The sequence below is a fragment of the Pseudoalteromonas sp. TAE79 genome (genome assembly GCF_000498015.1).
In the GTDB taxonomy this organism is placed as follows: Bacteria; Pseudomonadota; Gammaproteobacteria; order Enterobacterales; family Alteromonadaceae; genus Pseudoalteromonas.
Map to the genome: position 1 here is coordinate 1 of NZ_AUTL01000288.1, position 57,671 is coordinate 57,671.

The 57,671-nt window shown below is 40.7% G+C and carries 47 protein-coding genes and 2 pseudogenes; 23 read left to right on the forward strand and 26 right to left on the reverse strand.

The features are described 5' to 3' along the window. Positions 1-48: 48 nt before the first annotated feature. The 5 genes from astD to L655_RS0123765 all read right to left on the reverse strand — a co-directional run bounded on the left by astD (position 49) and on the right by L655_RS0123765 (position 6,006). Entirely contained in the window at positions 49-1,518 is a 1,470-nt protein-coding gene (gene astD, locus L655_RS0123745; RefSeq protein WP_007580085.1) for a succinylglutamate-semialdehyde dehydrogenase, read from the reverse strand. Between the two features lie 15 nt (positions 1,519-1,533). Next, positions 1,534-2,550 carry an arginine N-succinyltransferase gene (gene astA, locus L655_RS0123750; RefSeq protein WP_002958860.1) on the reverse strand — a complete coding sequence of 339 codons (1,017 nt, stop codon included), beginning with the start codon at positions 2,548-2,550 and terminating at the stop codon, positions 1,534-1,536. Positions 2,551-2,635: 85 nt separating this feature from the next. Beyond that, positions 2,636-3,841, reverse strand: a complete 1,206-nt coding sequence (locus tag L655_RS0123755; protein WP_024606490.1) for an aspartate aminotransferase family protein — start codon at positions 3,839-3,841, stop codon at positions 2,636-2,638. A gap of 379 nt (positions 3,842-4,220) precedes the next feature. Next, positions 4,221-5,381 (reverse strand): HDOD domain-containing protein, encoded by a 1,161-nt coding sequence (locus L655_RS0123760; protein ID WP_024606491.1) that lies wholly within the window; start codon positions 5,379-5,381, stop codon positions 4,221-4,223. A gap of 43 nt (positions 5,382-5,424) precedes the next feature. Then, entirely contained in the window at positions 5,425-6,006 is a 582-nt protein-coding gene (locus L655_RS0123765) for an aminodeoxychorismate/anthranilate synthase component II (RefSeq protein ID WP_024606492.1), read from the reverse strand. Between the two features lie 552 nt (positions 6,007-6,558). Between L655_RS0123765 and L655_RS0123770 the strand changes: the two genes are divergently transcribed. Next, positions 6,559-6,801: a YdcH family protein gene (locus L655_RS0123770; protein WP_002958856.1), complete on the forward strand. Its 243-nt coding sequence runs from the start codon at positions 6,559-6,561 to the stop codon at positions 6,799-6,801. A 62-nt stretch (positions 6,802-6,863) separates the two neighbouring features. Here L655_RS0123770 and L655_RS0123775 read toward each other — a convergent pair whose 3' ends face one another. Both L655_RS0123775 and L655_RS0123780 read right to left on the reverse strand, forming a co-directional pair. After that, a complete protein-coding gene (locus L655_RS0123775) occupies positions 6,864-7,220 on the reverse strand; it encodes an antibiotic biosynthesis monooxygenase (RefSeq protein WP_002958855.1) in 357 nt (118 codons plus the stop codon). Then, entirely contained in the window at positions 7,220-8,050 is an 831-nt protein-coding gene (locus tag L655_RS0123780) for an SDR family NAD(P)-dependent oxidoreductase (protein ID WP_002958854.1), read from the reverse strand. The genes L655_RS0123775 and L655_RS0123780 overlap by 1 nt, the downstream gene beginning before the upstream one ends. 267 nt (positions 8,051-8,317) lie before the next feature. Here L655_RS0123780 and galE point away from each other — a divergent pair, with 267 nt between their 5' ends. From galE to glpD, 7 genes are all read left to right on the forward strand, one after another. Next, entirely contained in the window at positions 8,318-9,331 is a 1,014-nt protein-coding gene (gene galE / locus L655_RS0123785; protein ID WP_024606493.1) for a UDP-glucose 4-epimerase GalE, read from the forward strand. A 1-nt stretch (position 9,332) separates the two neighbouring features. Further along, complete coding sequence (locus L655_RS0123790) at positions 9,333-10,397, forward strand: UDP-glucose--hexose-1-phosphate uridylyltransferase (protein ID WP_024606494.1); 1,065 nt, start codon at positions 9,333-9,335, stop codon at positions 10,395-10,397. Further along, the gene (gene galK / locus L655_RS0123795) at positions 10,387-11,535 is read left to right on the forward strand and encodes a galactokinase (protein ID WP_024606495.1); all 1,149 of its coding nucleotides are present in this window, start codon (positions 10,387-10,389) and stop codon (positions 11,533-11,535) included. The genes L655_RS0123790 and galK overlap by 11 nt, the downstream gene beginning before the upstream one ends. Before the next feature lie 19 nt (positions 11,536-11,554). Then, complete coding sequence (locus tag L655_RS0123800) at positions 11,555-12,559, forward strand: Gfo/Idh/MocA family oxidoreductase (RefSeq protein ID WP_024606496.1); 1,005 nt, start codon at positions 11,555-11,557, stop codon at positions 12,557-12,559. Between the two features lie 19 nt (positions 12,560-12,578). Then, entirely contained in the window at positions 12,579-13,901 is a 1,323-nt protein-coding gene (locus L655_RS0123805) for a dienelactone hydrolase family protein (protein ID WP_024606497.1), read from the forward strand. Positions 13,902-14,107: 206 nt separating this feature from the next. Continuing rightward, entirely contained in the window at positions 14,108-15,607 is a 1,500-nt protein-coding gene (gene glpK, locus L655_RS0123810) for a glycerol kinase GlpK (protein ID WP_033012289.1), read from the forward strand. Positions 15,608-15,817: 210 nt separating this feature from the next. Continuing rightward, a complete protein-coding gene (glpD, locus tag L655_RS0123815) occupies positions 15,818-17,323 on the forward strand; it encodes a glycerol-3-phosphate dehydrogenase (RefSeq protein WP_024606499.1) in 1,506 nt (501 codons plus the stop codon). A 79-nt stretch (positions 17,324-17,402) separates the two neighbouring features. Here glpD and L655_RS0123820 read toward each other — a convergent pair whose 3' ends face one another. Both L655_RS0123820 and L655_RS0123825 read right to left on the reverse strand, forming a co-directional pair. Further along, positions 17,403-18,353 carry a 2-dehydro-3-deoxygalactonokinase gene (locus tag L655_RS0123820; protein WP_024606500.1) on the reverse strand — a complete coding sequence of 317 codons (951 nt, stop codon included), beginning with the start codon at positions 18,351-18,353 and terminating at the stop codon, positions 17,403-17,405. Between the two features lie 3 nt (positions 18,354-18,356). Continuing rightward, the gene (locus L655_RS0123825; RefSeq protein WP_024606501.1) at positions 18,357-19,046 is read right to left on the reverse strand and encodes an SDR family NAD(P)-dependent oxidoreductase; all 690 of its coding nucleotides are present in this window, start codon (positions 19,044-19,046) and stop codon (positions 18,357-18,359) included. Between the two features lie 193 nt (positions 19,047-19,239). On the opposite strand from L655_RS0123825, the gene L655_RS0123830 reads away from it, so the two are divergent. After that, entirely contained in the window at positions 19,240-19,941 is a 702-nt protein-coding gene (locus tag L655_RS0123830; RefSeq protein WP_007580047.1) for a FadR/GntR family transcriptional regulator, read from the forward strand. A gap of 418 nt (positions 19,942-20,359) precedes the next feature. On the opposite strand, the gene accC is transcribed toward L655_RS0123830, so the two are convergent. The 5 genes from accC to cutA all read right to left on the reverse strand — a co-directional run bounded on the left by accC (position 20,360) and on the right by cutA (position 25,060). After that, positions 20,360-21,700 carry an acetyl-CoA carboxylase biotin carboxylase subunit gene (accC, locus tag L655_RS0123835; RefSeq protein WP_007580045.1) on the reverse strand — a complete coding sequence of 447 codons (1,341 nt, stop codon included), beginning with the start codon at positions 21,698-21,700 and terminating at the stop codon, positions 20,360-20,362. A gap of 26 nt (positions 21,701-21,726) precedes the next feature. Next, complete coding sequence (accB, locus tag L655_RS0123840; protein ID WP_024606502.1) at positions 21,727-22,191, reverse strand: acetyl-CoA carboxylase biotin carboxyl carrier protein; 465 nt, start codon at positions 22,189-22,191, stop codon at positions 21,727-21,729. A gap of 38 nt (positions 22,192-22,229) precedes the next feature. Next, positions 22,230-22,682, reverse strand: a complete 453-nt coding sequence (gene aroQ, locus L655_RS0123845; RefSeq protein WP_024606503.1) for a type II 3-dehydroquinate dehydratase — start codon at positions 22,680-22,682, stop codon at positions 22,230-22,232. Between the two features lie 228 nt (positions 22,683-22,910). Then, positions 22,911-24,740 (reverse strand): protein-disulfide reductase DsbD, encoded by a 1,830-nt coding sequence (locus L655_RS0123850; protein WP_024606504.1) that lies wholly within the window; start codon positions 24,738-24,740, stop codon positions 22,911-22,913. Further along, the gene (gene cutA, locus L655_RS0123855) at positions 24,740-25,060 is read right to left on the reverse strand and encodes a divalent cation tolerance protein CutA (protein ID WP_002958839.1); all 321 of its coding nucleotides are present in this window, start codon (positions 25,058-25,060) and stop codon (positions 24,740-24,742) included. The genes L655_RS0123850 and cutA overlap by 1 nt, the downstream gene beginning before the upstream one ends. Positions 25,061-25,238: 178 nt before the next feature. On the opposite strand from cutA, the gene L655_RS0123860 reads away from it, so the two are divergent. The 5 genes from L655_RS0123860 to L655_RS0123880 all read left to right on the forward strand — a co-directional run bounded on the left by L655_RS0123860 (position 25,239) and on the right by L655_RS0123880 (position 29,050). Further along, positions 25,239-25,715, forward strand: coding sequence for an FxsA family protein (locus L655_RS0123860; protein ID WP_002958838.1), 477 nt, complete (start codon positions 25,239-25,241; stop codon positions 25,713-25,715). A gap of 110 nt (positions 25,716-25,825) precedes the next feature. Next, positions 25,826-26,113: a co-chaperone GroES gene (locus L655_RS0123865; protein WP_002958836.1), complete on the forward strand. Its 288-nt coding sequence runs from the start codon at positions 25,826-25,828 to the stop codon at positions 26,111-26,113. Positions 26,114-26,161: 48 nt separating this feature from the next. Further along, positions 26,162-27,811, forward strand: a complete 1,650-nt coding sequence (groL, locus tag L655_RS0123870) for a chaperonin GroEL (protein WP_024606505.1) — start codon at positions 26,162-26,164, stop codon at positions 27,809-27,811. 193 nt (positions 27,812-28,004) lie between these two features. After that, entirely contained in the window at positions 28,005-28,418 is a 414-nt protein-coding gene (gene rnk, locus L655_RS0123875) for a nucleoside diphosphate kinase regulator (RefSeq protein WP_024606506.1), read from the forward strand. Between the two features lie 200 nt (positions 28,419-28,618). Next, on the forward strand, positions 28,619-29,050 hold the full coding sequence (locus L655_RS0123880; RefSeq protein ID WP_024606507.1) for a VOC family protein: 432 nt from the start codon (positions 28,619-28,621) through the stop codon (positions 29,048-29,050). Between the two features lie 22 nt (positions 29,051-29,072). On the opposite strand, the gene L655_RS0123885 is transcribed toward L655_RS0123880, so the two are convergent. Then, positions 29,073-30,548 carry a bifunctional ADP-dependent NAD(P)H-hydrate dehydratase/NAD(P)H-hydrate epimerase gene (locus L655_RS0123885; protein ID WP_024606508.1) on the reverse strand — a complete coding sequence of 492 codons (1,476 nt, stop codon included), beginning with the start codon at positions 30,546-30,548 and terminating at the stop codon, positions 29,073-29,075. Positions 30,549-30,787: 239 nt separating this feature from the next. Here L655_RS0123885 and gmk point away from each other — a divergent pair, with 239 nt between their 5' ends. The 5 genes from gmk (at position 30,788) to L655_RS0123910 (ending at position 36,200) form a co-directional block, all read left to right on the forward strand. Next, complete coding sequence (gene gmk, locus L655_RS0123890; protein ID WP_024596677.1) at positions 30,788-31,408, forward strand: guanylate kinase; 621 nt, start codon at positions 30,788-30,790, stop codon at positions 31,406-31,408. Positions 31,409-31,532: 124 nt separating this feature from the next. Further along, entirely contained in the window at positions 31,533-31,808 is a 276-nt protein-coding gene (gene rpoZ / locus L655_RS0123895; protein WP_002958829.1) for a DNA-directed RNA polymerase subunit omega, read from the forward strand. A gap of 122 nt (positions 31,809-31,930) precedes the next feature. Continuing rightward, entirely contained in the window at positions 31,931-34,036 is a 2,106-nt protein-coding gene (gene spoT / locus L655_RS0123900; protein ID WP_002958827.1) for a bifunctional GTP diphosphokinase/guanosine-3',5'-bis pyrophosphate 3'-pyrophosphohydrolase, read from the forward strand. A gap of 12 nt (positions 34,037-34,048) precedes the next feature. Continuing rightward, positions 34,049-34,441, forward strand: coding sequence for a RidA family protein (locus tag L655_RS0123905; protein WP_002958826.1), 393 nt, complete (start codon positions 34,049-34,051; stop codon positions 34,439-34,441). Positions 34,442-34,592: 151 nt separating this feature from the next. Then, positions 34,593-36,200 (forward strand): FapA family protein, encoded by a 1,608-nt coding sequence (locus tag L655_RS0123910; protein WP_024606509.1) that lies wholly within the window; start codon positions 34,593-34,595, stop codon positions 36,198-36,200. 39 nt (positions 36,201-36,239) lie between these two features. On the opposite strand, the gene asnA is transcribed toward L655_RS0123910, so the two are convergent. Then, a complete protein-coding gene (gene asnA, locus L655_RS0123915) occupies positions 36,240-37,235 on the reverse strand; it encodes an aspartate--ammonia ligase (protein ID WP_024606510.1) in 996 nt (331 codons plus the stop codon). 197 nt (positions 37,236-37,432) lie between these two features. Between asnA and asnC the strand changes: the two genes are divergently transcribed. Genes asnC through recG form a run of 3 tightly spaced genes read left to right on the forward strand, consistent with a single transcriptional unit; the run spans position 37,433 to position 40,759 of the window. After that, on the forward strand, positions 37,433-37,891 hold the full coding sequence (gene asnC / locus L655_RS0123920; protein WP_002958822.1) for a transcriptional regulator AsnC: 459 nt from the start codon (positions 37,433-37,435) through the stop codon (positions 37,889-37,891). A gap of 41 nt (positions 37,892-37,932) precedes the next feature. Beyond that, positions 37,933-38,619 (forward strand): tRNA (guanosine(18)-2'-O)-methyltransferase TrmH, encoded by a 687-nt coding sequence (gene trmH, locus L655_RS0123925; RefSeq protein WP_007580009.1) that lies wholly within the window; start codon positions 37,933-37,935, stop codon positions 38,617-38,619. A gap of 58 nt (positions 38,620-38,677) precedes the next feature. Then, complete coding sequence (gene recG, locus L655_RS0123930) at positions 38,678-40,759, forward strand: ATP-dependent DNA helicase RecG (RefSeq protein ID WP_024606511.1); 2,082 nt, start codon at positions 38,678-38,680, stop codon at positions 40,757-40,759. A 160-nt stretch (positions 40,760-40,919) separates the two neighbouring features. Here recG and L655_RS0123935 read toward each other — a convergent pair whose 3' ends face one another. The 7 genes and pseudogenes from L655_RS0123935 to L655_RS0123965 form a co-directional block, all read right to left on the reverse strand. Further along, positions 40,920-43,052 carry an alpha-galactosidase gene (locus L655_RS0123935; RefSeq protein WP_024606512.1) on the reverse strand — a complete coding sequence of 711 codons (2,133 nt, stop codon included), beginning with the start codon at positions 43,050-43,052 and terminating at the stop codon, positions 40,920-40,922. A 324-nt stretch (positions 43,053-43,376) separates the two neighbouring features. Further along, positions 43,377-44,855, reverse strand: a pseudogene (locus L655_RS01000000126135) (SLC5 family protein). A 53-nt stretch (positions 44,856-44,908) separates the two neighbouring features. After that, positions 44,909-45,670, reverse strand: coding sequence for a SapC family protein (locus L655_RS0123945; RefSeq protein ID WP_024606513.1), 762 nt, complete (start codon positions 45,668-45,670; stop codon positions 44,909-44,911). 22 nt (positions 45,671-45,692) lie between these two features. Beyond that, the gene (locus L655_RS0123950) at positions 45,693-47,168 is read right to left on the reverse strand and encodes a tryptophan halogenase family protein (protein WP_029752391.1); all 1,476 of its coding nucleotides are present in this window, start codon (positions 47,166-47,168) and stop codon (positions 45,693-45,695) included. A 194-nt stretch (positions 47,169-47,362) separates the two neighbouring features. Continuing rightward, positions 47,363-50,108: pseudogene (locus L655_RS01000000126140) on the reverse strand (TonB-dependent receptor). A gap of 187 nt (positions 50,109-50,295) precedes the next feature. After that, on the reverse strand, positions 50,296-51,270 hold the full coding sequence (locus L655_RS0123960; protein WP_024606514.1) for an aldose epimerase family protein: 975 nt from the start codon (positions 51,268-51,270) through the stop codon (positions 50,296-50,298). 363 nt (positions 51,271-51,633) lie between these two features. Further along, complete coding sequence (locus L655_RS0123965; RefSeq protein WP_002958811.1) at positions 51,634-52,032, reverse strand: acyl-CoA thioesterase; 399 nt, start codon at positions 52,030-52,032, stop codon at positions 51,634-51,636. Between the two features lie 33 nt (positions 52,033-52,065). Between L655_RS0123965 and L655_RS0123970 the strand changes: the two genes are divergently transcribed. Next, positions 52,066-52,770 carry a 2OG-Fe(II) oxygenase gene (locus tag L655_RS0123970; RefSeq protein ID WP_024606515.1) on the forward strand — a complete coding sequence of 235 codons (705 nt, stop codon included), beginning with the start codon at positions 52,066-52,068 and terminating at the stop codon, positions 52,768-52,770. A 20-nt stretch (positions 52,771-52,790) separates the two neighbouring features. Here L655_RS0123970 and L655_RS0123975 read toward each other — a convergent pair whose 3' ends face one another. The 3 genes from L655_RS0123975 to acnB form a co-directional block, all read right to left on the reverse strand. After that, positions 52,791-54,026 (reverse strand): cysteine desulfurase-like protein, encoded by a 1,236-nt coding sequence (locus L655_RS0123975; RefSeq protein WP_024606516.1) that lies wholly within the window; start codon positions 54,024-54,026, stop codon positions 52,791-52,793. Between the two features lie 11 nt (positions 54,027-54,037). Beyond that, entirely contained in the window at positions 54,038-54,670 is a 633-nt protein-coding gene (locus L655_RS0123980) for a 2OG-Fe dioxygenase family protein (protein WP_002958808.1), read from the reverse strand. A gap of 200 nt (positions 54,671-54,870) precedes the next feature. Beyond that, entirely contained in the window at positions 54,871-57,468 is a 2,598-nt protein-coding gene (gene acnB / locus L655_RS0123985; protein ID WP_024606517.1) for a bifunctional aconitate hydratase 2/2-methylisocitrate dehydratase, read from the reverse strand. Positions 57,469-57,671: the final 203 nt, after the last annotated feature.

The following is a 57,671-nucleotide window of genomic DNA, read 5'->3' on the forward strand; positions in this document are numbered from 1 at the left end:
AAAAAAGCAGCCGAAGCTGCTTTTATAATAATTAAGTAGTATTACTACTTAATCTATTTTTAAGCCTGGGCTTAGTGTTGCTGGCATAGCTACTTTTTCAAGCTCTACCGAAGCAACTGGGTATGCACAGTAATCGGCTGCGTAATACGCACTTGCTCTGTGGTTGCCCGATGCGCCAATACCACCAAACGGTGCTGCGCTTGATGCGCCAGTAATTGGGCGATTCCAGTTAACAATACCTGCACGAATACGACGTAAGAAATGGTCGTAATCTGCTGCACTGTCACTTAATAAACCAGCCGATAAACCAAAGGTTGTATCGTTTGCTTTATCAATGGCTTGGTCAAAGTCGTCAAAGCGGAACACTTTTAAAAGTGGTCCAAAATGCTCTTCATCTGGGAAGTCACTAATATTTGTACACTCAATAATACCTGGTGTTACAAAGCCAGTATTAGCTGTGTGCTCAAGTTCTACTAATACTTCACCACCAAGCTCAACAAGCTCGTTTTGCGCTTTAACCATGCCTGCAGCTGCAGCTGATGAAATCATAGAGCCCATAAATGGCTGGTCTGCATCGTCATAATTACCTACTTTAATCGCTTTAGTTGCTGTGATTAAACGCTCCAGTATCACATCACCTTTGCTACCCGTTGGTAAAAATAGTTTACGTGCACACGTACAACGCTGGCCACTTGAGATAAACGCTGATTGAATAATATCGTGAACAACCGCTTTAGTGTCTTCAACATCAGTAATAATAAGTGGGTTATTACCACCCATTTCTAGCGCTAAAATTTTGCCCGGTTGACCCGCAAACTGTTCATGTAAAATATGACCAGTACGCGAAGAACCCGTAAAGAACAAGCCATCAATACCTTTGTGAGCAGCAAGAGCTTTACCCGTTTCTACTTCACCCTGTACAAGGTTAATGACACCTGCTGGTAAACCTGCTTTTTCCCACAGTTTAAGCGTAAGCTCAGCTACTTTAGGAGTAAGTTCAGACGGTTTAAACACAACCGTGTTACCTGCTAAAAGCGCTGGCACAATGTGGCCATTAGGTAAGTGACCTGGAAAGTTATACGGACCAAATACGGCTACAACACCATGTGGCTTATGACGGATCATTGCACGGCCAAGTGGCATTGCGTTTTCTACGTCGCCAGTGCGCTCTAAAAATGCTTTTTCAGAAATGGCAATTTTACCAACCATAGCACCCGCTTCTGTGCGAGTTTCCCACAGTGGCTTACCTGTTTCTTGTGCAATAGTAATAGCGAGCTCTTCGCTGTTTTCTTTTAATTGCGCTGCAAATGCTTTAATTATTTCTAAACGCTCAGTAAAGCTTTTATCAGCCCATGCATAAAACGCTTCGCGCGCTGCATTTACTGCGGTGTCTACTTGCGCCGCAGTTGCCGATGAAGCCTGCCAAATAACGTCGTTATTTGCAGGGTTTACTGAATTAAATTCTGTGCCTTGGCCTTGTGACCATTGACCATTAATAAATTGTGCAGGATGAGTCATATACTTTCTCCTAAATTAAATCGTGGTTGCACTAACAATATCGCCAGTTTGCAAATGCAATGCATCTGCTACTTCTTGCGATAAAATAAGGCTTTTTGCGCGCTCGTCAAATGTCATTGGTGCAACGGTTGCTCTAAAATCTTCAAGCTTTTCGTTAGCTAGTAACACCATGGTGTCGCCAGTCATTTCGCCAATTTCAACGTTAAAGTTATTTGCATTACGAATCGTCGCAATGTTATCTACTTTTGCTTCAACCGTTGGGCCGCCGTCAAAAATGTCTACGTAGCCATTAAACGTAAAGCCTTCGCTTTTTAATAACTCGATTGCTGGGCGTGTGTTGTCGTGTACTTTACCTATTACGGCTTGCGCATCTTTACTTAGCAAATTTACATAAATTGGGTATTTAGGCATTAGTTCAGCAATGAAAACCTTTTGGCCAATACCTGTTAGGTAGTCGGCTGTTGGAAAATCCATTGAGAAAAAGTGCTCTTCAAGCCACTGCCAAAAAGGGCTACTGCCATTTTCGTCAGACACACCGCGCATTTCTGCAATCACTGTTTGTGCAAAACGCTCTTGATGCTGCTTTATAAACATAAAGCGCGCTTTTGAAAGTAGCTTACCGTTACAATTTTTACGATAGCCATCTTTTAAAAACAATGTGCAAAGCTCTGTAGCGCCTGTGTAGTCGTTACATAGCGTTAAAATATCAACCGCTTTGTATACGTCTAATGTGCGCGAAGAGTGAATCACTTTACTTAAGTGATAATGATAAAATGCATCATCAAGCCCTACAGCAGCTTCAATTGCAGACGTACCTACAACATCACCGGTTTCGCTATCTTCAAGAACAAACAGGTAGCCTTCGTCACCGGGTTGTGACGTTTGCTTAGCAAATGAACTTACAGAATGGTCTATTTTCTTTTGCAATAGTTCTTCGTTTAATGGCAAAGACGTAAAACCATGCCCAGATTCGTGGGCAATTTTCAGTAATGCTGAGTAATCATTTTGCTGGATTGGGCGAAGGATCATCATGAGTCCGCTTGCTCCCTTATAAATAACGGTAAATAGGAATTGCAGGGCAAGCGGTGCTTGCCCTTAATTGGTTGGCTTAAGTCGCTTATGCGTTTACTACGCTTGCTACTGCTTTTTCAAAGCGTGCCATACCTTCGCGAATGTCCGCTTCAGGAATTACTAAAGATGGAGTGAAACGTACTACGTCTGCACCGGCAACTAGTGACATAAGGCCTTGCTCAGTACCTGCCACTAAAAACTCTTTTGCACGACCTTTGTATTGCTCGTTCACTACTGCACCAATTAATAAACCTTGGCCACGGATTTCGCTAAATACGTTGTATTTTTCGTTAACCGCGCTAAGTAGTTCATTAAATAATGCGGCTTTTTCTTTTACGCCAGCCAGTACTTCTGGGGTATTTACTGTATCAAATGCCGCTTCTGCAACAGCACACGCAAGCGGGTTACCGCCATAAGTAGAACCATGTGTGCCTACTTTAAGGTGCTGTGCAATTTCAGTTGTTGTGATCATAGCGCCAATAGGAAAACCGCCGCCAAGTGCTTTAGCCGAAGTTAAAATATCAGGTACTACGTTTAAGCCTTGGTATGCATATAAATCGCCAGTACGACCAACACCTGTTTGAACTTCATCAAAAATAAGCAGTGCGTTATGTTTAGTACATAAATCGCGAACACCTTGAGCAAACTCATCAGTTGGTGAAACAATACCGCCTTCACCTTGTAGAGGTTCCATCATTACGGCACATGTTTTATCGCTGATAAGTGCTTCAAAAGCAGCTAGGTCGTTGTAATCGCAATGTATAATGTCGCCAGGCTTAGGGCCAAAACCATCTGAATATGCAGCTTGGCCGCCAACAGTTACGGTAAAGAATGTACGACCGTGGAAACCTTTGTTGAACGCGATGATTTGTGATTTTTCTGCGCCAAACTTATCAAGTGCAAAACGACGCGCTAATTTAAGCGCGGCTTCGTTTGCTTCTGCGCCTGAGTTGGCAAAGTAAACTTTTTCAGCAAATGTCGCATCAACCATTTTTTTAGCTAGGCGAAGTGCCGGCTCATTGGTCATTACGTTAGATAGATGCCAGATTTTTTCGCCTTGCTCTTTTAATGCGCCTACTAATGCAGGGTGGCAATGGCCAAGACAGTTAACTGCAATACCACCAGCAAAGTCGATAAACTCTCGACCTTGTTGATCCCATACGCGAGAGCCTTCGCCTCGAACAGGAATTACGCTTGAAGGTGCGTAGTTAGGAACCATTACGTGATCAAATAATTCGCGATTGACTGTCATTTTATTTCCTCTTAATTGTGAGCAACACAAAACATCAAAATAGGTGTTTGGTTAATATTTGTAACCAACTTTATAGGCAAGATCAGTAACCTGATAATTGCGCAAAATTGCTTTGTGGTTCAATTTTCAGACGCACATTATTTCAGAATTACTTATATCTGTCTCGTTAAAAACTTTCATGTATCCCTTGAAAATAAAGGGCTAAAGATATTATTTCATAGATAGTGAATAACTATTTGCATAGCTATTTATGCTTATTTTTAGGCAACTAACCGCATGAGTACAGAGGCGCACACGCTTTAATCGGCAAATATGCAATATAAAAATAGAGTGAGAATGAATGGTTAGTCGCAAAAAAATTAACAAAAAATTCAGATTTTTAGTCAATTTGAATAGCTAAATTGGTAAAATTACTCGATTGGAGGGTTTTTAGTTCCGTTTTAGTGAACTTAAAGTACGAAAACCAGCTTAGAGTTTCGTCAGGCTCAATAAGTTGATGCTCTTTTAGATTAAGATATTGAGAGTAGCAACGTGCCTTTAGCATTACTTGTGTTAACGGCAGTAATGTATCGCCCTTATCTACCCCATTTACTAGCTGCTGCATTACACCTTTAAACGGTAAATATTTAAAAGCCATTTTGTCTATTACTTTGGCGCTTACCTCTATCGACTTATTGCTAAGTAGAGTGGTTAAAAATAGCGGGTCGGGCTGTAGCTCTAATAATGCGGTGTGTAAATCTTTTTGGTTTTCATTTCGGGCTAACTGCACTTTACGTTGCCATACTTTCTCAAACGTTTTTAAGTACAAACGCACCAATGCAATTCGCCCTACATCTAAAAGCATACCAAGGGTAAATGCATGAACGTCGTTCACATTATTAATTTGTGCAATTTTTTGCGCAGCAATCGCGTTTGCCATCGCGCTGTCGCGTAGCCGGCGTTTTAATAATGAAAATGGCTCGGTGCTATGTGGCATCCAATGACGCGCAGCAAATGTAGGTATAACTAGCTGTAAGTTATCAAGACCAATATAGCGAAGAGCAAGCGATGGCTTATCTACTTTTACAGACGTGTTTTTACTACGTTGATTACGATAGTAAGGTAAATTAACGAGCGTTACTAACTCCCTACCCAACCAGCTTAAATCATTAACCAATGGCTCTAAACGCCCTACCGATGCCGACTTTACCGCTAATATATCGAGTATATTGGCAATGCCATCTTCAATACCTATGGTGCTATGAATTACACCATCTATATCTTCGAGCTGCTTATATATAGCTGTTTCAATTGTTTTGTGTAGTTGCTCACTTGCTTGCGCGCGATATTTATGATGTGCAGTACTGCTTTGCTGGCGTTTATTCTGTGCGGCCACTTCAACCTGAAGCAAGGTACGCTGCTTCATGGGTTCGCCGTAATCTATATCTAATGTATGAATGAAACCAATTTGCTGATGCGCAAAGCTATGCCCAAGCAATAAGTCATGAGCTCGTTGGCTTAGTATTTTGGCAGTACGCTGCTGGGCTACAAGTTCAGTCATGACATCCATTAATAAAGTATAAAATGCTATGTGTATTATAACATTAGAAGCGAGTTAAAAAGTTATCAAGCAGTTCTAAGCCTTGAGCAGTTAAAATAGCTTCGGGATGAAACTGCACACCTTCGATTGCTAATTCTTTATGAAGTAATCCCATAATTTCGTCAAACTCGCCTTGCTCAGTCTGAGTCCATGCTGTTACTTCAAGCTCTTTAGGTAGAGTTTGCGCTTTAACCACTAAAGAATGATAACGACATACTGTTAACGGGTTAGCTAAACCTTTAAACACACCTTTATTAGTGTGAACTATGGGTGATGTTTTACCGTGCATAACTTTTTTAGCACGAATTACATCTCCCCCCAAAGCTTGCGCGATAGTTTGATGCCCCAAGCAAATCCCTAGAATAGGATATTGTCCTTTTAGTTGCTCAACAACATTTAATGAAATACCCGCTTCGTTAGGCGTGCATGGTCCCGGCGATAACACGATGTGCTGCGGGTTTAACTGTTTTATTTGTGCAATGTTTAGCTCGTCATTACGTTTTACTAAAACGTCTTGATCTAAACGCTGAAAATATTGCACTAAGTTGTAAGTAAACGAATCGTAGTTATCGATCATTAACAGCATTACACAACAAACCTTATAAATTATTGACCACTTACTTCACGCAAGCGGTACTAAGCGTTGCATTCTACCACTATTAACTAGCCAACATAAATTAGCAAAAAGCGTTAAAAATTAACTGTTTTTGCTAAAAGTTCTTTAAAGTCTTTAGTGGGTACTGGTTCACTTAACCCGAACTCTGGTTAAGAGATTTATTAACGTATTAAATCATGGTGATATTTAAATTTATTCTCTCAAGCCAGAGATTCCTTGCACCTTGAGCAATAATATCGAGTTTTAAGCTTTTCGCGAGTAGTTAACACACCTACGTAGGCTGTATACCCCAACAATAAATTATTGACCTCTAAAGTACGTGCATTTATTGATCGCACTATTAAATACTTTGGTGAAATGCCTTACTGAGCAAAATAAACAGATTGCTTGTGCTACATCAAATTAGCGGCTCGATGGTTGAATTATATCTATGTAAGCCCCAGTGTATTATATGAAAGGCAGTAATTCACTTATACAACTCACTTACTTGTGAGCTCATTTATATCCTACTAAGGAGCGAATATGTTAGGCGAAGACCACTCATTAACAAATGACTTTCCAGAGTACTTAAAGACCATTGCCGAGTTAAATGAAAGCGATACTGAATTTGCAAAAAAAGCAGATAAGTACGACAAGCTAGATAAAGAGATTAGAGTGTTAGAGCTCAAAGATGCGCCCATAAGCGATGAACAAATGCATCTATTAAAACACGAACGTACAGAATTAAAAGATTGGCTATACGAGCGCTTGCAGCAAGAGCAGTAATGCCACTAAAAAAAGAGCTCACTGATGAGGTGAGCTCTTTAGATCAACAATGGGTATTTTCTCTAAAACTTTACAAAGCCACCCACAGGTTTCATAAATACACTGCTTGGGCCTGCAAAGGCTTGTGCAAACTCTTCTGATAATTGACTAAATACCGTTACTTTATCCATATCAACTACGCTTAAAAATAGTGGGCCACTTTCGCCCCAACCAGCAAGATGCGCTTTAGCAGCATCTTCATCTTGGTAACGCTCGTAAATATGTACATTGCGCTTGTCTTCACTTACTGTCCACTCATACATTAAAGTGCCCGCTTCACTTTTAGCCAAAGTAACTAATTGTGCCATTACCAGTAAAAACTCATCGTATTTACCTTCTTTAATTTGGCCTTGTACTGTCCAGGTAACATGATTTTTCATTATGCTTTACCTAATTTAAGCTGTGCTAAAATACTGTCTAACGTATCTACGAGTTGTTGATTTTTAGCATTATCAAGTGCATCAACATGAGGAGGCGCAAAGCGTCCTGTATCGTTATCAAAATACAGGCCTGCGGCATCTTTAAATTCATCACTAAGCGCTGCGCGACAAAAAATATTTGCGCCAATTTTTAAATCCCCACCATCTATACCGTAAGCGTCTTTTACCATTTTGCTTCCCAGTAACGATTTAGGGTTTACCGATACAACTAATGGCCCAGTATCTTTAAGCTCAAGCCCTAAATGACGCGACCACATAGTAATAGCCAATTTACTTTGTGCATAAGCCGCACTATCAGAAAGTTCAGTGTTACCTATAAGTGCATTTAAGTTAACGCTTGATTGCGCAGCTGATGACACATTAACCACTCGCGAATCATGACCAAGAACAGGTAACAATAGTTTTGTAAGAAGATATGGCGCAATCGTGTTTACAACAAAGCGAGCATCAAGGCCGTCAATTGTTGTAGCATCAACTAATTGATAAACGCCTGCATTATTAATAAGTACGTCAAGCTGGTTATTATTTTCGGCCAAATCGGCTAATACATTTTTTGCCAAAGTTTGAACTTGGCTCATATCGCTTAAATCAGCAATATAAGTATGTGTACTTGCATTTGGGTATTGCTCGGTTAAAGCTACTTGTAGCGCATTTAGCTTTGCTTGGCTGCGGCCATGTAATAATACGGTGTGACCTTGTGCTAATAACATCTTTGCCGTTTCTAGCCCAATGCCATCGGTTGCGCCGGTAAGTAAAATTGTTTTGTTCATGTTGATCTCTCCTTACTTTATTTTCGCTATATTAGCACCCCGACTTACTGCTGATAATTAGGCCAATAGTTGAATCAGTTTATAGAATTAATTGATAAAGCTAAGCCTATGTTAGTTAATATAAAAGCATTCCTTTAAAAGGCAGGTAAGTGTTTAAGCTGAATGTTTTTTATGCTTTTATTTGAATTACCCAGCAATCATAACTATTGTTTTTAAACCCCCTTAATAGTAGTATTTATCATATAAATACACTTTTCGAGAAATAATATGAGAGTTTTAGTTACTGGCGGCATGGGTTACATAGGTAGCCACACATGTATTGCATTGCATGAAGCAGGTATTACACCTGTTATTTATGATAACTTGTCTAATGCAAGTGCGCGGGTACTTGACCAACTCGAAAAGATTACAGGTACTCGGTTTGAGTTTATTTTAGGTGACATTCAAGACGAGCAACAATTTAAGCTCGCCCTAAAACAGACTAAAGCCGAAGCTGTTTTTCACTTTGCGGCTTTAAAAGCCGTTGGCGAATCAACTGAGCAACGACTACGTTATTATCAAAATAATGTGTCGGGCACATTAAGCATGCTACAAAACATGCAAGATGAAGGCGTTAACCATATTATATTTAGCTCATCGGCTACAGTGTACGGCGAACCAGACTACCTCCCTATTGACGAAAAACACCCTATACGCGCAACTAATCCTTATGGTTGGACTAAAGTCATGGTTGAACAAGCCATGCAAGACGTATGTAATGCCAACAGTCAATTTATGGGTATTGCGCTTCGTTACTTTAACCCAGTAGGTTCACACCCAAGCGGTTTACTAGGTGAAAGCCCTAATGGTATTCCTAATAACTTAATGCCATTTATTGCCCAAACTGCAGTAGGCAAACGCGACGTGGTAAATATTTTTGGTGACGACTACGACACCGAAGATGGCACCGGCGTGCGCGACTATATTCACGTTTTAGATTTAGCGAAAGGCCACGTTGCCGCTTTTATGCAGCATAAAACAGATACCGCTTTTCATGCTTACAACTTAGGCACAGGGCAAGGTTATTCTGTGCTTGATATGATCAACGCATTTAGCGCATCAGCCAATAAAGATATTCCGTATAAGATTGCACCGCGCCGAGCAGGTGATATTGCCTGTAACTACGCCGATGCTACAAAAGCGCAAAACACACTTAACTGGTACGCAGAACTAACACTTAGCGACATGACAAACGACACATGGCGCTGGCAAACTAATTACCCAAGTGGGTTGGAGAGTTAACATGGCTTTATTAGAAAGTACTCACAGACGTAAAAATCCGCTAACGGGTCGTTGGGTATTAGTGTCACCACATCGTAATAACCGCCCATGGTTAGGCGCAACAGAAGCCGTTAACGAAAACGTATTACCAAAACACGATGAAGGCTGCCCACTTTGCCCAAGTAATACCCGTGCAAATGGCGACAGTAACCCTGATTATAAATACACACACGTATTTAGAAATGACTTTGGTGCATTAACGCCTAATGCCGGCGAGCAATTACAAAGCTTAGAATCAGACAGCGATTTATTTATTGCCGACGAAGCCAGTGGCGAATGCCGCGTAATTTGTTTTTCTCCAGAGCATAATAAAACACTTCCAGAGCTTGAGCACGATGCATTGCACGAAGTAGTAAAAACCTGGAAACAAAATTACACAGAGCTTGCACAGCAGTACGAATGCGTACAAGTTTTTGAAAATAAAGGCGAGATCATGGGTTGTTCGCAACCTCATCCTCACGGCCAAGTATGGGCTCACTCGCATTTATCAACCGAAATAGAAGCCGAAGATACCCAGCAGCTTGCTTATTATAAAAAGCATGGCACAGCTATGCTTGCCGATTACGCACAAAAAGAGCAAGCGGATCAAACACGTGTTGTATTTGAAAACGAACATTGGCTTGTTGTGGTGCCATTTTGGGCAGCGTGGCCGTTTGAAACAATGCTAGTAACTAAAGATAATATTCAAAACTTTAGCCAGTTAAACGATGCGCAAACAGACGCTTTAGCACAGGCACTTAAAGTATTAACCACTAAGTACGACAACGTATTTAATTGCAGCTTCCCGTATTCTATGGGGTGGCACAATACACCCGCTAACAGAGGCTCTGATGAGCAACATTGGCGCTTACATGCACACTTTTATCCGCCGCTACTTCGCTCTGCTACTGTTAAAAAACACATGGTAGGCTACGAAATGCTAGGCGAAAGCCAACGCGATTTAAGCGCAGAAACCGCTGCTTCTATTTTAAAAGCAGCCAGTACAACACACTATAAAGATACAGCAGGACACACAGATGAAGCTTAACGAATTCCAACAACAATTTTTGTCACTGTATGGCGCGCCTGCTCAAGGTATTGCAGCAGCACCGGGGCGTGTAAACCTTATTGGCGAATTTACCGACTACAACGATGGTTTTGTTTTACCGTGTTCGTTAGAGTTTCGTACCCAAGTAATGTTTAAAGAGCGCGACGACAATATTATTACTGTGCATTCTTTAAATTACCCTGGCGAAAAAGACAGCTTTAGCGTTGATGAAGAAATCACTGAAGGCCAGTCGCAATGGGGTAACTACATTCGTGCTGTTACTTATGTTCTTAAAAGAGCGGGCTACACACTGCGTGGCGCCGACCTACTTATTGACAGCAACTTACCGCAAGGTAGTGGCTTGTCGTCATCGGCCGCACTAGAAGTTGCTGTAGGCGGTATGTTTAACCATATTGCACAGCTTGGTTTACCGCCAGAGCAAATTGCGCTATTTGGCCAAGAAGCCGAAAACGACTTTATGCATTGCCAATGCGGCATTATGGATCAGCTTATTTCAGCTAAAGGCGAGAATGGTCATGCACTATTAATCGACTGTGAAAACCTCGCAACCAAATCAGTTAAAGTTCCTGATGATTTAAATATTGTTATTGTCAACTCTAACTACCCGCGGAAGTTGGTTGATAGCGAATACAACCAGCGCCGTATTGACTGCGAACAAGCTGCTGTAAAAATGGGTGTAGAAACACTTCGCCAAGCCACCATGGCTGGCCTGCAAGCAGTAAAAGCGACATTAAGCGAAAACGAATATAAACGTGCACACCACGTAATTAGCGAAAACGACCGTGTAATTGCAGCAACTACTGCACTACAAAATAACGATATGGATGCACTTCGCACGCTAATGGCAGCATCGCATCAATCACTTAAACACGACTTTGAAGTAACCGTACCTGCAACCGATGGCTTAGTAGAAATTTGTAAAGAAGCGATGGGCGAGCGTGGCGCAGTTCGTATGACAGGGGGTGGTTTTGGTGGCGCAATTGTATGTTTATGTCGTGATGCGGAAGTACCACTAATTAAAGCAGCGGTAGAAAAGCATTACTTTGAACGCTTTAATTTAAATGCTGATATTTACGTATGTTCAGCGGGTTCAGGATTACAAATTACGTCTTTTTAAATAAACTTAAGGAATAAGCATGGCAAAGGTTAATTGGGGAATTATTGGGTGTGGCAATATAGCTCACACCTTTGCTACAAGCATTGCGCATTGCAGTGATGCACAGCTTATTGGCGCGGCATCAACGAGTATACAGCGCGCTAAAGAATTTGCCACACCGTACAATATTCAAGGCTATGAAAGCTATCAAGCTCTTATGCAATGCCCAAATATAGATGCTATTTATATTGCCAATACCCACGATCAACACTTTAAAACGATAGCCCAATGCTTAAAACACAATAAGCACGTGCTAAGCGAAAAACCAATCACCGTTAATGCTAAGCAGTTGCAAAGTCTCACTGAGCTTGCCAAGCAACAAAACTGCTTTTTAATGGAAGGCGTTTGGATGCGGTTTTTACCTGCCATAGTAAAATTACAACAGCTCCTAAGTGAAGGTGTTATTGGTAATGTACACAGTGTTAATGCTAACTTTAGTTTACCTGGCAGCTTTGCAGATACTCATCGATTAATGAACCCTGTAACAGCGGGTGGCGCCCTGCTCGATTTAGGTATTTATCCTATTTCGATTGCTGATGTGGTATTTAATAAAGCCCCTGAACACATCAACTCCTTTGTACATAAAAGCACAACCGGCGTTGATGAGCGAAGCACTGCTATAGTTGATTACGGTAACGGGCAATTTGCATCTCTTGCCAGCGCACTGCAGCAAAATGGCCCAACAGAAGCATGTATTAATGGTGAGCTTGGCTATATTCGAATACCTCAGTTTGTAGGTGCACAAACGCTAGAGCTACACATAAAAGACCAAGACCCTCAGTACTTTGAATACAACTTTAGTGACGATGAAAACTTTAAGTTTGAAATTGCACATGTAACGCAGTGTATATTACAAAAACAAACCCAAAGCAGCGTGTTGCCCCTCAGTACTAGCTTACGAGTTATGAACATAATGGATACCTTGCGAGCACAGTGGCTGCTGCAATATAGCAATGTCGTCGAGTCGGCTGAACTGACAAATTAAAAAATAAAAATACACAACAATGACGCACACACTCAAGGCGCTTTCAAAAGCCATATTACTTGCAACGTGCAGTTTATCTGCCAGTGTAGCTGTTGCTGAATCTAATAAACCAGAGCAGCTATACCCGCCAATCACTAGCGAAGTACTGCCAGAGCTTGCAGCTAAAGGTAGCTACAATGTAGGTGTGCAAACACTTGATTTAGTTAACCCTGCGCAATTTGACCCCGCTACACAAGGTCAAAAAGATCGTCCTTTAAAAGTAGAGGTGTGGTATCCGGCTGCAAATACAGCAAAAGCGCCACTTAGCAGCTACACAGATCAAACTCGCTCAGGTAAAGAGTTTATTCTGCAAGCCGATGCAATGCGTGATGTCGCCATTAATAATAAAGAGCACTACCCTGTGATAGTGCTTTCGCACGGTTATACCGGTTACCGTACAATTATGTACTACCTTGGCGAGCATTTAGCGTCGCACGGTTACATTGTGGTAGCTATTGATCATACTGACTCAACCAATGCCGATGTTGATTTTAAAAATGCACCGTTCTCTGGCTTTTTTAGCACGCTTATAAATCGCTCACGCGATCAGCAGTTTGTTATTAATTACTTTAATGAGCAAAACAACTTTGCAAGCAAGCAGGTAGATAACAAAAGCGCAGGCGTAATTGGTTACTCAATGGGTGGCTATGGCGCGGTAAATACGATAGGTGGTTGTTACGCTTTTAATGAGCAAACTACAGCTATGTTTACGGGTATGAAAGACCCTGCTCAAATTAAACAAGTACAGCAATTACTAAACAGCTGCGCTGGTGGACAATACCAAAACCCAAAAGTAGACCCACGTATAAAAGCGATGGTGGCCTTTGCGCCATGGGGCGGACAGCACACTATATTTGATGCCAAAGCAATGGAAAATATTAAAGTACCTTCGCTTTATATAGCCGGTAACTTAGATGACATTTCAGGCTATGAAAGCATTAAAAGTCTTTATGAACAAACAGGCAGCAAAGATAAGTACATGCTTACTTACAAAAATGCACGCCATAATATTGCACCACACCCAGCCCCTGCTATTGCACAAAGTAGCAGTGAGCTAGATATAGGCCATTACTACGAGCCTTCGTGGTCTATGCGTACACTAAACGAAATTAACAAACACTTTGTACTTGCCATGATGGATTGCCACGTAAAAGGCATAGCCAGCGAGTGTAAATACTTAGATTTACCACAAAACGGCGACCAAGCTGTTGTTGATGGTAAACCGCTGCCACAGTGGCGCGGGTTTGATAATCGCTTTTCTACCGGTATGGATTGGCAACAAGCTAAACCTCACACCAAGTAATAATAAGCTTTAAGCGGCTGTTTTAATCAATAGCCGCGTACGCCCTTAAAATAATGCAAAAATAAAACGCCTTTTATATAAAAGAGTTACCAGAAAATATTAGCGTGTTTATTTTTTAATCTGCTATTTTAAGAAAAAACCATTGCCATAACTTCGGTTAAAGGCAATCTAGTCATATATAAGATAAGATAAATAACACAAATATCATGTCCAAATACATACTCTCAATTGATCAAGGAACCACAAGCTCTCGGGCCATCTTGTTTACAAAAGATGCAGACGTTTTTGGTACAGCACAACAAGAATTTTCGCAGCATTTTCCACAAAATGGTTGGGTAGAACACGACCCTAACGATATTTGGCAAACAGTGCTTAGCACTAGTCGCGAAGTGTTAACTAAAAACGATGTAAAGCCTGAAGAAATTATTGCCATTGGTATCACCAACCAGCGCGAAACCACTTTAGTGTGGAACAAAAAAACAGGCAAAACAATTTATAACGCTATTGTATGGCAAGACCGTCGCACAAGTGACTATTGCGAAAGCCTAACAACTGATGAGCTTTGCCAAACGATAAGCGATAAAACAGGCTTATTGCTCGACCCTTATTTTTCGGCCACTAAAATTCGTTGGATTTTAGATAACGTTGAAGGCGCACGCGAACAAGCCCTTGCAGGTGAGCTCGCCTTCGGTACGGTTGACACTTACCTACTTTGGCAGCTAACAGGCGGCAAAGAGCACCGCACCGATGCAACCAATGCATCGCGCACCATGTTATTTAATATTCACACCCAGCAGTGGGATCAAGAGCTTCTAGAGTTATTCGATATTCCAGAATCTATGCTGCCAGAAGTAATGGATTCAGCTGACGAGTTTGGTTCAACGAGTGCTGACATTTTTGGCGCGCCAATTCGTGTTTGTGGTATTGCAGGCGATCAGCAAGCTGCACTTGTTGGCCACGCATGTTTTGAACAAGGCATGGCAAAAAGCACTTACGGTACAGGCTGTTTTTTAATGCTTAATACTGGCGAAAAAGCACTGACCTCAGAAAATCGCTTACTGACCACTGTTGCCTATAGATTAAATGGCAAGCCAACTTACGCCATTGAAGGCAGCATATTTATGGCTGGCGCAACGATGCAGTGGATTGTTGAAGGCTTAAAACTACTTAGCCATGCTGGCGAAAGTGAATCGATGGTTAAAGATGTACCGCTCGATCATGGTGTATTTTTAGTGCCTTCGTTTACGGGTTTAGGTGCTCCTTATTGGGATCCTAATGCACGTGGCGCTATTTTAGGCCTAACACGCGATTCAGGTATTAGCACTATTGTTGCGGCTGCTCTGCAATCAGTTGGTTACCAGACCAAAGATTTACAAAAAGCGATGGAGCGTGATGGCCTTCGCCCAAGTGTGCTTCGTGTAGATGGCGGTATGGTAAAAAATAATTGGGTTATGACTTTTTTATCTAATATTTTAGGCGCAACAGTTGAGCGCCCAACTGTGACCGAAACGACCTCTTTAGGCGTAGCATATTTAGCTGGCTTACAAACAGGTGTGTACGAGTCAACCGAGCAGTTATCTAAAATGTGGACATGCGACCGTCGTTTTGAGCCAACTATGAGCGCCGACGAACGTAATGATTTATATGCAAAATGGCAGCACTGCGTTGCTCAAGTATGTTTAACGAATAAAAACTGTCCGGAGTAAGTACTAAGTGGCTAAGCGAATACTTTAGCCACTTCGCCTTTTTAACTTAGCCAATAGCTAGATTTAAAAGGGATGCTTTACTGCTTTAAATTGAAAATGGATCAGCGTCAAAATTTACGAATAAAAAACTGGGTTTTCTATTGTCAAATGAAAACAGCAGCTTTATGATGCTTATGTCTTATTTATATTACAAATAAAAAGGTTAGCTCGGTGGAATTAGCAGATAACGAATATGACTTACTAGTCATCGGTGGCGGTGTAAACGGCACTGGAATAGCAGCTGATGCAGCAGGCAGAGGATTAAAAGTACTCTTGTGCGAACAATCAGACCTTGCCTGTGCAACATCTTCAAACAGTTCTAAGCTGATCCACGGTGGTCTGCGCTACCTTGAGCACTACGAATTTAGATTAGTAAAAGAAGCGCTAGCAGAGCGAGAAGTGCTACTTAAAAACGCACCTCATATTATGTGGCCACTTACTTTTAGATTACCCCATCAAAAGCATTTACGCCCTGCATGGATGATTCGCATTGGTTTGTTTATGTATGACAATCTAGCAAAGCGTGAAACACTAGCGGGTTCTCGAAGCATCAAGTTTGGCGAAAATAGCGTACTAGAACCTTCTATTACCAAAGGTTTTGAATACTCAGACGGCTGGGTTGATGACTCTCGCTTAGTCGTTTTAAACGCCCTTGCAGCGCAAGAAAAAGGCGCCGTTATTACCACACAAACTAAGTGTATAAATGCTAAACGTGAGCAAGGTAAATGGCAGATAACGCTTGAGCAGCAAAAGAGCAAAGCTAAATACACCATTTCTGCCAAAGGCATTGTTAATGCTGCGGGTCCTTGGGTAGCTAAATTATTTGATGAAGCCCTAACAGAAAAATCACCACAAAATATTCGCCTTGTGAAAGGCAGCCACATAGTGGTGCCGCGCATTCACGATGAGAAGCAAGCTTACATTTTACAAAATAAAGATCAGCGTATTGTATTTGTTATTCCGTTTGAAGATGACTTCTCACTTGTTGGCACAACCGATGTAGAACACACAGGTGAAGCGCAAGACGTTAAAATTAGTGATGAAGAAATCGATTACTTAATTGATATTACTAACAGTTACTTTAAAAACCATATTAAACGCGAAGATATAGTACATACCTTCTCGGGTGTACGCCCATTACTTGATGACGAATCAGTTAATGCACAAGCCGTTACTCGCGATTATAAATTAGAGCTTTCGAGTGACGCCAAGCAAACACCACTATTGAGTGTGTTTGGTGGAAAAATTACTACTTATCGTAAACTCGCCGAAGCTGCAGTTAATAAGCTTGAAGAATTTTACCCACAAATGAGCGAAGCGTGGACTAAGCACAGCTCACTCCCTGGTGGCGATTTTAGCTCTGTAGAAGCTCTTAAATCAGAGCTAAAAGCGAAATATGAATGGCTACCTGAAATAACACTTAAACGCTTTGTGCGCACTTATGGTACTCGCGCTAAAATTATACTAGGTAGTGCAACTGGACTGAGTGATTTAGGCCAAGATTTTGGCCATGGTTTATTTGCAGCAGAAGTAAATTACTTGCTAAATGAAGAGTGGGCAGAAAACGCATACAATATTTTATGGCGTCGTAGTAAATTAGGACTACGTTTTAATGAGGCACAAGTTGCTACGCTTAATGATTATATTGAGCAAACCAAAGCGGCTAAAATTGCTTAATAACCGCTAAAGTAATTGGCTGTTGTAGTCCTAAAAACTTCCCGTGCAACCCCTTTATAATTGATTATTATAGAGGGGCTTATTTTTTTGACTCTAAATTAAATAAATAATTAAAGCCACTTAGCGTGGCAGTTTTAATATCAAACTCAACACACTTAACACCAATTTGCTTAAGTGCTGTGGTAAAACACATATTAAGTTGCTTTGTACCAATCACCACAACTTGTGTATCACTCAATAATTGCCACTCGCTTGCATGGCGAGCTGCTCGTACATCGCTCCCTATTAATACGCCCGACAAATAGGCTTTTGCTTGTACTGGTGTTAGCTCCTTTGAAAGCTGGCGGGTACGCACACTAAAAATACCATGTGCCAAGTTACCGCTATCACTACCTAAAGTTAGCTCACAACCTTGCTCAAATGCTTTAAAGTCAAACTCACCTTCTGCGCAGTCGTTAGGAATTAAAACACTTTGATGACATAACAAATCATATAACTCGCCGGTCATGGCTGTTTTAAAGCAAATGATTTCGCCATTATTTATAAGCACCCATTTGGTATGTGTGCCAGGCAAACATAATAATATTTTACCTTGTTGATACTCTGGATTTTGTTTTAAAAACCCTAAAATTTGCAGCTCTTCGCCGCGCATTACATCAAATAAGCTATTTTGCAGCGTACACTTTGTGCCGGGTAACGCTTTAATAGTATGCCCATTGCAATCAAAACTAACCGCAGCATTAAGTAACCCTTCGGGATTAATTGGGCACTCTAAATAAGGCGTTTCGTGCCAGCCAATACTTGAGGTAATTTGCCCGGCAATATAAACGGGTAAACTACCATATTCTTGCTTCCACACCGCAATGGTGTCAATTAAGGTTTGCTCAAAATTTTGATTCGCCTTAACAACTCCTGGGCCATCACGCTGTGCTAGTAATTTAAGTGTTGATTGCGCATGTACTTCGCACAAATAAGCACGTAAATGGCTCGTGCCCCAGTCAACAGCAATAAAAAGAGATGAATTAGCCAAGCTTTAAAGCCTCCCACCGTCGATTTTAATACTCTGCCCGGTGATCATACTGCTTTCATCGGCGGCTAAAAAGAGTGCCAAATTAGCAACATCTTCAGGGGTTACTAATTTTTTAAGCGCCATGGCTTCCATCCACTTAACTTGCTCTTCTTCGGTAAACCAACTTGCTAGTTGACGGTCGGTAGCAACCCATCCAGGTAAAATAGCGTTAACGCGAATACCAAACTCGCCGNGCTGGCCCATAATCGCGTTAATAGAGCTAAAGTTAATGATACTGCCAGCTCCATCGCCTTTCATAAAAGACATAGCAACTTGAGAGGCAAAAAATGCAGGGTTTAAGTTTATTTGTAAGCACTGATCCCAATCTTGCACGGTAACATCTTCGCTCGCTTGACGGCGGTCGTTCGCTACATTATTAACTAGTACATTAATGGCACCAAAAGCGGCGCATGCATCCACAAGTGATTGCTGAAGTGCATGAGAGTCAGTTACATCAACTTGCCTATACCATAGTTTTGCATTGGGTAAATCACGAATAAGCGATTGCGCTGCCTTATCATCAATATCTATAAATGCTACTTTTGCATTTTGGTTTACAAAGGACTTAACCATTGCTCTGCCAATGCCTGATGCACCACCAGTAATAAAAATAACTTTACCAGAAAGACTATGATATTGAGCTAGGGTGTTCAAATTCAACTCTCCATACAGCGCATTTTCAATTTCATTTAAACTCCTTATAAACTTACACTATAAAGAGCCAAACTAAGCTGTTATTGCTGTGTTAAAATATTTAGCTAATTAAAAGTTTATATCATATCCTTGAGTACATTAATATGATATATGATATATAATAAAGCAATATGTCAACTCGGAATCCTGCGCAATGAAAAGCCAACCCCGTCAAAATTTAACACAACAATTAACCCACGATTTGGGTTTTGCTATTGTGCGTGGTGTTTACCCTGTAAGCGAAGGCCTGCCTTCTGAAGCCGATTTATGTATAAAATATGATGTAAGTCGCAGCGCTACCCGCGAAGCGGTAAAAATGCTCTCTGCTAAAGGATTAATTTCTTCTCGTCCTAAGCAAGGTATTCGTGTATTACCTGAAAGCAGCTGGAACATGTTTGATACCGACGTACTACGTTGGATTTTAAGCAGTAAGCCATCACTGTCATTATTAAAAGAGTTTACTCAAGTACGCGTTGCCCTTGAACCACAAGCGGCCGCTCTTGCTGCGCTAAATGCAACTGCTGAACAACTCGCTGAAATTGATAACGCCTTAGCCCGCATGGCTGAAGCAGACGAAGGCTTGGACGATCCACTGGAAGCTGACATTGCTTTTCATACCAGCATATTAGTTGCCAGTAACAATCGCTTTTTTGTGCAGTTAACTGAGTTTATTAGTACTGCCCTTAGAGTAAGTATTCGTTATACAAACCACATTAAAGGTGTACCGGGCGCAGACGTTGCTAAACACGCTGATATTTTAGAGACCATAAAGTCACGCGACCCTGAACGCGCTAAAAAAGCAGTAGAAACAATTTTAGAAGAAGCACTGCAGTTAATTGAATCTAAATTAGTTTAATGTTGGTTCAACATATTGTATAAATATTGAGTCCATCGAATTTACTCTTTGCAGTATATTTTATGGACTTTTTTATTGCCTATAAGGCTTAATACCAATCCGCAATAATACTTAATCATTTTGCGGGGCTAAACGCGTCGCTACCTGCGTTAAAAAATTCTCATTTACGACTGCATGGATGCAGAAGGTAGAGCAATGCAGGAACAATTGCCGAGAACAACTAAATAGCGAATTTTTTTGCCTAGCTAGCAACACGTTTTTCCGCCCTCAAAATAGATCATTTAATTAAGCGAATTGGTATAAATTACAGGCATTAAAAAATCCGATATCAGTCTCCTGATATCGGATTTTTAATTATTTAAATCAGATTAATAACTCTGGTTATTAACTGAGATAAAACGCCTTTTGCAGGCTAGAATTACAATCCTAATTTCTTCTCAAGATAGTGGATGTTAGTACCACCATTTTGGAAGTTTTCATCTGCAAGAATTCTCTTATGCAAAGGAGTATTAGTTTTAATTCCGTCAATTACTAGCTCGTTAAGTGCATTGCGCGCGCGGGCAATAGCTACGTCACGGTTTTCACCGTAAGTAATTAACTTACCAATCATTGAATCATAATGTGGTGGAACCGTGTAGTCAGCGTAAATATGGCTGTCCCAACGAATACCTAAACCACCTGCTGGATGGAAACGTGTAATTTTACCCGGTGACGGGATAAACGTTTCAGGATCTTCAGCATTAATACGACACTCAATAGCATGACCACGAATAACAACGTCGTCTTGAGTGAATGATAACGGCTGACCCGCTGCAATTTTTAACTGCTCTTTCACTAAATCGATACCAGTAACCATTTCAGTTACAGGGTGTTCAACCTGAATACGTGTATTCATTTCGATGAAGTAAAACTCGCCGTTTTCGTATAAAAACTCAAACGTACCTGCACCGCGGTATCCAATTTCGATACATGCACGTGTACAGCGCTCGCCAATGAATTTACGCGTTTCAGCAGTAATTCCTGGTGCTGGTGCTTCTTCAACTACTTTTTGGTGACGACGTTGCATAGAACAATCTCGTTCACCTAAATGCACTGCATTACCTTGGCCGTCTGCTAATACTTGGACTTCGATATGGCGTGGATTTTCAAGGAATTTTTCCATGTAAACCATGCTATTACCAAAGAATTGCTTAGCTTCTTGCTGTGTTAATGCAATTGAATCAATAAGTTCAGATTCGCTGCGAACAACACGCATACCACGACCACCACCGCCACCAGCGGCTTTGATGATTACCGGGTAACCGATACGCTTAGCGATTTGCATGTTACGTTCTTTATCATCTGATACCGGACCGTCTGAGCCTGGTACACATGGAACACCTGCTTTACGCATTGCTGCGATAGCAGACACTTTATCACCCATAAGGCGAATAGTGTCGCCACGAGGACCGATAAATACAAAACCACTTTGCTCAACTTGGTCGGCAAAATCAGCATTTTCTGCAAGGAAACCGTAACCAGGATGAATCGCTACAGCGTCAGTTATTTCAGCCGCAGCAATAATGCGCGGAATATCTAAATAACTTTCAGTTGCTGATGGTCTACCAATACAGATGGTTTCATCTGCAAGCAATACATGCTTAAGATCGCGATCTGCCGTTGAATGCACAGCAACCGTTTTGATCCCAAGCTCTTTGCAGGCGCGCAATATACGAAGTGCAATTTCACCTCGGTTTGCAATGACTACTTTATCTAACATTAGAGTTGGCCTTTTAGGTTACGCTATTATTCAATGATGAATAGAGGTTGATCAAATTCTATTGGCTCGCCATTTTCAGCTAAGATAGCTCTTACTGTACCGGCTTTATCTGATTCAATTTGGTTCATCATTTTCATAGCTTCGATAATACAAAGTGTATCGCCAACTTTAACTTGCTGACCAACTTCTACATACGCTGGAGCTTCAGGAGACGCTGCTGCATAGAAAGATCCAACCATTGGTGATTTAACTTGATGGCCAGTAGGTTCTGCTGGAGCTGATGCTTCAACTGCTACAGGAGCTGCTGCAACTGGAGCAGGGGCTGCTGGCGCTGGTGCATATTGCTGTGGAGCAAATTGCGGGTAACCGGGGCCTGCGCTCATGTTGTTACGGTTAATACGTACTGATTCTTCACCTTCAGTGATTTCTAGCTCAGCAATACCTGATTCTTCTACTAATTCGATAAGCTTCTTTATCTTGCGAATATCCATTACACGACCCGCCTGTTTGTTTGTGTGTTAATTTAAAATTAAATCGAGTTTTTCAACCGGCTCACAGCGGCATTTAATGCTGCGTGGTAACCCATTGCACCTAATCCACATATCACGCCTTGTGCCACATCAGAAAAATACGAATGATGACGAAAGGCTTCACGTGCGTGCACATTACTTAAGTGCACTTCAAAAAACGGAATATCAACACTTAGCAATGCATCACGTAATGCAACGCTTGTATGCGTAAATGCAGCAGGGTTAATTATTATGTAATCAACCGCTTGCCAAGCACTGTGTATTCGCTCAATGAGGGCTTGCTCACTATTACTTTGAAAATGTGCTAACTCAACATCTAGACTATCAGCGGCACTGGTTAGTTCGCTCATAATTTCACTTAGCGTTTGAAAACCGTATTTATCCGGTTCACGTTTGCCAAGCATGTTCAAATTTGGACCATTTATAACTAAAAGGTTAAATTTTGTAGCCATAATACGCGATATATCCTATAAGTAATGAGTTAAGCGGTTGCTAAGTAGTTTTCCGCTTTTAAGTAAGCAGAAAAAAGTAATGTAGCAACAAATTCTCACGTTAACCAACTATTATAGTGATTTCGATGTAAATAGCAGCAAAATACTGGTCCAATCTCTGTTTTGGGAACGAATAACTAGGAGGGAGTCGTAAGCCACTTGGTATATCCAAGTGGCTCTATTGCACTATTATTGTGCGCTGGCGCGCACTGTAGCAAGGTGTTTAGCAAAATCTTCTGCGTTTAAAAAGCCGGTTACACGTTGTGTAGTTAGCTCTTTACCTTGGGTGTTAAAAAACAAAATACTAGGTAAACCAAACACGGTGTACTCTTCCATTAACTCAATTGTTTTATTGTCACTGTTTGTTAAATCAACTTGAATTAGCTGATAATGGCTAAATTCACTTTGCACTTTGGCATCTGGAAACGTGTAATGCTCAAACTCTTTACACGCCACACACCAGTCAGCATATAAGTCGACCATAACCATTCGACCTTCATTACTCGCTTGCGCTACGGCTTCTTTTAGCTCAGCTAAATCCGCCACCTTTTTAAACTCATTACTTTGTGAGCTAACTTGCACAGCTTGTACTGGCCAAAAGTAGTTTTTAGTTAACGTAAACCCTGTCATAACTAATAGCGTTGCAGCAAACCATAATGCAGTTTTTAACTTGCTTTGTGTTTGGCTACTTTGCCAGTGATGTAGGTAAAGTGCCGTTGCTAATGCAAGCACACCTGCCATTAATAATATAATGTCGGCGCTTACTAGTCGCTCAAGTAATATAAGCGGCACAACGAGCATCACAAAACCAAACAAGGTTTTAACTTGCTCCATCCAACCACCTGCTTTAGGCAGCAATTTACCGCCAGATGTACCAAGTAATAAAAGTGGTAACCCCATACCTAAACTAAGCACGTATAGTGTTAAACCACCTACTAAGTAATCACCACTTTGCGCAACAAATAAGAGCGCCGCCGACAGTGGCGCTGTAGTACACGGTGATGCAATTAGCCCCGACAGTACGCCCATTAAAAATACGCCAACGTAGTTGCCGCCTTTTTGATTGTTACTTACTTGAGTTAGCTTGCTCATCATACTGCTTGGCAGTTTTATTTCGTACCAACCAAACATCGACATAGCCAATAATACAAATAGTAAACTAAAGCTAACTAATACAAATGGATGCTGTAAATACCCCTGCACTTGCCCACCAAGCGCCGCAACAACTAAACCAAGCGCTGCATAGGTAACTGCCATGCCTTGTATATATACAAACGACAACGCAAACGCTTTTTTAGTTGAAAGGTTTTGCTGACCCGCAATTAAGCTCGACAAAATAGGAAACATTGGAAATACGCAAGGCGTAAAAGCAAGGCCTACACCAACAACAAAAAATATAAGTAAATTAGTTATTAAGCCCTGACTTGCTAACTGTTCAGTAAAAGTAAGTTCTTTTTCGGTATCATCCGAATTTGTTGTAGGTTCAGTAGCTGGCTCGTTGAGTGCTGCAAATGTGCTTTGCGCAGTTGCTGCTTCATCTGTAGTGTTATTTTGGTCTACATTTTTAACCTGTGCACCACTAATAACACTAAGTGGGATGCTGATTACTTCTGGTGGATAGCAAAGCCCTGCTTTTGCACAGCCTTGGTAACGAACTTTAACCACAGCGCCTTCGGTTACATTACTTAGCTTACTAATAACACTCGCGGAATTAAAAAAAACCTCTGTTTTACCAAAAAATTCATCTTCAATAATTTCGCCACGGCCAGAATCGCCTACTTGAATGTTTGCACCTTTGGCGATAATTTCTATTTTCTTTTTATATAAATAATAGTCTGGCGCTATATCCCAACCTACAAACAAGGTACTGCCTTGCTGGTCAAAATCAAAAACAAACGCTTGGTCTACAGGTAAAAAAGTCTGTTGCGGAGGCCCAAGTAGATCACCAAGCACATTATTAGTCGCAGCCTTTACGGGTACAGTTAATAATGTAACCAACAATAAAAAGAAAAAACGCATTAATTCAGTACCTCGTCCATCCAATTAAAATACGCCAAATTACCGGTTGAAACTTCTACAACCTGAATCTCCGGCACTTCGTAGCTATGTAGCTCTTTTATTGTTAAAAACACATCGTTCATTTTATCTGCTTTTGTTTTTATAAGTAGCTTGGCTTCAGTTGCTTCTGCTACTTCGCCCTCCCACATATAAATAGAGCCCATGTTAGGTAAAATATTTACACAAGCTGCTAGCTTTTTTTCTACCAACGCCCTTGCTAGGCTGCGTGCTTCTGCTTCGTCTTTGCAAGTCGTAAAAATCATTTTAAAATGCGTAGTCATTATGAACCTATTCTTATTGGACAGTGTCTAGCTTCATAGTATCTGATAGCCGATACAATGTGTAGACGCTTAAATATCAGTAAAATGACTATACCTATGCCCTAACCTTGAAAAGAGACCTAGTCACCCTCATTTATATTTCATCAACTCTTTTGAGTGTCATTATTTAGAGAGCGCTATGTTTAGATTTTTATTTGTGTTGTTTATCATCATCCCTATTATCGAAATCGCTTTGCTGATTCAAGTAAGCGATGTGATTGGCGGATTTGCAACAATTGCACTTGTTGTTATTACCGCGATTTTAGGTGCCAAAATGGTTAAAACACAAGGTATGGGTGCGCTGCAAAACGTACAAGCGCAAATGGCGCAAGGGCAAATGCCAGCCAAAGAATTATTTACCGGAATATGCGTTGTAATTGCAGGGGTATTATTACTTACCCCTGGCATTATGACCGACGTGTTTGGGTTACTATTATTAACGCCTGCAATTCGTAACAAACTGGCCGCAGGTCTTGCTAGCCAAGCAACTGTTAGAATGAGCGCAGGTAGGCAACAAGGGCCATCGCCGTTTGCTGGGCAGCAACATGCTGAACGAGAGCAAGGGCAAATGGAACGACCAACGACTATTGATGGCGAATATGAGCGAAAAGATTAAAAATTTATCATTTTTTCTCTTGGAATTTTACACTCTACCCCCATTAATGAATGCAAATTAGAAAAGCTTTTTTCTGTACTGTTCAGAAACTGTTAGGAGAACTAAAAAACATGAACATTCGTCCTTTACAAGATCGCGTAATCGTTAAACGTCTAGAAGAAGAAACAAAATCTGCTGGCGGTATTGTATTAACTGGCTCTGCAGCTGAAAAATCAACTCGCGGAGAAGTTGTAGCCGTAGGTAATGGTCGCGTTTTAGATAACGGTGACGTGAGAGCGTTAGAAGTTAAAGCCGGTGACACTGTGTTATTTGGCTCATATGTTGAAAAAGTTGAAAAGATCGAAGGTCAAGAGTACCTGATCATGCGTGAAGATAATATTTTAGGCATTGTAGGCTAAACCTACTTTTCGTTTATAAACATTTAAGAATTTAGAGGAATTTAAAACATGGCAGCAAAAGAAGTACTTTTTGCAGGTGACGCACGCGCTAAAATGCTAACTGGCGTAAACATCCTGGCAAACGCAGTAAAAGTTACATTAGGTCCTAAAGGCCGTAACGTTGTACTAGACAAATCATTTGGCTCTCCAGTTATCACTAAAGATGGTGTATCTGTAGCAAAAGAAATCGAACTTGAAGACAAGTTTGAAAACATGGGCGCACAAATGGTTAAAGAAGTTGCATCTAAAGCAAATGATGCAGCCGGCGATGGTACAACTACCGCTACAGTACTTGCACAGTCTATTGTTAATGAAGGCCTTAAAGCTGTTGCAGCAGGCATGAATCCAATGGATCTTAAGCGCGGCATCGACAAAGCAGTTATTGCTGCTGTTGCAGAGCTTAAAGCGTTATCTGTTCCTTGTTCTGATACTAAAGCAATTGCACAAGTAGGTACTATTTCTGCTAACTCTGATCAAGAGATTGGTAATATCATTGCTCAAGCAATGGAAAAAGTAGGCCGCAACAGTGGTGTTATTACTGTAGAAGAAGGTCAATCACTTGAAAACGAACTAGATGTTGTTGAAGGCATGCAGTTTGACCGTGGTTACTTATCTCCTTACTTTATCAACAGCCCAGAAAAAGGCACTGTTGAGCTAGATAACCCATTTATTCTACTTGTAGATAAAAAAATATCTAACATCCGTGAATTATTACCAACATTAGAAGCGGTTGCTAAAGCAAGTAAACCACTACTAATCATTGCAGAAGACCTTGAAGGCGAAGCACTAGCTACATTAGTAGTTAATAACATGCGCGGTATTGTTAAAGTATCAGCTGTTAAAGCACCTGGCTTTGGCGATCGTCGTAAAGCAATGCTACAAGATATCGCTGTATTAACTGGCGGTACTGTTATTTCTGAAGAAATCGGCTTAGAGCTTGAAAAAGCAACAGTTGAAGACCTAGGTACAGCTAAACGCGTAATTATCACTAAAGATGATACAACTATCATTGACGGTGCTGGCGAAGAAGCGAGTATTACTGGTCGTGTTTCTCAAATTAAAGCACAAATTGAAGAAGCTACATCTGACTACGATAAAGAAAAACTTCAAGAGCGCATGGCTAAATTAGCTGGCGGTGTTGCAGTAATCAAAGTAGGTGCTGCTACTGAAATCGAAATGAAAGAGAAAAAAGACCGCGTTGAAGATGCATTAAATGCAACTCGTGCAGCGGTTGAAGAAGGCGTAGTACCTGGCGGCGGTGTTGCACTTGTACGTGCTGCTAGCAAGCTAGTTGATTTAGTTGGCGACAACGAAGATCAAAACCACGGTATTAAAGTTGCACTTCGTGCGATGGAAGCACCACTTCGTCAAATCGTAACTAACGCAGGCGACGAAGCATCAGTTGTAATTAACGCAGTTAAAGGCGGCGATGGTAACTACGGTTACAACGCAGCAACTGGCGAATACAACGACATGATTGAAATGGGTATCCTAGATCCTACTAAAGTAACACGCTCTGCGCTACAGTTTGCAGGGTCTATTGCGGGTCTAATGATCACTACTGAAGCAATGGTAGCTGAAATCCCTAAAGACGAATCTGCTGGTGCACCTGATATGGGCGGCATGGGTGGAATGGGTGGTATGGGCGGCATGATGTAATCATCCCCTAAACACCTAGCTCAAATAAAAACCCAGCTTCGGCTGGGTTTTTAGCTATTGGGCACAAATAAAGTAAAAGCCACAGGTGTGGCTAATTAATAAAATGACTTCGCGTATCCCTTTGCTTCTTAAATGCATGCCAAGCCATACTCAGAGTTAATTTTATTTATTAAAAATTATTAAGGATATTAAGATGAATAAAAAACCTGAACTAATCATCTCATCACTCGATGCAGATAGATTGTATGACTTAATGGAATCATTGCCTGCAGGTAGCTTTGCTAATAAAGAAGAATTGGAAGCTGAACTGGCACGAGCGGCAATAGTCGAACCTAAAGATATGCCATCGTCAGTTGTAACAATGAACTCAACTGTAAACTTTATTGTTGAGTCTTCTAAAGAAGAATTTACGTTAACCTTAGTGTACCCAAAAAACAGTGACTCTAGCGGCGATAAAATATCGATATTATCCCCCGTTGGTAGCGCATTACTTGGGCTAAACCAAGGCGATGAAATTGAGTGGCCTAAACCGAGTGGCGGCTTAATAAAGGTAAAAATAAAAGAAGTAACCTATCAACCAGAACGTACTGGCGAATTACACAGATAAACATTTTATGCATTTAACGCTAAAACTCGACTTAAAGTAAACCCAGCCTCGGCTGGGTTTTGCTTTTTATTATAAACCAGATTGTTACTGTTTAATTTATACCTATAAATAAGCTACATACTGCGAGCATATACCCTACTTGATCGTTTACTAAATATGATAAAAAGTACATTTATTTAATAGTACGGAGTAAACCAAACATGACTAACGTTCAACAGCATATAAGCGGCATTGCATTAGTTGTTAAGGACTACGACGATGCCATTGAGTTTTATACTCAAAAGCTCAACTTTGAGTTAGTCGAGGATACTGATTTAGGAGATGGTAAACGCTGGGTATTAATTTCACCTCCAAATTCAAACGGGGCTTGTTCAAACAGAGCTAATTCGAGCAGGACTAATCTACTGCTTGCTAAAGCCACAACGCCCAAACAAATTAGCGCTATTGGTAATCAAACGGGTGGTCGCGTGTTTTTATTTTTGCATACTAATGATTTCTGGCGAGATTATAATTTAATGCTTTCTAAAGGTGTTACATTTAACGAAGAGCCTAGAGTAGAACCCTATGGCACCGTAGTGGTTTTTGAAGACCTATATGGTACAAAATGGGATTTACTGCAGCTTAATAATTAGTTATGTAAAGTGACGCTTAAACTCACGTCACTTTATTAACTAACTCTCTTACAATTGCGAATAAATCACTGGGTAGCATTCCTCTTTGCCCATCTTGCTCACTTGCGGTATCACCAGCTTTAGCGTGCAGTGTTACACCATAACGTGCTGCTTCATCAATAGTTAAACCTTGAGCAAGTAATGCCCCAATAATACCAGTGAGTACGTCGCCACTGCCGCCAACTGCCAGTGCTGGGTTGCCATCTTCACATACCCACGTGTGCTGGGCATTATCTATTAATGTTCCAGCGCCTTTTAATACACAAGTCGCGTTATAGCGCTTGGCGCAAAGGCGGGCATAATTAAAGCGGTCTGATTCTATGTCGCTGGTACTAACACTTAGCAGTCGCGAAGCTTCGCCTGGATGTGGCGTAAGTACGCATTGCTCTAACATATACGATGAGGCTTGCTTAGCGAGTAAATTAAGGGCGTCTGCATCTATAACCAATGGCATTTTATTGTTTTGGCAATATTGCATTACTTCATCGAATGTTTGTTGTGCCCACTCGTCTTGCCCAAGCCCTGGGCCAATAACAACACAGCTTGCCCACTCTAGCGCTTGATGTAGGTTATTACTGCTTACCATAAGCTCTGGTCTGCCAATACTAATAGGTGTTATTGAGCTTTCGTGTGTATACACCCTTACCATGCCAGCACCCGTTCTAAGAGCTGCTTCACTACTTAACCTAATTGCACCTGCAGTACCTTGATTACCACCAACACATAAAAGCTTGCCATGGCTGCCTTTGTGACTATTGATTGCCCGCGTGGCTATTCCTTTAAAGCTATTAATATTTATCAAGGTTCCTGATGACTGAGCTATACAAGTAAACGCATCACCAATTGCTAAATCATCAAAAACTAACTTACCGCTATGTTGTTTACCTGCCGTCGTTGTGAGCCCTTGCTTTATACCTACAAAAGTAACGGTTGAAGTAGCTTGTACTGCGCAACCTAAAGGCTGTCCTGTATTTGCTTCAATGCCTGATGGAATATCAATGCTTATTACGGGCTTACCACTGTTATTTACAGCGTTAATTATATTCGCAAAATTATCGCGCACGGCGCTATTAAGCCCAGTACCAAGGAGCGCATCAATAACGATATCGCACTCATTAAGAGCATCTTTTGTAAAATGAGAAACCACCCCACCCGCTTCTATCCATAGCTGCTGCGCTTTTGCAGCATCACCGTTTAATGCTTTATCAGGTTCAGCAGCGCATACTGTTACCTTTTTACCTGCTTGCATAATAAGCCTAGCTACAACGTAACCGTCTCCAGCGTTGTTACCATGGCCAACAATGACTAATGTATGCTGTACATCAAATAACTGCCATTGCTTATATACAGCCTCGCCTGCTCGCTGCATTAGGGTAAATAAATCGCAATGACTATTTTTAGCCGCTAAAGCTTCATTATCTCTTACTTGTTGTGCGGTAAATAAGGTTTTATTAAGCATAAAGGCTCCTTTAATAGGTGATACTTCACCTTATCAAATACTTATATCTAGCGGCTAGTTCTGTTGGCAATTTTAAATTGCAATTTTATTTAAAGTCTAACACTCCCACTTCAATTTGGGCATGGCTCACTTGAGCACGTCTAACTTGAGCAAGGTGAGCTAATTAAAGTACAATGCAGTTAATTAAAGGCTTGGTTTACTTGTAATCCAAGCCTGTTTATTTTTAGGTAGAGAAAAGCATGGCACAAACTCGCGGTAACTTATTTATTTTATCAGCCCCTTCAGGTGCTGGTAAATCAAGCTTAATCAATGCGTTATTAAAAAAACACGCTGATATGAAAGTATCTGTATCACATACAACTCGCGCCCCTCGCCCAGGCGAAGAAAATGGTGTGCATTATCACTTTGCATCTACAGATGAGTTTAAAGCGCTTATTGCCAAAGATGACTTTTTTGAATGGGCCCAAGTGTTTGACAATTACTACGGCACATCAAAGCAGGCTATTGAGTCGCAACTTGATGCGGGTATTGATGTGTTTTTAGATATTGATTGGCAAGGCGCGCAACAAGTGCGCGAAATAATGCCAAGCGTAAAAACTATTTTTATACTACCTCCTTCAAAAGAAGAGTTAGAGCAACGCTTAAATAATCGTGGCCAAGATTCGGCTGAGGTTATTGCCTCTCGTATGGCAAAAGCACAATCTGAAACATCACATTATAACGAATACGACTATGTAATTGTTAATGATGACTTTGAGAGCGCGCTTGGCGACATAGAAATGATTGTAATGGCTCAGCGCTTAACCCTAAAAGCGCAAGAAGAACGCCATCAAGTTTTACTAAATAGCCTGCTTAAATAATTTAAGTCTATTTAAATCAGGCTTAGACAAGTAAAACTGATAAAAATTGAACACTGGCTATTGGCGAAAGTGGCTGCTTGCAGTAAACTACGTCTTTGATTTAAATTATTTTTGGAGTGCTGTGATGGCCCGCGTAACAGTTGAAGATGCAGTAGATGCAGTTGGTAATCGTTTTGACTTAATTTTAGTTGCGGCTCGTCGTGCCCGCCAAATTGCTGTTGGTGGTAAAACTCCACTAGTAGACCCTGAAAACGATAAGCCAACGGTAGTTGCTTTACGTGAAATTGAACTAGGTTTAGTTGATAGCTCTTCAATGGACTTAATTGACCGTGAAGAACAACAACACCAAGAAGCAGCTGAATTAGCTGCTGTTGCTGCTATTGTTGGTGGCAACCAATAATCAACCTCCCGGTCTGATTTAGCCAACGGCGCAGTATTTCTACTATAGCCGTTGGCAATCCTCTCTTTTCATCGTATATTCGTAACTTACCTAATTTGCTTCACTAGAACATTGGAGTGTGAATGTATCTTTTTGAAGGTCTTAAAAAGAAAATCTCAGAATACTTGCCCGCTGCTGATGTAGAGCTGGTTCAAAAATCTTACGTGGTAGCCCGAGAGGCCCATGAAGGACAAACTCGCTCGAGTGGCGAACCTTACATAACGCACCCAGTAGAAGTAACCCAAATTCTTGCAGGCATGCATCTTGACCATGAAACGCTCATGGCCGCGCTAATGCATGATGTAATTGAAGATACTGATTTTAGTCAGCAAGATTTAGCCGAGATATTTGGCGAAACTGTTGCAGAGCTAGTTGAAGGTGTGAGTAAGCTCGATAAGCTTAGCTTTAAAGATAAAAAAGAATTCCAAGCTGAGAACTACCGCAAAATGATTATGGCAATGACTCAGGATATTCGAGTCATTTTAATCAAGCTTGCTGATAGAACACACAATATGCGTACTTTAGGCGCATTGCGCCCAGATAAGCGCCGCAGAATAGCACGTGAAACACTAGAAATTTACGCACCAATTGCAAACCGTTTAGGTATTCACGATATTAAAAATGAGCTTGAAGACTTAGGTTTTCAAGCGTTATATCCTATGCGTCATCGCGCACTTAAATCGGAAGTTGCTAAAGCACGCGGTAATCGCAAAGAAGTTATTACTAATATCCAGCATGAAATAGAAGCACGTCTTGAAGAATCAGGCATTAAAGCAACTGTGTCTGGCCGTGAAAAACATTTATATAGTATTTATAAAAAAATGCTTAATAAAGAACTGCTATTTAACGAAGTTATGGATATTTACGCGTTTAGAATTGCAGTTGACTCTATGGATACGTGTTATCGTGTATTAGGTGTAGCTCATAGTCTTTATAAACCTATTGAAACACGCTTTAAAGATTATATTGCAGTACCAAAAACAAACGGTTACCAATCGCTTCATACTTCATTAGTTGGTCCACACGGTATACCTGTTGAAATTCAAATTCGTACTCACGATATGGATCATATGGCCGACAAAGGTGTAGCGGCGCATTGGATGTATAAAAAAGCAGGTGATGGTGCAGGTAATACTTCGCAGCAACGTGCTCGCCAGTGGATGCAGAGCTTATTAGAGCTTCAGCAAAGTGCGGGTTCATCATTTGAATTTATTGAAAATGTAAAAACTGAGCTATTCCCAGAAGAAATTTACGTATTTACACCAGATGGGCGTATTGTTGAGCTACCGATGGGTGCTACCGCAGTCGATTTTGCCTATGCCGTGCATACAGATGTAGGCAACACCTGTGTAGGCGCGCGCGTTAATCGCAAGCCGCACCCTTTAAGTAGGCCCTTAGATACAGGGCAAACTATAGAGATAATAACAAGCTCAGGTGCCCACCCTAATGCAACATGGCTAAACTTTATTGTTACTGGTAAAGCGCGTTTGGGCGTTCGTAATTACCTTAGAAGCCAGCATCATGAAGAAGCTATGCTTTTAGGGCGCCGCTTACTTGATTCAGCGTTAGGTGAAAACAAACTAGATAGCATTGCTGATGAAAATATAGCGAGAGTACTTGAGGAGCACGAACTAACAACGCTCCTTGAATTACTTGTAGAAATTGGCTCTGGTAACCTAATGAGCATGTTAATTGCCAAACGCCTATTACAAAATGACAGTGACGACTTAACTGATATTACCAGCCAAGCCAAAGCGACCATTATTGGTACTGAGGGCATGCTAGTTAATTACTCTAAGTGTTGCCGACCTGTACCTGGCGACGCTATTACAGCTCATGTAAGCCAAGGTAAGGGCCTGACCGTTCACCGCCAAGAATGTAAAAACATCCGTGGCTGGGAAAATGAGCGCTCTAAATACTTAGTTGTAAAATGGGACGACAACCCAGAGAAAGAATATATTGCAGCTCTGAGAGTTGAAATTATTAATCATCAGGGGGCTCTGGCTAAATTAACCAATGTTGTTACTACAACCCAAGCCAATATTGTAGAAATTACCACCGATGAAAAAGAAAGTAATTTATACGTGATAGATTTAGGGGTTACCGTTAAAAACCGTATCCACGTTGCTAACATCATGCGCCGCATTCGCGTTATGCCTGATGTACAAAAAGTCTATCGTAAAAAGTAAAATAGGAAACACATGAATAAAGCATTTATCTCTACCGACAAAGCACCTGCTGCCATTGGCACTTACAGCCAAGCAGTTAAAGTAGGTACCGCTGTTTATTTATCTGGTCAAATTCCATTAGTGCCAGAAACGATGGAAATGATTTCAGAAGACTTTAGTGAGCAAACGCATCAGGTATTTAAAAATATCACTGCGGTATGTGAAGAAGCAGGCGGGCAAATTCAAGATTTAGTGAAAATAAATATTTATCTAACTGATTTATCTAACTTTGCTACTGTAAATGAAGTGATGAGCCAATACTTTAAGCAACCTTACCCAGCGAGAGCTGCATTAGGTGTTCGTGCACTTCCAAAAGGTGCACAAGTTGAAATAGATGGAATAATGGAACTTCCTTCTACCAATTAAGTATTACAGGCTATAGAGCCTCTCTATAGCCTTTCTTTCCCTCTTAGCACTTCGTTCTCTGTGACCTCTTGACTCAAATGTAAATTTCTAGCAATCTGTAGTTGTGTTTTAAAAAACAAACTTAACTTAAGTAGTAAAAAAGGATTAACTCGTGTTTAAGCTTGCCAACAATGGAAATGTTTTACTTGATGTAAAAGAACATATTCCTCCCAGCGCTGCATTTATTTTAGAGGCTCTCGAAAAGTCAGCTTTTTACGACTGCAAAATAGATCATGACGCTATTAATGATTTTTTTAAAAACGAAAACACACAACACACTCTGGTTGTAGCAACAAAACACAATGCCACTTTAAATGTAACAATTAGCGACGATAAAATGTTGGCCATTGGCGAGCTAACCCTTGCCCAAGGCGGAAAATTATTAAGTTTAGAAGATGCAAAAAAACAACTCGTTAAAGCAGGAATTGTGCGTGGCTATAAGCAAGCATTTTTAGAGTTGCTACTGCAAAAACAGTTTGAGCATACAGCGGGTTCTGTCGTTAAGGGAGTATTAGCTAAAGGCAGACTCCCAAGTGATGGTTTGGCCACTAAACTAATAACAACCGTAGAGACTTTAAAAGACCGTTTAAAAACCCCCAAGCTCAAAGAAGATGGCAGCGTGGATATGCGCGACTTTGGCAAGCTTGCAAGCGTAGAGCCAGGCTCTGTGCTTATTCGCCAACAACCAGCAACCCCTGGTAAAGAAGGCTTCACCGTAATAGGTGACATACTGCCCGCAAAACCCGGAGAAAATAAACAATTAGTGGCAGGCGAAGGCACCGAAATATCAAAGCTGAATCCGCTTGAACTAGTCTCTACTATTGCAGGTGTTCCGGTTGAAATTAATAATGGTATGCGTGTCGACGATATTTTTACCATTTCAGATGTAAACGTAAAAAGCGGCCACATAGACTTTCAAGGCAGTGTTATTGTTACCCGCAATATAGACCCTGGAATGAAAGTAACAGCCAAAGGCGATATTACTATATTTGGCACTGTTGAATCAGGAGAGCTTACCGCAGGCGGAAACATCACCGTTAAACAAGGCATTATTGGCCATCAAAAAGCCGACGAACAATCACTGTCTTGTAAGCTTATTGCACGAGGTGATATTCACGTATCCCATTCACAGTATTGCTACCTAGAAGCAAATAATATTTTTATTGATCGCCAAACAAGCCACTGTGTAATGAAAGCTAAACGCTTACTGCAAGTTGGTCAATCCGACTTACCTAAGGGTAAAATATTTGGTGGCGAAATACTTGATGCAACGACCCTCATTGCTGGCGAAATAGGGAATGAATCAGGTGCTAAAGTGATTATTAACCTAGCGGCTTCTGGCGCCGAAATAACAGCAGATACTGATAATTGCTTTAAAGACTTAGCTAAAACAGATGCACAGCTAGACACGTTGCAAGCAGCACTAGAAAAAACTGATTTAGTGAAAGATGCCGAAAAGAAAAAACTATTAATTACTAAAATTGGTGCTACTCAAAAGCATTATTGTGAGCAGGCAGAGCAATTAGAAAAACGTCTTTCAAACTTAGATCACGACTTACACGATTTACTTAACGACGCTAATTTAGCGGTAAATTCTGTTTTGCATTCAGGTGTAGAGATTCATATTTTTGATAAAGTACTTAAAACAATCCGCAATTACCCTCCGTGCAACGTTAAGCTTTTGAATAACAAAATTGAAATAGAGTTCAAAACAAGCTAATAACTGAGTGCTCTATTGAGCACTCAAATTTATTCACATTTAAAGTAAACCGCTTACCTCAGCATGTGTTTGCTGCGGCCATACACCCACTTGTACTTGACCAATATGCTGCTTTTGTAGCAAGAGCATAGCCAAGCGCGACTGCCCTATTCCACCCCCAATTGTTTGCGGAAATTTACTTTGTAGTAGCGCTTTATGCCAATCAAACTCTAAGCGGTCTTCATCTCCAGTAACCCTTAACTGCGCTTTTAAAACTTCAGGACTTACGCGTATACCCATTGATGAAATTTCAAAAGCGTCTTCAAGTACTGGATTCCATACTAAAATATCACCATTTAAACCCGTGTATTGCTCGCATGTCGGCGTAGACCAATCATCGTAATCTGGGGCTCTTACATCATGGATTTTGCCATCACCAAGCGCGCCACCAATACCAATTAAAAATACAGCACCATATTCTTGTGCAATGGCTTTTTCGCGTTGTTTAGCGCTAAAGTCAGGGTACATTTTACGTAGCTCTTCACTGTGCACAAACTTAATGTCGTCCGGTAAAAAAGGCGTCAAACCATAAGACTCACTTACAAAAGCTTCCGTCTCTTTTATCCCTTTATAAATAGATTGAACAGTTTGCTTTAGTGTTGCCAGCGAACGCTCTGTGGTTTCGTTAATTACTTTTTCCCAATCCCATTGATCAACATATACAGAATGAATAGGACTTAATGAATCTTCATCTGGGCGCAAAGCTTTCATTTGAGTGTAAATACCCTCACCAACACCAAAGCCATAAGTTGCGAGTGTTTTACGTTTCCACTTAGCTAATGAATGCACCACTTCGTAGCGACTATCTGTAATCGCTTTTACATTTACAGCAACTGCGTTTTCATGGCCGCTTAAGTTATCTTGCGTGCCGTCACCTACTTTAGCCAAAATAGGGGCTTGAACCTCAACCAGCCCAAGTTGGGTTTCTAGTTGCTGTGAAAAAAATTGCTTAACTTTACTTATTTGCTGCTGTTGCTGCACATAGTGTGAACTCATAATAATTGGCCTCATTCCCAGTTATTGTTACTTGCTTAATTGATAAAAAGCGCCCTAATGAGCACCTTTAATGAGGTTAATGTAACGATTTGATTAATTAATTCAATATCCCACAATAAAAATAGCTTTAAGATATTAAAACCATCAATTAAGTGGTATAAAAATCATATATTCGATAATTTTATAAGAAAAATATAATGGAAAATTATTTAATCGATAATCTCGATAAACAGATACTTCATGCATTAATGGCAAATGCCCGTACTGCGTACGCCGAATTAGCAAAAAGATTTAATGTAAGCGCAGGGACGATTCACGTAAGAATTGAAAAAATGAAGCAAGCAGGGATCATTACAGGCACCCAATTAACGATTAATACTAAACAGCTAGGCTACGATGTGTGTTGCTTTATAGGTATTAATTTAAATAACGCACGTGATTACCCACAAACACTTATAAAGCTAGAAGCATTGGAGGAAGTGGTAGAGGCTTATTACACAACAGGTAACTACAGTATATTTATAAAGGTAATGACAAAGTCCATTGATCACTTACAAGATGTGCTGATTAATAAGATACAAGCAATAGAAGCCATTCAATCAACAGAAACACTGATTTCTCTACAAAATCCAATTAGCCGTACGGTAATGCCTTAACTGCAAAAATCTCGTATAATTGCCGAAAAAAGAGGATAACCATGCAGCAAACTCGCTACCAAAGAATCGAAGACGTACTTTCGCGCCGTCAAACAGACTTAACCGTGTGCTTAGAAGACGTGCACAAACACCATAACTTATCTGCAATAGTACGAAGTGCTGATGCGGTTGGTTGTCATCACGTACATGCTGTATGGCCTGAAAAGCAAAAATGGCTAACAAATAATACCTCAGGTGGCAGTAAAAACTGGCTAGAGACGCACTTACATAGAAATATTGATGATGCTGTTACTGCAATGCGTGAACGCAATCCAGAAATACAAATATTAGCGACTCACTTATCAGAAGATGCCGTTGATTTTAGAGAAGTAGATTACACCAAGCCAACGGCTATTATTGTTGGACAAGAAAAAACGGGGATCTCAGAAAAAGCCCTAGAATATGCCGATCAAAATATTATTATTCCAATGCAAGGCATGGTGCAATCACTAAATGTTTCAGTCGCTGCTGCGCTAATATTGTTTGAAGCACAGCGCCAACGCGAGCTGGCTGGTTTATATAATAGAGATATGTTGAGCGCCGAAGTTAAACATCCACTTTACTTTGAAGGCTGCCACCCTATTATCGCAAGGCAGTGTAAACAAAAAAAATTACCCTACCCCGCACTTGATGAAAACGGCGAAATCGTCGCTGACGAGCAATTTTGGCAAGCTTTAAAACATACTTGATGGACTAAAGCTCTGTAAGTACACTTAACTTATTCACAAATAATAAGATTGATATAATTTGTCTAAACCTAGCTTAAATCAATACCCAATTACAGAGCTCAAAGGGGTCGGCCCAAAAATGGCTGAGCGTTTGTTAAAGCTAGGTATTTTAACTGTGCAAGATATGCTTTTTCATTTGCCACTTCGCTATGAAGATCGCACTCGCTTATACGCGATTAATGAGTTGTCACTACATAGCCACGTGAGTGTTGAAGCAACAATTGAAACAAGCCAAATTACGTTTGGTAAAAGGCGCATGCTTGTTTGCCAAATCAATGATGGTACTGGCAGGCTAACACTACGATTTTTTAATTTTACCGCTGCACAAAAAAACGCATTTAGCGCTGGTAAAATAATACGTTGCTTTGGTGAAGTGCGCCGTGGCCGTGTTGGCTTTGAAATGAGTCATCCTGAATACAGCATCAGCGATACCTCTAACGAGCAGCCGGTAGCGACAACATTAACGCCCGTTTATTCAACTACCGAAGGTTTAAAGCAACTATCGATTAGAGCTTTAAGCGAACAGGCTATTGATTTACTAAATAAATACTCAGTAGAAGAACTACTGCCTTCACAGTGGCAGCCATCAAATATGCCACTAAGTGACGCCTTATTATTACTGCACCGCCCACCAAATGATGTTGATGTAACTGCATTAGAGCAAGGTACTCACCCTGCTCAACAGCGCCTTGTATTCGAGGAGTTACTTGCTCAAAACCTCAGCTTATTAAAAGTGCGAGAGCAAGGGCAACAAGTTAAAGCCGTGGCATTAAATCCGGTAAACACATTAGAAAGCCAATTTTTAGAGCAACTTCCTTTTGCACCCACAAATGCGCAAAGCCGCGTAGTTGCTGAGATTAAAGGTGACATGCAACACGCGTATCCCATGATGCGTTTAGTACAAGGCGATGTAGGCTCAGGTAAAACCCTAGTAGCAGCACTTAGTGCACTAACAGCCATTGCGCAGGGCTTTCAAGTCGCTTTAATGGCTCCTACTGAAATTTTATCAGAGCAACATGGTGTTAATTTTACAACGTGGTTTAATCAACTAGGTATAACAGTTGCTTGGCTTGGCGGTAAAACAAAAGGCAAAGAGCGCGTAGCAACACTTGAAAAAATAGCCTCTGGTGAAGCGCAAATGATTGTAGGTACTCACGCTTTATTTCAAGATGAAGTTAAGTTTAATAACTTAGTGCTTATAGTTATTGATGAACAACACCGCTTTGGTGTCCACCAGCGTTTATCACTGCGTGAAAAAGGTAAGTTTGGTGATTGTTACCCTCATCAACTAGTCATGACCGCAACACCCATTCCACGTACACTCGCTATGACCGCCTATGCCGACTTAGAAACCTCTGTGATTGATGAGCTGCCACCTGGGCGTACGCCAATCACAACAGTGGCACTTCCTGATACTCGCAGAGACGATATTATTGCCCGCGTTAAATTAGCGTGTAACGAGCAAGGCCGCCAAGTTTATTGGGTGTGTACACTTATTGATGAATCTGAAGTACTGCAATGCCAAGCCGCCGAAGACAGCGCACTGCAGTTAAAAGAAGCGCTACCAGAGCTAAACGTAGGCTTAGTACATGGGCGAATGAAATCAGCTGAAAAACAAGCCATTATGAGCGAGTTTAAGGCAGGAAACATACACGTATTAGTAGCCACTACGGTTATTGAAGTTGGTGTAGACGTCCCTAATGCGAGCTTAATCATTATAGAAAACCCTGAGCGCTTAGGCTTAGCACAGCTGCATCAGTTACGTGGGCGAGTTGGCCGTGGCGCTACGGCATCGCATTGCGTGCTTTTATACCACGCACCACTGTCTCATACTGCTCAAAAGCGATTAGGTGTACTACGCGATAGTAACGATGGTTTTGTGATAGCAGAGCGCGATTTAGAAATTCGTGGCCCTGGTGAAGTACTCGGTACAAAACAAACAGGGTTAGCCGAGTTTAAAATTGCCGATCTTACTCGTGATAAGCACATACTTAATCAAGTAAGACCGATTGCACAGCAAATGCTTAAGCAACACCCAGAGGTTGTTGACCCACTAATTCAACGTTGGTTGGGTAACAAGCAAAATTACGCGCAAGCGTAACCACTTTATTTTCGATACTTTTGAGTTTACTAAGTTAATTTACTAAATTAGCTTACTAAGGGTATAAAAAAGCCAGCCCTAAACAATATAGAGCTGACTACTGATATCTCAATAGAGCAGCATAAAAGCGATTTTCGCCCTTTACTGCTCTTAGTTAAATTTAAGCTTTGTTAAGCTCAAATATAAGCGATGTTTGCGGGAATGAAATTGGCATTTGTAAACCAAACTGCATTAACGCTTCACCGGTAAATGTTTGACCATTTACCGCAGCAATAGAAGATGGACGATACTCTTCAAATTTTACCGGCCACACTAAATTAAGTGTGTACTGCGCATCAGCATCTAGGCCAACAAAACGAAGCTTATTAGGCGCTGTACGCGGTGTTTCGCGAACGCTGTTATAGGCAAATAACGCTTTTGTTTTTTGCGCATCGATTAAACCAAAGTTAATAGATAAATCGTCGCTATCTAGGCGGTATAAATCGGCGCTATGAATAAACTCACGATGCTCTTTGTGTAGTGCTATTGCCGCTTTAAGTGCATTGTATTCGTGATCGGTCAGTTCACGTGGGTCCATTTCGATTCCCATGTGGCCAAACATTGATACCGCAGCACGCATTTCAATACTTACATTACGCCCTGTGATATGACAATCGCGTGGGCCTACATGTGCACCCATTACCGACGATGGGAAGAAGAACGAACATCCACGCTGTATTTCAAGGCGATCAAGCGCATCGTTTGAATCTGACGTCCATACACGGTCTGTGTGTGCAAGTACGCCGTAATCTACACGTGCACCACCTGACGAACAGCTTTCTATTTCAAGACCAGGGTGCGCCGCTTTAATACGGTCAATTAAACGATAAAGTGCCAATGTTTGCTGATGCACAGCAGGCTTGCCATCAAAATTACCCGCATGGTTAATATCGCGGTTCATGTCCCATTTAATGTACTTAATAGTTGGGTATTCAACTAAAATATCGTCAATCGCTTTATATAGGTACTCAACAACCTCAGAGCGCGTTAAATCAAGTACTAGCTGATTTCTAAAGCTTAGCTGCTCGTTGTTTTGAGAGCCTAAAACCCAATCTGGATGCGCGCGGTATAAATCGCTATCAGGGTTGACCATTTCTGGTTCAAACCAAATACCAAACTCCATACCTAAGCTATTAACATGATCAATGACTGGCGATAAGCCATCTGGGTAAATTTTGTAATCTACTGTCCAATCACCTAAGCCTGCATTGTCGCCACGGCGGCCTTTAAACCAGCCATCATCAAGTACAAAACGCTCAATACCTAACGGCGCTACTTTGTCGGCTAACTGCTTAAGCGTGTCTACGTCGTGATCAAAGTAAATACCTTCCCACGTGTTGTAATGCACAGGGCGCGCTTTTTCACGTTGAGCTTGGCTAAGTAAATTAGCTTTAACAAAACGATGAAAATTACGAGAAAGCGCGCTAAAACCTTCACTTGAAAACGAGCCATAAATGCTCGGGCTTTGATACGTTTGACCTTTAGCAAGCGTAAGCTCACCAGGAAGTAATAGCTCACCCATTTGTACATAACGACGACCTTCAGCTAAAAGCTCTGCGCGTAGTTTATTGTTGCCGCTCCAACCTAAATGAAAGCCGTAACATTCGCCGTGTTGCTCGCCTGCATTTTCGTTATGCACTAATAAACCAGGAAACACATCGTGTGATGTTTTGCCTTTACGGTTTTCACGTACAAAGCTACCAAGCACTAAATCAACAGATTGACGCTGGAATTCGTTTGCCCAACGACCTTCAAAGCTCACTATTTTACTTACGCTGTCTGGCAATTGAAATGTTGGCGCGGCGCAAAAATTAACGCCCAGTGGTGAGTCACCTAAATTAGTTAATACAGTATGTGCACTTAGTACGTCACTGTTGTTGTCAAGCGTAATGCTGTGCACGACTTCAATACCACGAAGCTTATCTACACTTACAAACTCAACAGTCGCACTTGAAGGCTGACGCACTTCTTGAAGCTCTGGCCCAACTGACCATGCGATTGAGTCATTTACTAGCTCAAGCCCTGGCGCGCCAGTAAAGCCTTCGCCTAATAAAGGAGATAGAGAAATAGGCGCTTCTTCAACCACGGCACATTTTACTTCTTGACGGGTAGCTAGCTGAGTAAGCATTGTTTCTGTTGTTTGCTCAGATAGGCGTTTACCAAAGTACAGTAATGCCGGTGTTTTGCTCTGGCAGTCGAAAATAACGGTGCTGTTTACACTGTCTAATCGATAAAATGATTTAGTGTCGGCCATGATTTTCCTATCCTCTTGTTCATTGTGTGAGTTATAAATATAACGAAAATTAGTAAGCTACACTATTTACTAAATGTATCTCTTTGCTTGAGCCACAATCTATCAGATGGTGACACCCAATAATAATAATGGTATATATCATATAAATTAGGTTTTGATAGTCTTTACATCGCAAATAGTCAGATAAACTCACTGGAAGTACTACTGTAATAAAAGGTATTAAACTAACCCTCACTTTAAAGCTCTGTTATTGCTTTTAATATATATAAAAAATCGGCCAGAGTTGCCCCATGACCGATTTTGTCAGCTTAAACTATTTATAATCTATTTTTGTACTTGTACTTGTCCTGCGTCATCAAGTGCCGGTGTTTTACCTGCCCACTGCGCATTCAAACCAAATACCACTTTATTTACTATCAATGCAAAAGCTACACATACAATCAGTGTAATTGGCATTAAGTGAATGTAATGAATGTCAGTATGTAGTGGGGAGTTTGCAAACGTAAGCATGCCGTACATTACAACACCTAAAATTACTGCTGCAATACCTGCACGTGCATCAACATTTTTAAATAATAAGCCCACTACAAAAATTGAGAATATAGGCATACTTAATAAGCCATTTAATTGCTGTAGCAAGTTAATAATACTGTCTGCTTGCTGGTAAATTGGTACAAGTACCAGTGATAAGCTTGTTAGTAGCAATGTTACGTAACCACTTAGCTTTACAACACTTGGCTCTTTATTAAAGTAAGCTTCGTGAATGTCACATACATATAGTGCTGTAGCTGAATTTAATAAGCTGTTGTAAGTAGACAGCACTGCCGCTGCCATTGCAGCTGCAAACACACCGGTTAACCATGCTGGCATTACATCACCTACAATTCGACCATAAGCAGCGTCGCCAATATCGCCGTAAAGTTTAAACGAAATAATACCCGGTAATACCACAATTGCAGGGACGATTAAAAAACGAATTCCCGCTGCGGCAAATATCCCTTTTTGTGCTTCTTTAACATTAGGAGCAGCCATGGCTCGTTGTGTAATTGTTTGATTAGTACCTCAGTAATACATTTGAATAAAGATCATACCGGTTAAAAGTGTTGGCCATGGAATAGGTGAATCAGCATCGCTTATGAGTGTTAAGCGCTCCTCAGGAATACCCGTAAAGTCATAGTCAATGGCATTTAGTGCTAAAAACACCACTAAAACAGCCATACCCAGTACCAGTAAACCGTTGTAAGTATCAGACACTGCAACTGCGCGTAGACCACCAAAAAACGCATAAATAGCACCTACAATGGCAAATGCGGTGGCAATATACATTAGCGGAATATCAACCTTAAACATGGTTTGCATAAACAGCGCACCTGAGTAAATTACCGCTGGCATGTAAATAAGTGCATTACCTAAAAAGAATAATCCCCCAATAACAGCGCGAATATGTTTGTTGTTATAGCGCTTTTCTAAAAGCTCTGTGGTCGTTGTACAGTTGTATTTGTAATAAACAGGAATAAACACTTTGGCTAAAATAATCAAACCTATAATTGCTGCAAGCTCCCACCAAACTAGTAAAGCCATTTGGTTACCATTCATACCTACTAGTTGGTCGGTACTTAAATTAGTTAATGTTATTGAACATGCAACAAACATCCAAGTAAGGCCACCGCCCGCTAAAAAATACTCTTTGATTTGGCTTTGTCCGTTATTACGATTTTGGCCTCGGCATTTCCAATAAGTAAGGCCACCAATTAAAGCGGTGACAAAAACAAAAACCACCAGCTGTAAAATGTTATCTGACATGTGTGTGTCTCCTACGCGTTACGCGCAATATCTGTGTAATAAAAAAGTGCACGCTACAGCGCGTGCGCATCTCGACTTAGTTCTAACTTAATTTGCTTTAAAGGCATAAGTTCGGGACGTTGGTTGTGCAGCTTTACCAATGCATTTAACTGAAACAGTGAAATAAGCATACTGTTAAGCACACTTAGGTAACCTTGCTTGTGTAAGTTTGCAACAGTATCGCTATCTAAAGTTTGCAGTTTGTCTTCATCAACGGTGCTCAAACCTTGAATAGTTTGGGTTTCGCCTTGTTCAAACTGCAATACAATATCTATGTTTTTAATAAGCCCTAAGCGCGCTACTTCCTGGGTAAATTGATACGTTTGATAATCATTTTTTGAATCGCTTTCAAGTAGCTTTTGCTGTGAATTTAAAAATAAGCTTGGGTTACCTTTAGCATCAAATAGTGCCTCGCCTTGCTGCGTATTTACGGCTGAGCTTTGATCATCAATCGCAATAAAGTAGTCGCTGCTATTTGCTTCACGGGTCATTAAATAAAGAGGGTGAGTTTGTATACATACCGGTGTGTAAAGCGCCTGCCACTGGTTGTTATTAACCAATAAACTTTGCCCAGCACTAAAGCTTGTTAAACCCGATACGGTATAACTGCCGTTTTGCGCATTTCGCGCTAAAAATATAGGTAAGTCGCATGCAGCTTTTGCCACTTCGTTAGCTCTTAAATTAACTAAATGCTGCGTTTTTGCATATTCAACACCTGCATTAGGGTTAATTTTTAATGTTTGGTGTTTGGTGTTTACTAGTTCACTAATAGCCATAGTTACACATCCTTAAACTGGGTTAGCCGCTAACCANCTGCTGTGTAAGCTGGCTGTTACGTTCAATTATTTGTTTGGCTTGCGCGTCTTGTGAATACAAATAAGCCTGTTTAGTAAAGTCTGGTTTGAAGCCCATACCATATAAAACGTACTGGTAGCTGGCGGCTGGGAATAACTCTAATGCGCCATGAAAATCTTGAATAAGCGGGCCACGGCTTCCCCAAAGCAGTAAATCTTCTTGCAGGGTTTGTGGAATAGTGTCCGGATGTACATGTGCTTGCCAGTAAGGTTCTGGGCGCTTGGTTAGCATGTAATGGAGCTTTAAAAAGTCGATAATGCGCTGCCAGCGGTAGTCCATTTGCTCGTTAAAGCGTTTAGCTACAATAGGCATTACTTGTGTATCTGCTGGCATATGCTCTGCTACAAAGCGTGCTGAAATTTCAACAAGCATAATAGCGGTTGCTTCAAGCGGCTCTACAAACCCTGCTGACATACCCACTGCAACACAGTTTTTATGCCAAAACTTCTCACGGTAGCTCGACTCAAAGCTAATTTTACGGGCAGTTAAACCGTTTGCTGCATCGCCTAAATAGTTTCGTAAGTTTTGCTCTGCTTCATCGCCTGATAAAAATTTGCTTGAATAAACATGCCCTACACCACGACGATGCGTTAAACCTATATCCCAAATCCATCCAGCGTTTTGAGCTGTTGCTATGGTATGGCTGGCTAAGGAGTCATCGTTTTCATCGTAAGGGACTTGCATCGCCAGTGCGCTGTCGTTAAATAGCACGTGGTCCATTTTTTTAAACGGTACGTTGAGCGCTTGGCCTAATAACAATGATGAAAAACCAGTACAGTCTATAAATAAATCGGCGCTTATAATGCGGGTTTGATCTTTTAGAGTAAGCTCATTTATTGCACCATCGTCATCAAGTTTTACCTGATCAACAGTACCAATAATATGCTCTACGCCAAGCTTACTTTTACAATGCTGTTTAAGCATTTCTGCAAAAGCGCCGGCATCTAAGTGATAAGCGTAATTACAGTTACCTTGATATTCACCTTGCGCTATACCTCTTGGGGCTAAGCTTGCTTCGCAAATATCATGTTGAAAATTAGTTTGCTGTGCAAAGTCTTCAACATTATCTAAATAAGGGGCTAAATCTATGCGGCCGTAGCCTAGCGGTACAGTAAATGGATGGTAGTAAAAGTCGTTGTTGCCGTGCGTCCAATTTACAAATTTACCACCTTGCTTAAAGGTAGCGTTACAGGCTTTAAATACATCAACTTCACGCAAACCTATTTGCTGAAGTGTGTTTTTCATAGTGGGCCAGGTACCTTCACCTACACCAATTGTTGGAATATCTGACGATTCAACCAACATCACTTTTAAGCCATCACCATTTTTACCTTGGTGATACGAAGCTATAATTGCAGCGCTCAACCATCCTGCTGTGCCGCCACCAATTACTGCGATTGTTTTTATTGCTTTATTCATAATGGACTACTCTTTGAGTATCTTTGATAACGTTTTATACAACAAATGCCCTTTAGGGCATTTTGATTTAATGTGTATTCATTTTAGCCAATTAGGTTAACTAATATACATTACTGCTAAATTAACCTAATTGGTATTAGCACCTTGGTGCTGTAATGAAAACTAAGAGGCGAAAAATACGCCTCCATCATTAATTAAAACGATCCGCGAATACCAAACGCGTAACGTGAGCCATTATCTTCTACTGAATAGATTTGGTTAGCAAAACGACCTGTTTGTACTAGCTCTTCTTCAGTAATATTGATGCCTTCCGCAAAAATAGTGAAGTTTTCGTTAATATCGTAGCTTGCACTAATATCCCACTGGCCGTACGTTTCTACGTTCACTGGTTCACCATTGAAGCCGTTATCAACTAAGCGTAAAAAGCCTTCACGGTTGTTAAATGCAACACGTGCTTGCCAGTTGTCTTGCTCATAAAACAATACTAAGTTTTGTGAATCGCCCAAACCTTCAAGTGCAAATGTTTGAGTTGTATCATCACCTACACTAATGTCGCTATTCACAACAGTCGCATTAGCGATAAAACCAAAGCCATTTTCAAACATGTGAGTAACACCCACTTCGAAGCCGGTTACAGTTGCAGACTCACCATTTTGAGGACGGCTTACAGTGTAAACTTCTGAGCTACCAATAAGTTCGTCATCTGTTTGGTCTGTACATGTAGTACACGCAAAATCAGGACCTGAACGGTCAGACATTTCGTATGTTTCTGCACCCGTTAACGTAACAATAAAGTCGTCAACTTCTTTACTAAATACTGCAAAGCTAAATAAGTTAGCATCGTTGTAGTACCACTCGTAAGAGATATCCCAGTTTTCTGATTGGAATGGTTTAAGTGCTGGATTACCGCCACTTGCCGTTAAGTTTTGACGACGTGGTTCGTTAAAGTTTGTTGCTGGAGATAACTGAGACATAGTTGGACGAGTAATACTATCGTACGCGGCAAAACGTAAAATCATATTATCTTGTAGCTCAAGCTTAACGTTGAAAGACGGTAGTAAGTTTGAGTAGCTAGTACCTTGTTCAATATTAGTCGCAGGGCCAAATACGTTAGCAAACAATGTCGCATCTGAAGTTGGAACTACATCGCTAATAAAGCTTTGTATTGCAGCAACTGCAATATCGGTTTCAGAGTAACGAGCACCCATATTAACGGTTACTGGCATATCAGCTAAGTCAAAACCAAGCGTAAAGTCCATGTATAAGCTAGTGATGTCTTCGTTAATTGTGTAACGGTTATTTTGTAGCGTTGGCTCTACTGGGAAACCTTGATCGGCTAAGTAATCAAGCATTTTATCGCCATCGTAGCTATAAAATGTATCGATTAAACCAGGGAAGTAATCACTCGCTGTATATGCTTCAAAATCAATTTCATCAAGCGGTGCTTGTGTACCGTAACCACAAAATTGACATTGGCTACCAAAAATTTGGAAGCTAGATTTTTCACGCTCTTGGCGATAAGCACCAAAGTTAATACGCTCTACTGGGCCTTTATCTGGCACGTATTCAAAATCGGCTTTTACTTCAGTGATTTCATCTTCATCAGTAAATTGGTTACCAATTTCGTTGTAGTGAAGACGCGCTAGGCTTGGATCTGGCAATGAACCATTTTCAAAGCCATCATGCTGTACGGTAGGAATGCTGCCTGTACCGTCAAAAGTATAGCTGTTAATAATACCCACTACGTTAAAACGATCATTACCTGCACGGTCGTTTTCAGCTGTTGAGCGAGATACATCAAATTTTGCTTTTAATGAATCATTTACTTGCCAGTCAACATTAATACCAAATGCTTTGTTGGTTACGTCACGTGAGTTACGCGTGTGTGATACAAAATCACTTGCAGGGTCGCCACTTGGTGCGCCTAAGCCAACTTCTTGAGAGAAAGTTAAAAGCGTACCCGTTTCAGCATCAATTGTTGCGCTGCCTACACGGTCTGGTTCGAACCAAGATGCTAAATCACGCACTGACGAATCAACTTCAAATTTTGAAATCATCCCATCAACCGTAATCGTAACATCGTCAGATGGTGCATATTGAAGTACTAAACTTGCGTTTGTACGTTCACGGTCTTGCTCATCAACTACTTGGTCCCAGTTACGTGGAATGTAGGCATTTTCAAATAATACACCATCAGTTGGGTTAGATATTGTTTGGCCACCGCGCCAACCTGCCGTTAAAATTTGGTTGTTTTGAAGTTTACGTTGCTGATTAGTGATGGCAAAAAGCACACCTAGCTTGTCATCGTTAAACGTATTACTTATTAAAAATGATGTTGATGGAGATACTTCCTCAGAAAGGCTTTCTACATACCTTTAACTGAACCTAAAATATGTAAACCACTAAAATCAAAAGGGCGTGCTGTAGTTACGTTAACCGTACCACCAATGCCGCCTTCTTGAAGCGTTGCTGTATTACTTTTATAAATATCAGCACCGGTGATTTGATCCGCCGCCAATACATCAAAATTAAATTCACGACCTGCACTGTCTGTCGCAATTTGACGACCATTTACAAGTACAGTATTAAATTGTGGACCAAAACCACGAATAGTTACCGCTTGGCCTTCACCACCACTGCGGTCAATTGCTCCACCTGTAATACGTTGCAGAGACTCTGCTACGTTTAAATCAGGAAATTTACCAAGATCTTCTGCTTTAATCCCGTCTGTAACAACATTAGATGCTTTTTATCTAACATTGATGAACGTAAGCTGCTGCGGATACCCGTTACTGCGATAACTTCAACATCTTCATTTACAACTGTAGGCGTATTGCCTTCAGCGCCTTGAGCTGCAACGCTTCCGCTTGCCAATATACCAGTGATAGCAATACTGAGCGCGGTTTTCTTGTTGAACGATAACTTATTGTTAATTATCATTTTTTAAAAACTCCTGATTGTGTGTAGTCGTTGTGTCGTTGTGGTAGTGCGTATAGTTTCAAATACTATTTATATTATAAATACTTTGAACCGGCAAAAAGTGCAACCTTTTCCTTAATTATGGATGGCATTTAATTACCGTATATTTTCTTTTTATTTTCTTTTAATTAACATTAAAGAACTGTATTCACTCAGAAAAAGCGTAAATAATAACCTGTTCGTATTTCTCTGCTGGCAATAAATTAGCCTTTGGAAAATTTTCACGATTTGGCGCATCTGGCCAATTTTGCGCTTCAAAACACAAAGCTTGCCGTGCTTTAAAAGGCGAACCAACAAAGTTTGCGGTATAAAGCTGCATGCCTGGCTGCGTACTTTTAAGGGTTAAACTAACGTTCGTGTGTGGCGAAGTTAATGTAGCCATCGTCTTTAAACTGCTGTCATCATTAAAAATATAGCAGTGATCAAAGCCATTTCCAGCTTCTAGCTGAGGATGAACGGCGCTTAAGGCCTCACCAACTTGAGCTGGCTTACTAAAGTCAAAGCAGGTACCGCAAACTAAAGCGGCTTCATTAAGTGGAATACTAGTTGTATCAATAGGAAGGTAACGATCGGTATTAATTTGAACAAGATGCTCATTAATTGACTCACTGCCATCAAGATTAAAATAGCAATGGTTGGTAAAGTTAACGAGCGTTTCTTTATTCGTTATCGCTTTAAAGTGCAGAGTAAGCTCGCCGTTTTTAGCGCTAATAGTTTGCCAAACCTGCAACTCACCGGGGAAACCTTGTTCGCCGTCGGGCGAGCAATAATAAAGCTCAACTTCACTTTCAGTTTGTTTAGTTACTTGCCAAAGTACTTTATTAAAACCTTTAACACCGCCATGTAGGCTATTAGGACCGTTATTTGCCTCTAGTTGATACTGCGTACCAGATAAGTTAAAACGCCCCTTTGCAATACGATTAGCGTATCGACCTACTGTAGCGCCTAAGTAAAATGGGTTTTCAAGATAGTATTGAGGGTCATCGACGCTAAGCGTCATTTCTTGTTTTTTAAATTTAATGCTTTTTATTATTGCGCCAAACGGCAAAATTTCAGCTGCTAAATTCTCACCATCACTGAGCTGAATAACTTGTAAAGGCTGGTTACTGGCAATAGATGTCACACGCATACTCCAATCAAATTACCGAATTAACATTTCCTGTTATAACGGCGCAACAATATATAATATAAATAGTATATAATTGAAGCCTGCAACTCAATCTAAATACGTTAAAATTTCTCGACAAAAATTTATACCTCTTCACTTAATTAAGTGATCTATTTTGAGGTAAGAAAATCGTGTTGATAACAAGGCAAAAATTTCGTTATTTAGTTGTTCTATATCAGAAATTTTTAACGCAGTTATCGTCAGATTTAATCCCTCAAATTGATTAAGTATTATTGAGGATAGGTATTACAGCTGCCATTATTTATTTACACTAATCCAGCTCAGCATGAGCTTATATAAAATATAAGCTTTGTAAGGTTAACTGCCTTGGTAAATATGCTCGTTAAGCGCTGCTTTTTCGTCAATGCTAAGCGCTTGCTTTGATTTAGCAATAAAATCGTACCTCACCATCACAGCTTTGCCTATTGCGCAGCATTTATCGTGTTGCCATGCTTCTTGCCTCAGCGTAAAAGAACTAGTCCCTATATGCTCTACAGAGGTTTTTACTGTCACTTCGTGGCCATAAAATAACTCGCCTACAAACGACACTTCAACTTTGGCGATAATCAATTTCCAATCATGTGGATTTAAGTCCGGTGTAAAAAACTTAAAAATAGGTCCACGCGCGACTTCAAACCATACAGGGAGTACGGTATTGTTGATGTGTCCGAGTGCATCTGTTTCGCTAAAGCGCGGCATCACTTTTTCAATAAACATAAAAATCCAATAATAATTATATAAAGGTAAACCATGACGGACTTTATACGCGTTATTAATAACGCATTAAGCGATGAGTTTTGCGATGAATTTATTTCCACATTCGCGCAAAGCCCGCATGTAAGACAAGGGGTAACATCGGGCGGTGTCGACTTAAAGAAAAAAGACAGCCACGACCTACACTTAAATAATCACCCCGAATATGCACAACAATTAAAACATATACAACAAACGACTGCACAGCATGTTTTTAAGTATGTTGAAGAGCATATTTTTATGATGATTGGGGCATTTGGCTTAAAGGTTTATCATCCAAAAACAGGCGAAGTAGTCGATTTAACCCAAGAGAATTTTGAAGAAGTGGGTAAACCGCAATTACCCGTTTTAGTTCAGCAAATTTTTAGACTCGGTAACATTCAAGCGCAAAAATACGAAGTAAACAAAGGTGGCTACCCTTACTGGCACAGTGAAGTTTATCCGCAGCTACAGCACAATGAAGCTTTGCATCGCGTGTTGTTATTTATGTTTTACTTAAACGATGTAGAAGAAGGTGGTGAAACAGAGTTTTATTATCAAAACCGTAAAATCGCCCCTAAAAAAGGCACTATGGTAATAGCACCTGGCTACTTTACACATACTCATAGAGGCAATAAGCCAGTATCAAACGATAAGTATATTTTAACCTCGTGGGTATTGTTTAACCGTGCAGAACAAATATATGGTGCGCCTAAGAGTTAGCGCACCAAAATCAGTATTATTTAACCGAGCAGTTCATCAAATAAATTAAACAACTGATCTAGCTCTTCAATGGTGTTGTAGTGCATACAACCAATGCGCACTACGCCGCCTTTATCAAGCACATCTAATTGCTTGCACAACCCTTGCGCGTAAAAATTACCATCCCACACGCAAATATGCTGCTTACCTAGAAATTCTGAAACGGCGCGTGGCTCAAGCCCTTCAAAAATTAAAGCAAAAGTAGGTGTACGCTCATTAAGGCGATCAAAATCATCAATACCAAATAACTTAATACGTGGATAATTAACTAAGCGCGTTAAAAAGTGTTCGCTAAGCGCCATTTCGTGCTGCTTAGTTTTAGCAAAAGCAACGCTTAACTTTTCGCGGCGTGAATGGCTATCGTCAAGTTCGCTAATCGCTGCAATGTAATCAACAGCAGCAATAAAGCCCGCCATAGCTTCAAAGCTTTGTGTGCCGGTTTCCCAACGACCTGGTGCTACGTCTTTAGCTGGCTCAACCTTGTAAGGCGTAAACCCGTCTAAATGTTCTTTTTTACCGTAAACCATACCTAAATGCGGGCCAAAAAACTTATACGCAGAGCACGCTAAAAAGTCACAATCAAGTGCTTGCACGTCAACAAGTTCGTGAGGTGCATAGTGTACGGCATCAACATAAACAAGTGCACCTACAGCGTGAGCAAGCTCTACAATACGTTTAATATTATTAATTGAACCTGTGGTATTTGAAGCGTAAGTAACCGCTACAAGCTTAGTGTTGCTGTTTAATAAGCTTTCAAATTGCACCATATCTAAGCTGCAATCAGCTTCGTTAATTAAAGCCGTATTAACTTTAACGCCTTTATCTTCTGCAGCTTGTTGCCACGACGATACATTCGAGAAGTGATCGGCATTGGTTACAATTATTTCATCGCCAGCCTGCCAGTCGCGTGAAATTGCACGGCTAAAACTAAACGTAAGGCTGGTCATGTTTGGACCAAACACAATTTGTTGTGAGCTAGGTGCATTAAGTAAATCAGCGGCGGCTTGGCGCGCATTCGCCATCAACTCAACCGTTTTATCACTTGAAAAAAACGCGCCACCTAAGTTCGAATTATAATGACCTAAATAAGCTGTCATCGCAGTAAGCACCGATGTTGGTACCTGCGAGCCACCTGGTCCATCTAAAAATATTGGCGATTTACCATCAACGTTCTGCATTAATGCTGGAAACTGCTCACGTAATTGCGTTATGTTCATGCCTAACTTCCTTAAGACGTTAATACAAAACAATCCAGGTAACCTGGTTTGCTAGCATCAATTTTGTTCATAGGTGTTGCGTTATGCCACACTTGACGGTCGTTTATTAATGCAAACATGCCGTCTTTTATTTCCATTTTAAAACAAGGCTCAGCTTGCTTGTTTTCGTATACAAGCAGTTCGCCACCTTCTAAGTTCTCGTGAGAAACACCGCATATACATACATGGTCAAAACCATCTTGATGCACGCCTTCTGGCGCTGCAGGTGTATCGCTATCGATGGCAAGCATACGGAACTGATGAATTTCAATATCACGCTGCTCATCAATACCGGTAAGTTGGCGAAACTCATTTACAATGCTTTTCATGCCCTCTGACTCAAGTAAACTTTGCTCTAAATTTTCGTAAGTACGCTCTACATTACCTTGAAAAGTATTAATTGAATCATCTTGAACAAATGCTTTGGCTTGCTGTAGCTTTATTTCACCATTTTGCATTTTTACTACTGAATAACGACGTTTACGAAAGGCACCATCTGCATAAAGGTTTGCAGGAAGGTTATCAAAAGAAGGTTTAACCAAATCAATATTTGCTTGGTTAACAAAACGTAGTTGCAATAAATTCTGGTTGTTTAATGCTGTCATAAAATCTCGCCTAAAATAATGAGAATATTGATAAGGATTTTAATGCATTTTGATAGGAATTTTTGCGCGATTAATTACTTTAAAAGCAATTTAAGACTAGAGTTAATACAATAATATAAAAAAAGAAGCATGAACTATCTAATATTTGTTTTAGCCAATAAAAAACCCGCCGAAGCGGGTTTTTAAACAAACTCTAAAAGTTATACAGCTTGTTGAATAATCACGTTGTCTGCTTTTTTAGTGTAAGCAGGCATACGGTGGAAGTTTAAGTAACGGTAAGTATCTGCAGCCGTTGCATTAATCTTCGCTGCGTATTCTTGGTACTCAGCTGGAGTAGGTAGTTTACCTAAAATAGCCGCTACTGCAGCAAGTTCTGCTGAAGCTAAGAATACGTTCGCGCCATTACCTAAACGGTTAGGGAAGTTACGTGTAGAGGTAGACACAACCGTTGCTTTGTCTGCAACACGTGCTTGGTTACCCATACATAGTGAACAACCTGGAGTTTCGATACGTGCACCTACACGACCAAAGATACCGTAGTAACCTTCGTCTGTAAGCTGATCTTTATCCATCTTAGTTGGCGGGGCAACCCAAAGCTGAGTTGGGATACGACCTTTAAAGCCATCTAGTAACTTACCTGCTGCGCGGAAGTGACCGATGTTAGTCATACAAGAACCGATGAATACTTCGTCGATTTTCTCGCCAGTAACATCAGATAATAAACGTGCATCATCTGGGTCATTTGGAGCACAAAGGATTGGCTCTTTAATATCTGCTAAATCGATTTCAAGTACATGTTTGTACTCTGCATCAGCGTCAGCTTCCATTAGTTCTGGGTTAGCTAACCAATCTTGCATTGCAGTAATACGACGCTCAATAGTACGTACATCGCCGTAACCTTCAGAGATCATCCATTTAAGCATAACAATGTTTGATTCTAGGTATTCTGCGATAGACTCTTTAGAAAGTTTAACCGCACAACCTGCTGCAGAACGCTCTGCAGATGCATCTGATAGTTCGAACGCTTGCTCAACAGTTAGGTGTTCAACGCCTTCAATTTCTAGTACACGACCAGAGAATTCGTTAATTTTACCTTTTTTCTCAACTGTTAATAAACCTTCTTTAATACCGAAGTAAGGGATTGCATGTACAAGGTCACGTAAAGTGATACCTGGTTGCATTTCACCTTTAAAGCGAACCAAAATTGACTCAGGCATATCAAGAGGCATAACACCTGTAGCTGCTGCGAATGCTACTGCACCCGAACCTGCTGGGAATGAAATACCTAATGGGAAACGTGTATGTGAATCACCACCAGTACCTACAGTATCTGGTAATAACATACGGTTTAACCATGAGTGAATTACACCATCACCTGGGCGAAGTGACACACCGCCACGGTTCATGATGAAATCAGGAAGCGTATGGTGAGTGTTTACATCGATTGGTTTAGGGTAAGCCGACGTATGACAGAAAGACTGCATTGTTAAATCTGCAGAAAAACCTAAACATGCTAAGTCTTTAAGTTCGTCACGTGTCATAGGACCTGTTGTATCTTGCGAGCCAACAGTTGTCATTTTAGGTTCACAGTATTGGCCTGGGCGAATACCTGGAACGTTACACGCTTTACCAACCATTTTTTGCGCTAGTGTGAAGCCTTTTTCAGACACTTCTGTCACTGTTGGTACTTTAAATACATCAGTTGGACCTAGGCCAAGTGATGTACGTGCTTTATCAGTTAAACCACGACCAATGATAAGTGGTATACGACCACCAGCACGAACTTCATCTAAAATTACATCAGATTTAAGTTCAAAAGTTGAGATTACTTTGTCAGTACCGTGGCTCTTAACAACACCTTCGTACGGGTAAATATCGATTTGCTCACCCATGTTAAGCTCATCAACATTTAATTCGATTGGTAATGCACCTGAATCTTCCATTGTATTGAAGAAGATTGGAGCAATTTTATTACCTAGACATACACCGCCAACACGCTTGTTTGGTACGAATGGGATATCATCGCCCATGAACCAAAGTACAGAGTTAGTTGCAGACTTACGAGAAGAACCAGTACCAACAACGTCACCTACATATGCAAGTGGTAAGCCTTTAGTTTTTAATTCTTCAAGCTGAGAGATAGGACCTACTTCGCCTGGCTTGTCTGGTGTAATTCCATCACGTTCAATTTTTAGCATTGCTAAAGCATGAAGTGGGATATCTGGACGAGACCATGCATCTGGTGCTGGTGATAAGTCATCAGTATTTGTCTCGCCAGTTACTTTAAATACAGTAACTGAGATCTTTTCAGCAACAGCTGGCTTATTAGTAAACCATTCTGCATTTGCCCAAGACTCAATAATTTGCTTAGCGAATGTATTACCCGCTTTTGCTTTTTCTTCAACATCGTAGAACGCATCAAACATAAGTAATGTATTTGAAAGGCCTTTAACTACGATTGGTGCAAGTGTTTCGTCATCAAGTAGGTCAATCATTGGCGCGATATTGTAACCGCCCAGCATTGTACCTAATAATTCTGCCGCTTTTTCTTTAGAAACAAGTGGAGAATTAGCTTCACCTTTAGCTACAGCTGCTAAAAATCCCGCTTTAATATAAGCAGCATCATCAACACCAGCTGGTATACGCTGAATGAACAAATCTAAAATGAATTCTTCTTCACCTGCTGGTGGAGTTTTTATTAATTCAATAAGATCAGCAGTTTGCTGAGCATCTAATGGCGCTGGTACGATACCTAACGCGGCACGTTCTTCTACGTGTTTACGATATTCTTGTAGCACAATATTGCCCTCTTGGTGACGTGAAAGTATCCGGTAGCGCTTCAAGCGCAAATAAGTTACCCAATACTTATAGTATTCTAACGCGTAATTATAAAGCTTTTATGGATAGATGAAAATCCATCCAGTTGCGCAACTGATTATACCGATTATAAATACTATGAATAGTGGTTGTAGTAAAAACTATTTTCATGAATGTTTGTTAA

Coding starts and splice junctions, on each gene's coding strand:
- astD (WP_007580085.1), bottom strand. CDS start 1,518: ATGACTCATCCTGCACAATTTATTAATGGTCAATGGTCACAAGGCCAA.
- astA (WP_002958860.1), bottom strand. CDS start 2,550: ATGATGATCCTTCGCCCAATCCAGCAAAATGATTACTCAGCATTACTG.
- L655_RS0123755 (WP_024606490.1), bottom strand. CDS start 3,841: ATGACAGTCAATCGCGAATTATTTGATCACGTAATGGTTCCTAACTAC.
- L655_RS0123760 (WP_024606491.1), bottom strand. CDS start 5,381: ATGACTGAACTTGTAGCCCAGCAGCGTACTGCCAAAATACTAAGCCAA.
- L655_RS0123765 (WP_024606492.1), bottom strand. CDS start 6,006: ATGCTGTTAATGATCGATAACTACGATTCGTTTACTTACAACTTAGTG.
- L655_RS0123770 (WP_002958856.1), top strand. CDS start 6,559: ATGTTAGGCGAAGACCACTCATTAACAAATGACTTTCCAGAGTACTTA.
- L655_RS0123775 (WP_002958855.1), bottom strand. CDS start 7,220: ATGAAAAATCATGTTACCTGGACAGTACAAGGCCAAATTAAAGAAGGT.
- L655_RS0123780 (WP_002958854.1), bottom strand. CDS start 8,050: ATGAACAAAACAATTTTACTTACCGGCGCAACCGATGGCATTGGGCTA.
- galE (WP_024606493.1), top strand. CDS start 8,318: ATGAGAGTTTTAGTTACTGGCGGCATGGGTTACATAGGTAGCCACACA.
- L655_RS0123790 (WP_024606494.1), top strand. CDS start 9,333: ATGGCTTTATTAGAAAGTACTCACAGACGTAAAAATCCGCTAACGGGT.
- galK (WP_024606495.1), top strand. CDS start 10,387: ATGAAGCTTAACGAATTCCAACAACAATTTTTGTCACTGTATGGCGCG.
- L655_RS0123800 (WP_024606496.1), top strand. CDS start 11,555: ATGGCAAAGGTTAATTGGGGAATTATTGGGTGTGGCAATATAGCTCAC.
- L655_RS0123805 (WP_024606497.1), top strand. CDS start 12,579: ATGACGCACACACTCAAGGCGCTTTCAAAAGCCATATTACTTGCAACG.
- glpK (WP_033012289.1), top strand. CDS start 14,108: ATGTCCAAATACATACTCTCAATTGATCAAGGAACCACAAGCTCTCGG.
- L655_RS0123830 (WP_007580047.1), top strand. CDS start 19,240: ATGAAAAGCCAACCCCGTCAAAATTTAACACAACAATTAACCCACGAT.
- accC (WP_007580045.1), bottom strand. CDS start 21,700: ATGTTAGATAAAGTAGTCATTGCAAACCGAGGTGAAATTGCACTTCGT.
- accB (WP_024606502.1), bottom strand. CDS start 22,191: ATGGATATTCGCAAGATAAAGAAGCTTATCGAATTAGTAGAAGAATCA.
- aroQ (WP_024606503.1), bottom strand. CDS start 22,682: ATGGCTACAAAATTTAACCTTTTAGTTATAAATGGTCCAAATTTGAAC.
- L655_RS0123850 (WP_024606504.1), bottom strand. CDS start 24,740: ATGCGTTTTTTCTTTTTATTGTTGGTTACATTATTAACTGTACCCGTA.
- cutA (WP_002958839.1), bottom strand. CDS start 25,060: ATGACTACGCATTTTAAAATGATTTTTACGACTTGCAAAGACGAAGCA.
- L655_RS0123860 (WP_002958838.1), top strand. CDS start 25,239: ATGTTTAGATTTTTATTTGTGTTGTTTATCATCATCCCTATTATCGAA.
- L655_RS0123865 (WP_002958836.1), top strand. CDS start 25,826: ATGAACATTCGTCCTTTACAAGATCGCGTAATCGTTAAACGTCTAGAA.
- groL (WP_024606505.1), top strand. CDS start 26,162: ATGGCAGCAAAAGAAGTACTTTTTGCAGGTGACGCACGCGCTAAAATG.
- rnk (WP_024606506.1), top strand. CDS start 28,005: ATGAATAAAAAACCTGAACTAATCATCTCATCACTCGATGCAGATAGA.
- L655_RS0123880 (WP_024606507.1), top strand. CDS start 28,619: ATGACTAACGTTCAACAGCATATAAGCGGCATTGCATTAGTTGTTAAG.
- L655_RS0123885 (WP_024606508.1), bottom strand. CDS start 30,548: ATGCTTAATAAAACCTTATTTACCGCACAACAAGTAAGAGATAATGAA.
- gmk (WP_024596677.1), top strand. CDS start 30,788: ATGGCACAAACTCGCGGTAACTTATTTATTTTATCAGCCCCTTCAGGT.
- rpoZ (WP_002958829.1), top strand. CDS start 31,533: ATGGCCCGCGTAACAGTTGAAGATGCAGTAGATGCAGTTGGTAATCGT.
- spoT (WP_002958827.1), top strand. CDS start 31,931: ATGTATCTTTTTGAAGGTCTTAAAAAGAAAATCTCAGAATACTTGCCC.
- L655_RS0123905 (WP_002958826.1), top strand. CDS start 34,049: ATGAATAAAGCATTTATCTCTACCGACAAAGCACCTGCTGCCATTGGC.
- asnA (WP_024606510.1), bottom strand. CDS start 37,235: ATGAGTTCACACTATGTGCAGCAACAGCAGCAAATAAGTAAAGTTAAG.
- asnC (WP_002958822.1), top strand. CDS start 37,433: ATGGAAAATTATTTAATCGATAATCTCGATAAACAGATACTTCATGCA.
- trmH (WP_007580009.1), top strand. CDS start 37,933: ATGCAGCAAACTCGCTACCAAAGAATCGAAGACGTACTTTCGCGCCGT.
- L655_RS0123935 (WP_024606512.1), bottom strand. CDS start 43,052: ATGGCCGACACTAAATCATTTTATCGATTAGACAGTGTAAACAGCACC.
- L655_RS0123945 (WP_024606513.1), bottom strand. CDS start 45,670: ATGGCTATTAGTGAACTAGTAAACACCAAACACCAAACATTAAAAATT.
- L655_RS0123965 (WP_002958811.1), bottom strand. CDS start 52,032: ATGTTTATTGAAAAAGTGATGCCGCGCTTTAGCGAAACAGATGCACTC.
- L655_RS0123970 (WP_024606515.1), top strand. CDS start 52,066: ATGACGGACTTTATACGCGTTATTAATAACGCATTAAGCGATGAGTTT.
- L655_RS0123975 (WP_024606516.1), bottom strand. CDS start 54,026: ATGAACATAACGCAATTACGTGAGCAGTTTCCAGCATTAATGCAGAAC.
- L655_RS0123980 (WP_002958808.1), bottom strand. CDS start 54,670: ATGACAGCATTAAACAACCAGAATTTATTGCAACTACGTTTTGTTAAC.